The 56602-nt window shown below is 40.0% G+C and carries 59 protein-coding genes (2 of these 59 running past the window's edge); 14 read left to right on the top strand and 45 right to left on the bottom strand.

The genetic code is table 11. The features are described 5' to 3' along the window. Both ACOV1Q_RS02500 and trhO read right to left on the bottom strand, forming a co-directional pair. Positions 1-21 carry the 5' portion of a PSP1 domain-containing protein gene (locus ACOV1Q_RS02500; RefSeq protein ID WP_424492862.1) on the bottom strand. It extends 1134 nt beyond the left edge of the window, so 21 of the gene's 1155 nt are visible here — the first part of the coding sequence; its start codon is at positions 19-21; the stop codon falls past the left edge of the window. 118 nt (positions 22-139) lie between these two features. Then, positions 140-1171 carry an oxygen-dependent tRNA uridine(34) hydroxylase TrhO gene (trhO, locus tag ACOV1Q_RS02495; RefSeq protein WP_424492861.1) on the bottom strand — a complete coding sequence of 344 codons (1032 nt, stop codon included), beginning with the start codon at positions 1169-1171 and terminating at the stop codon, positions 140-142. A gap of 364 nt (positions 1172-1535) precedes the next feature. Here trhO and recA point away from each other — a divergent pair, with 364 nt between their 5' ends. The 4 genes from recA to ACOV1Q_RS02475 all read left to right on the top strand — a co-directional run bounded on the left by recA (position 1536) and on the right by ACOV1Q_RS02475 (position 4952). Next, positions 1536-2549 carry a recombinase RecA gene (recA, locus tag ACOV1Q_RS02490; protein ID WP_424492860.1) on the top strand — a complete coding sequence of 338 codons (1014 nt, stop codon included), beginning with the start codon at positions 1536-1538 and terminating at the stop codon, positions 2547-2549. Between the two features lie 103 nt (positions 2550-2652). Then, on the top strand, positions 2653-3087 hold the full coding sequence (locus tag ACOV1Q_RS02485; RefSeq protein ID WP_424492859.1) for a hypothetical protein: 435 nt from the start codon (positions 2653-2655) through the stop codon (positions 3085-3087). A 10-nt stretch (positions 3088-3097) separates the two neighbouring features. Then, on the top strand, positions 3098-3640 hold the full coding sequence (locus ACOV1Q_RS02480) for an RNA polymerase sigma factor (protein WP_424492858.1): 543 nt from the start codon (positions 3098-3100) through the stop codon (positions 3638-3640). 1 nt (position 3641) lies between these two features. Further along, positions 3642-4952 (top strand): hypothetical protein, encoded by a 1311-nt coding sequence (locus ACOV1Q_RS02475; protein WP_424492857.1) that lies wholly within the window; start codon positions 3642-3644, stop codon positions 4950-4952. A gap of 134 nt (positions 4953-5086) precedes the next feature. On the opposite strand, the gene ACOV1Q_RS02470 is transcribed toward ACOV1Q_RS02475, so the two are convergent. Continuing rightward, on the bottom strand, positions 5087-5830 hold the full coding sequence (locus ACOV1Q_RS02470; RefSeq protein WP_424492856.1) for a lysophospholipid acyltransferase family protein: 744 nt from the start codon (positions 5828-5830) through the stop codon (positions 5087-5089). A gap of 74 nt (positions 5831-5904) precedes the next feature. Between ACOV1Q_RS02470 and trpS the strand changes: the two genes are divergently transcribed. After that, positions 5905-6873: a tryptophan--tRNA ligase gene (gene trpS, locus ACOV1Q_RS02465; protein WP_424492855.1), complete on the top strand. Its 969-nt coding sequence runs from the start codon at positions 5905-5907 to the stop codon at positions 6871-6873. On the opposite strand, the gene dprA is transcribed toward trpS, so the two are convergent. Further along, entirely contained in the window at positions 6870-7970 is a 1101-nt protein-coding gene (gene dprA, locus ACOV1Q_RS02460) for a DNA-processing protein DprA (RefSeq protein ID WP_424492854.1), read from the bottom strand. The two genes, trpS and dprA, sit on opposite strands and share 4 nt — an antisense overlap. A 97-nt stretch (positions 7971-8067) precedes the next feature. On the opposite strand from dprA, the gene ACOV1Q_RS02455 reads away from it, so the two are divergent. Both ACOV1Q_RS02455 and ACOV1Q_RS02450 read left to right on the top strand, forming a co-directional pair. After that, a complete protein-coding gene (locus tag ACOV1Q_RS02455) occupies positions 8068-9009 on the top strand; it encodes an HU domain-containing protein (protein WP_424492853.1) in 942 nt (313 codons plus the stop codon). Between the two features lie 116 nt (positions 9010-9125). Beyond that, positions 9126-9638, top strand: coding sequence for an acyl-CoA thioesterase (locus ACOV1Q_RS02450; RefSeq protein WP_424492852.1), 513 nt, complete (start codon positions 9126-9128; stop codon positions 9636-9638). A 14-nt stretch (positions 9639-9652) separates the two neighbouring features. On the opposite strand, the gene ACOV1Q_RS02445 is transcribed toward ACOV1Q_RS02450, so the two are convergent. The 22 genes from ACOV1Q_RS02445 to ACOV1Q_RS02340 all read right to left on the bottom strand — a co-directional run bounded on the left by ACOV1Q_RS02445 (position 9653) and on the right by ACOV1Q_RS02340 (position 30740). Further along, on the bottom strand, positions 9653-10870 hold the full coding sequence (locus tag ACOV1Q_RS02445) for a murein hydrolase activator EnvC family protein (RefSeq protein WP_424492851.1): 1218 nt from the start codon (positions 10868-10870) through the stop codon (positions 9653-9655). 2 nt (positions 10871-10872) lie between these two features. After that, on the bottom strand, positions 10873-11652 hold the full coding sequence (gene lolB1 / locus ACOV1Q_RS02440; protein WP_424492850.1) for a lipoprotein insertase outer membrane protein LolB1: 780 nt from the start codon (positions 11650-11652) through the stop codon (positions 10873-10875). Next, the gene (locus tag ACOV1Q_RS02435; protein WP_424492849.1) at positions 11645-13021 is read right to left on the bottom strand and encodes a tetratricopeptide repeat protein; all 1377 of its coding nucleotides are present in this window, start codon (positions 13019-13021) and stop codon (positions 11645-11647) included. Before ACOV1Q_RS02435 ends, lolB1 begins: the two co-directional genes overlap by 8 nt. Positions 13022-13050: 29 nt before the next feature. After that, positions 13051-14061, bottom strand: coding sequence for a sugar phosphate nucleotidyltransferase (locus ACOV1Q_RS02430; RefSeq protein ID WP_424492848.1), 1011 nt, complete (start codon positions 14059-14061; stop codon positions 13051-13053). Positions 14062-14139: 78 nt separating this feature from the next. After that, complete coding sequence (gene dut, locus ACOV1Q_RS02425; RefSeq protein WP_424492847.1) at positions 14140-14574, bottom strand: dUTP diphosphatase; 435 nt, start codon at positions 14572-14574, stop codon at positions 14140-14142. Between the two features lie 19 nt (positions 14575-14593). Further along, on the bottom strand, positions 14594-16051 hold the full coding sequence (locus ACOV1Q_RS02420; RefSeq protein WP_424492846.1) for an oligosaccharide flippase family protein: 1458 nt from the start codon (positions 16049-16051) through the stop codon (positions 14594-14596). A gap of 46 nt (positions 16052-16097) precedes the next feature. Then, positions 16098-16613: a hypothetical protein gene (locus tag ACOV1Q_RS02415; RefSeq protein WP_424492845.1), complete on the bottom strand. Its 516-nt coding sequence runs from the start codon at positions 16611-16613 to the stop codon at positions 16098-16100. A 135-nt stretch (positions 16614-16748) separates the two neighbouring features. Beyond that, a complete protein-coding gene (gene atpG, locus ACOV1Q_RS02410; RefSeq protein WP_424492844.1) occupies positions 16749-17609 on the bottom strand; it encodes an ATP synthase F1 subunit gamma in 861 nt (286 codons plus the stop codon). Positions 17610-17692: 83 nt separating this feature from the next. Continuing rightward, positions 17693-19279: a F0F1 ATP synthase subunit alpha gene (atpA, locus tag ACOV1Q_RS02405; RefSeq protein ID WP_424492843.1), complete on the bottom strand. Its 1587-nt coding sequence runs from the start codon at positions 19277-19279 to the stop codon at positions 17693-17695. A gap of 44 nt (positions 19280-19323) precedes the next feature. Beyond that, positions 19324-19878: an ATP synthase F1 subunit delta gene (gene atpH, locus ACOV1Q_RS02400; RefSeq protein WP_424492842.1), complete on the bottom strand. Its 555-nt coding sequence runs from the start codon at positions 19876-19878 to the stop codon at positions 19324-19326. A 4-nt stretch (positions 19879-19882) separates the two neighbouring features. Continuing rightward, positions 19883-20383, bottom strand: coding sequence for a F0F1 ATP synthase subunit B (locus ACOV1Q_RS02395; RefSeq protein ID WP_424492841.1), 501 nt, complete (start codon positions 20381-20383; stop codon positions 19883-19885). 85 nt (positions 20384-20468) lie between these two features. Further along, entirely contained in the window at positions 20469-20669 is a 201-nt protein-coding gene (gene atpE, locus ACOV1Q_RS02390) for an ATP synthase F0 subunit C (protein WP_424492840.1), read from the bottom strand. Positions 20670-20712: 43 nt separating this feature from the next. Beyond that, the gene (atpB, locus tag ACOV1Q_RS02385) at positions 20713-21864 is read right to left on the bottom strand and encodes a F0F1 ATP synthase subunit A (RefSeq protein ID WP_424492839.1); all 1152 of its coding nucleotides are present in this window, start codon (positions 21862-21864) and stop codon (positions 20713-20715) included. A 502-nt stretch (positions 21865-22366) separates the two neighbouring features. Next, on the bottom strand, positions 22367-22609 hold the full coding sequence (locus ACOV1Q_RS02380; RefSeq protein WP_424492838.1) for an AtpZ/AtpI family protein: 243 nt from the start codon (positions 22607-22609) through the stop codon (positions 22367-22369). Next, entirely contained in the window at positions 22557-22985 is a 429-nt protein-coding gene (locus tag ACOV1Q_RS02375) for a bactofilin family protein (protein WP_424492837.1), read from the bottom strand. The genes ACOV1Q_RS02380 and ACOV1Q_RS02375 overlap by 53 nt, the downstream gene beginning before the upstream one ends. Continuing rightward, positions 22985-25531 carry a type IX secretion system periplasmic lipoprotein PorW/SprE gene (gene porW / locus ACOV1Q_RS02370; protein WP_424492836.1) on the bottom strand — a complete coding sequence of 849 codons (2547 nt, stop codon included), beginning with the start codon at positions 25529-25531 and terminating at the stop codon, positions 22985-22987. Before porW ends, ACOV1Q_RS02375 begins: the two co-directional genes overlap by 1 nt. Before the next feature lie 119 nt (positions 25532-25650). Then, the gene (locus ACOV1Q_RS02365) at positions 25651-26532 is read right to left on the bottom strand and encodes a CPBP family intramembrane glutamic endopeptidase (protein ID WP_424492835.1); all 882 of its coding nucleotides are present in this window, start codon (positions 26530-26532) and stop codon (positions 25651-25653) included. 277 nt (positions 26533-26809) lie between these two features. Then, positions 26810-27538, bottom strand: a complete 729-nt coding sequence (locus ACOV1Q_RS02360) for an ABC transporter ATP-binding protein (RefSeq protein ID WP_424492834.1) — start codon at positions 27536-27538, stop codon at positions 26810-26812. Positions 27539-27555: 17 nt separating this feature from the next. Then, positions 27556-29040: a DUF5687 family protein gene (locus tag ACOV1Q_RS02355; protein WP_424492833.1), complete on the bottom strand. Its 1485-nt coding sequence runs from the start codon at positions 29038-29040 to the stop codon at positions 27556-27558. Positions 29041-29095: 55 nt separating this feature from the next. Further along, a complete protein-coding gene (locus ACOV1Q_RS02350; RefSeq protein WP_424492832.1) occupies positions 29096-29785 on the bottom strand; it encodes a G protein-coupled receptor family protein in 690 nt (229 codons plus the stop codon). Then, positions 29782-30399, bottom strand: coding sequence for a hypothetical protein (locus ACOV1Q_RS02345; protein ID WP_424492831.1), 618 nt, complete (start codon positions 30397-30399; stop codon positions 29782-29784). Before ACOV1Q_RS02345 ends, ACOV1Q_RS02350 begins: the two co-directional genes overlap by 4 nt. Before the next feature lie 2 nt (positions 30400-30401). Next, positions 30402-30740 carry a PadR family transcriptional regulator gene (locus ACOV1Q_RS02340; RefSeq protein ID WP_424493383.1) on the bottom strand — a complete coding sequence of 113 codons (339 nt, stop codon included), beginning with the start codon at positions 30738-30740 and terminating at the stop codon, positions 30402-30404. 132 nt (positions 30741-30872) lie between these two features. On the opposite strand from ACOV1Q_RS02340, the gene ACOV1Q_RS02335 reads away from it, so the two are divergent. Further along, complete coding sequence (locus ACOV1Q_RS02335) at positions 30873-31925, top strand: 2Fe-2S iron-sulfur cluster-binding protein (protein WP_424492830.1); 1053 nt, start codon at positions 30873-30875, stop codon at positions 31923-31925. A gap of 124 nt (positions 31926-32049) precedes the next feature. On the opposite strand, the gene ACOV1Q_RS02330 is transcribed toward ACOV1Q_RS02335, so the two are convergent. The 3 genes from ACOV1Q_RS02330 to ACOV1Q_RS02320 form a co-directional block, all read right to left on the bottom strand. Beyond that, complete coding sequence (locus ACOV1Q_RS02330; RefSeq protein WP_424492829.1) at positions 32050-33087, bottom strand: glycosyltransferase family 9 protein; 1038 nt, start codon at positions 33085-33087, stop codon at positions 32050-32052. Positions 33088-33109: 22 nt separating this feature from the next. Continuing rightward, on the bottom strand, positions 33110-33718 hold the full coding sequence (locus tag ACOV1Q_RS02325) for a DUF4254 domain-containing protein (protein ID WP_424492828.1): 609 nt from the start codon (positions 33716-33718) through the stop codon (positions 33110-33112). Between the two features lie 178 nt (positions 33719-33896). Beyond that, on the bottom strand, positions 33897-34820 hold the full coding sequence (locus ACOV1Q_RS02320) for a DUF6427 family protein (protein WP_424492827.1): 924 nt from the start codon (positions 34818-34820) through the stop codon (positions 33897-33899). A gap of 40 nt (positions 34821-34860) precedes the next feature. Between ACOV1Q_RS02320 and ACOV1Q_RS02315 the strand changes: the two genes are divergently transcribed. Further along, a complete protein-coding gene (locus ACOV1Q_RS02315) occupies positions 34861-35091 on the top strand; it encodes a DUF6341 family protein (RefSeq protein WP_424492826.1) in 231 nt (76 codons plus the stop codon). Here ACOV1Q_RS02315 and purD read toward each other — a convergent pair. Continuing rightward, positions 35083-36357: a phosphoribosylamine--glycine ligase gene (gene purD, locus ACOV1Q_RS02310; RefSeq protein WP_424492825.1), complete on the bottom strand. Its 1275-nt coding sequence runs from the start codon at positions 36355-36357 to the stop codon at positions 35083-35085. The genes ACOV1Q_RS02315 and purD overlap by 9 nt on opposite strands. Before the next feature lie 92 nt (positions 36358-36449). Here purD and ACOV1Q_RS02305 point away from each other — a divergent pair, with 92 nt between their 5' ends. Beyond that, positions 36450-37757 (top strand): phenylacetate--CoA ligase family protein, encoded by a 1308-nt coding sequence (locus ACOV1Q_RS02305; RefSeq protein WP_424492824.1) that lies wholly within the window; start codon positions 36450-36452, stop codon positions 37755-37757. Here ACOV1Q_RS02305 and ACOV1Q_RS02300 read toward each other — a convergent pair. Further along, a complete protein-coding gene (locus ACOV1Q_RS02300; protein ID WP_424492823.1) occupies positions 37746-38525 on the bottom strand; it encodes a glycosyltransferase family 2 protein in 780 nt (259 codons plus the stop codon). The two genes, ACOV1Q_RS02305 and ACOV1Q_RS02300, sit on opposite strands and share 12 nt — an antisense overlap. Before the next feature lie 84 nt (positions 38526-38609). Further along, positions 38610-39599 carry a UDP-glucuronic acid decarboxylase family protein gene (locus tag ACOV1Q_RS02295; protein WP_424492822.1) on the bottom strand — a complete coding sequence of 330 codons (990 nt, stop codon included), beginning with the start codon at positions 39597-39599 and terminating at the stop codon, positions 38610-38612. Positions 39600-39848: 249 nt separating this feature from the next. Here ACOV1Q_RS02295 and ACOV1Q_RS02290 point away from each other — a divergent pair, with 249 nt between their 5' ends. Next, positions 39849-40541, top strand: a complete 693-nt coding sequence (locus tag ACOV1Q_RS02290) for an SRPBCC family protein (RefSeq protein ID WP_424492821.1) — start codon at positions 39849-39851, stop codon at positions 40539-40541. A gap of 7 nt (positions 40542-40548) precedes the next feature. Here ACOV1Q_RS02290 and rfbD read toward each other — a convergent pair whose 3' ends face one another. The 7 genes from rfbD to ACOV1Q_RS02255 are packed head-to-tail and all read right to left on the bottom strand — an operon-like array spanning position 40549 to position 47942. Further along, positions 40549-41406: a dTDP-4-dehydrorhamnose reductase gene (gene rfbD / locus ACOV1Q_RS02285; protein WP_424492820.1), complete on the bottom strand. Its 858-nt coding sequence runs from the start codon at positions 41404-41406 to the stop codon at positions 40549-40551. Then, positions 41403-41951, bottom strand: coding sequence for a dTDP-4-dehydrorhamnose 3,5-epimerase (rfbC, locus tag ACOV1Q_RS02280; RefSeq protein WP_424492819.1), 549 nt, complete (start codon positions 41949-41951; stop codon positions 41403-41405). The genes rfbD and rfbC overlap by 4 nt, the downstream gene beginning before the upstream one ends. Further along, entirely contained in the window at positions 41951-42808 is an 858-nt protein-coding gene (gene rfbA / locus ACOV1Q_RS02275) for a glucose-1-phosphate thymidylyltransferase RfbA (protein WP_424492818.1), read from the bottom strand. Before rfbA ends, rfbC begins: the two co-directional genes overlap by 1 nt. Beyond that, on the bottom strand, positions 42808-43827 hold the full coding sequence (gene rfbB, locus ACOV1Q_RS02270) for a dTDP-glucose 4,6-dehydratase (RefSeq protein ID WP_424492817.1): 1020 nt from the start codon (positions 43825-43827) through the stop codon (positions 42808-42810). The genes rfbA and rfbB overlap by 1 nt, the downstream gene beginning before the upstream one ends. 10 nt (positions 43828-43837) lie before the next feature. Beyond that, positions 43838-45553, bottom strand: a complete 1716-nt coding sequence (locus tag ACOV1Q_RS02265) for a DUF6909 family protein (RefSeq protein WP_424492816.1) — start codon at positions 45551-45553, stop codon at positions 43838-43840. Between the two features lie 22 nt (positions 45554-45575). Continuing rightward, positions 45576-47066, bottom strand: coding sequence for a GH3 auxin-responsive promoter family protein (locus ACOV1Q_RS02260; protein ID WP_424492815.1), 1491 nt, complete (start codon positions 47064-47066; stop codon positions 45576-45578). Between the two features lie 6 nt (positions 47067-47072). Further along, positions 47073-47942 carry a M23 family metallopeptidase gene (locus tag ACOV1Q_RS02255; protein WP_424492814.1) on the bottom strand — a complete coding sequence of 290 codons (870 nt, stop codon included), beginning with the start codon at positions 47940-47942 and terminating at the stop codon, positions 47073-47075. 114 nt (positions 47943-48056) lie between these two features. On the opposite strand from ACOV1Q_RS02255, the gene ACOV1Q_RS02250 reads away from it, so the two are divergent. Then, positions 48057-48254: a Sec-independent protein translocase subunit TatA/TatB gene (locus ACOV1Q_RS02250; RefSeq protein ID WP_424492813.1), complete on the top strand. Its 198-nt coding sequence runs from the start codon at positions 48057-48059 to the stop codon at positions 48252-48254. Positions 48255-48315: 61 nt separating this feature from the next. Here ACOV1Q_RS02250 and ACOV1Q_RS02245 read toward each other — a convergent pair whose 3' ends face one another. Genes ACOV1Q_RS02245 through ACOV1Q_RS02235 form a run of 3 tightly spaced genes read right to left on the bottom strand, consistent with a single transcriptional unit; the run spans position 48316 to position 52112 of the window. After that, positions 48316-49293 (bottom strand): DUF4837 family protein, encoded by a 978-nt coding sequence (locus tag ACOV1Q_RS02245; protein WP_424492812.1) that lies wholly within the window; start codon positions 49291-49293, stop codon positions 48316-48318. A 20-nt stretch (positions 49294-49313) separates the two neighbouring features. Then, on the bottom strand, positions 49314-50888 hold the full coding sequence (locus ACOV1Q_RS02240) for a lytic transglycosylase domain-containing protein (protein ID WP_424492811.1): 1575 nt from the start codon (positions 50886-50888) through the stop codon (positions 49314-49316). A gap of 42 nt (positions 50889-50930) precedes the next feature. Then, on the bottom strand, positions 50931-52112 hold the full coding sequence (locus ACOV1Q_RS02235) for a phosphoglycerate kinase (protein ID WP_424492810.1): 1182 nt from the start codon (positions 52110-52112) through the stop codon (positions 50931-50933). A 72-nt stretch (positions 52113-52184) separates the two neighbouring features. Here ACOV1Q_RS02235 and ACOV1Q_RS02230 point away from each other — a divergent pair, with 72 nt between their 5' ends. Together ACOV1Q_RS02230 and ACOV1Q_RS02225 are read left to right on the top strand one after the other, a co-directional pair. Then, positions 52185-53339: a DNA polymerase III subunit gene (locus ACOV1Q_RS02230; RefSeq protein WP_424492809.1), complete on the top strand. Its 1155-nt coding sequence runs from the start codon at positions 52185-52187 to the stop codon at positions 53337-53339. Between the two features lies 1 nt (position 53340). Beyond that, positions 53341-53739: a DoxX family protein gene (locus ACOV1Q_RS02225; RefSeq protein WP_424492808.1), complete on the top strand. Its 399-nt coding sequence runs from the start codon at positions 53341-53343 to the stop codon at positions 53737-53739. 45 nt (positions 53740-53784) lie between these two features. Here ACOV1Q_RS02225 and ACOV1Q_RS02220 read toward each other — a convergent pair whose 3' ends face one another. The 3 genes from ACOV1Q_RS02220 to mnmG form a co-directional block, all read right to left on the bottom strand. After that, positions 53785-54297, bottom strand: coding sequence for an OmpH/Skp family outer membrane protein (locus ACOV1Q_RS02220; protein ID WP_424492807.1), 513 nt, complete (start codon positions 54295-54297; stop codon positions 53785-53787). A gap of 234 nt (positions 54298-54531) precedes the next feature. Beyond that, entirely contained in the window at positions 54532-55386 is an 855-nt protein-coding gene (locus ACOV1Q_RS02215; RefSeq protein WP_424492806.1) for a class I SAM-dependent methyltransferase, read from the bottom strand. 58 nt (positions 55387-55444) lie between these two features. After that, on the bottom strand, positions 55445-56602 hold the 3' portion of the coding sequence (mnmG, locus tag ACOV1Q_RS02210; protein WP_424492805.1) for a tRNA uridine-5-carboxymethylaminomethyl(34) synthesis enzyme MnmG. 714 nt of this gene lie beyond the right edge of the window; 1158 of the gene's 1872 nt are visible here — the last part of the coding sequence; its start codon lies beyond the right edge, outside the window; its stop codon occupies positions 55445-55447.

Raw genomic sequence — 56602 nt, 5'->3', positions numbered from 1 at the left:
CGAGCAACTTTCACATCCCATACTAACTTTTATATTTGAATCCTGAAAGTGATTAGCACTCCCGGATTTGAATTTATACACAATTATACTGAGGTAAATATACCATTATTTATGGAACGTAAAGACGGCAGCCTAATTGTCACCGCTTGTAAGTTAATACCTCAGACCTGCCCTTTTTAAAGATCTTATTGCTGTTTGGAATCCCTTTGCGCAACGCCTTTTGCTCTTCATATGGCAAAGCATTTATTTCCTGGCATTTTTCTGAACAACAATTATTCATTTTTGAAGCACATTCCTCACACTGAATGAACAACAGGTGACAGGCTTCATTGGCGCAGTTCACATGTGTATCGCAGGGTTTCCCGCACTGGTGACAGTTAGAAATAATATCATTACTTATGCGCTCTCCCCTACGATGGTCAAAAACGAAGTTTTTTCCTCGGAATTTATTTTCAAGTTTCAGGTTTTCTACCTGACGGGCGTACTCGATAATTCCGCCTTCAAGTTGAAAAACATTCTTAAAACCTTTATGCTTGTAATAGGCACTGGCTTTTTCACAACGAATTCCGCCGGTACAGTACATCACTAGCTTTTTATCCTCTTTGTGGTCCTTAAGGTCTTCTTCTATGATATCCAATGAATCCCTGAAGGTATCCACATCGGGAGTAATGGCTCCTTTAAAATGTCCTATTTCACTTTCATAATGATTCCTCATGTCCACAAGAACCGTATCGGGATCTTCTAAAAGTTCATTGAACTTCAAGGCATCTACATGAACTCCTTTATTGGTGACATCAAAAGTCTCATCGTTGAGGCCATCGGCAACAATTTTATCGCGCACTTTCACCTTCAGCTTGAGAAAAGATTTCAGGTCATGCTCAATGGCGATGTTAAGACGAACATCTTTCAGAAAATATATTCCGTCTAAGAAGTTTTTAAACTCCGGAAACATCTTTGCAGGGACAGAAAGCTGGGCATTTATCCCCTCATGGGCGACATAAATACGCCCCAAAACCTCCATTTGGTCCCAGGCTATAAATAAATGATTTCTAAAAAGTTGAGGATTTCCAATTTTTGCGTACTGGTAGAAAGAGAGTGTTAACCGGTCTTCCCCGGCTTCCTCTAGAAGGGCTGCTCTTTCTTTAGCACTTAATTTATTGTACAGTTGCATGCTATACGAATGTTTAAGAATTAAAGAATTTTTTGCAAAGATATGATTTTAAAGAAAAAATGCCCTGATGTTTTACCAGGGCATTTTTTTTCGAACGGCTAATTCGTTATTAATATTTTAATTTTCTTCTTAAAATAGGAATAACGTTAGCCACCGTCCACCCGGCAGCTACAGCACAAATTGACCACTGTAGAACCACCGGCATTGTTTAAAATAATATTTCTTCTAAGAAACTTCATGTAGTTCTTATGTTTGCTTTCATTCTATAGATGCAGAAAACATTAAAAGGTTGCGTTATAAAATTGTCCTGCAACAAAACTTATAGTAATTTAGCAGCAACATTTCAGAAAAAAGTTAGAACAAGATGAGTGATAATAAAGAAAAAGAAGCCAAGCTTAAAGCCCTGAAGCTCACCCTCGATAAGATGGATAAAACCTATGGAAAAGGGACCGTCATGAAGATGAGTGATCAATCTGTGGTAGATGTGGAAGCAATTCCCAGCGGATCTTTAGGATTGGATTTGGCTCTTGGCGTGGGAGGTTATCCCCGCGGAAGAGTAATTGAGATATATGGGCCGGAATCATCGGGTAAAACCACTCTTACTTTGCACGCAATTGCCGAGGCACAGAAAGCAGGAGGCATTGCTGCGTTTATTGATGCCGAACATGCTTTCGATCGTTTTTATGCCGAAAAATTAGGAATTGATCTTGATAACCTCATTATTTCACAACCCGATAACGGGGAACAGGCTTTGGAAATCGCCGACAACCTGATCCGTTCAGGAGCGATAGATATAATTGTAGTAGATTCTGTGGCAGCACTTACTCCTAAGAGTGAAATTGAAGGGGAAATGGGAGATTCAAAAATGGGGTTACATGCCCGTCTTATGTCCCAGGCGCTTCGTAAACTTACTGCTTCCATTAGCAAAACCAAATGTACTGTGATCTTCATCAACCAGTTAAGAGAGAAGATTGGGGTGATGTTTGGGAATCCTGAAACCACTACCGGCGGTAATGCCCTTAAATTCTATGCTTCCATTCGCTTGGATATTAGAAGGTCTACACAAATAAAAGACAGCAACAGCGAAGTACAGGGAAATAAAACCCGTGTAAAAGTTGTGAAGAACAAAGTTGCACCTCCATTCAAGACAGCCGAATTTGACATTATGTACGGGGAAGGGGTATCCAAAATTGGAGAGATCATTGATGTTGGTGTTGATTATGAGATTATCAAAAAGAGCGGTTCCTGGTTCAGTTATGAAGACACAAAACTCGGGCAGGGGCGTGATGCGGTGAAAACCTTATTAAAAGATAATCCAGATCTCATGGATGAGCTTGAGACCAGGATCAAGGAAGCTATTAAGATCGCAAAAGCATAAAAGTTAAAAAATCCCGGAAACGGGATTTTTTTTGTTCTCCTGCGCAACCTTTGGATTTTTCTTGCATCTGATAAAGAGATACTTCCCCACGTCAACCATTGCAATGAAGAAAATCACTTTGCTTTTTCTATTTTTTCTTACGCTGTTAAGTTGCAGTCCCGATGATGGTGATCAAAATGCAATGGTAAACGTACTCGTGCCTGTAACCAATGTAAACCTGCCAGAGTACTTTGCCGAAGGAGTGACCTATACCATAGAAATCACCTATTCTCCACCCTCCAGCTGTCATCAATTTGCAGGAATCGAAAGTGAATCTGAAGGACATGAATATTTTTTCGGGGTCATGAATTCGTATCCTCCAAATGATGCTTCCTGCGAAGAAGAGAATGGCTTAACCAGGCAAACCAGTTTCAGCTTTACTCCGGAACCAAATGATTTTTATATATTTAACTTCTGGCGAGGTCAGGATGCAGCGGGAAATTCACGTTTTCTAAGGCTAAAAATTCCTGTGGAACCAGCTTCAGAAAGCAGAAACTAAAAAGAAGAATTTGGGAATCAAGAAACTCATAAAAAGATGTCAAAAGCACGATATTAAAGCCCAGGAGCAGCTTTACAGGCTTTATGCACATAAGCTATTCCCTTTGTGCCTTAAATATTCTTCTACTTATCAACAGGCCGAAGATAACCTGCAGGATGCTTTTATGATGATCTTTAAAAAGATTCCCCAGTATAAGAACAAAGGTTCCTTTGAAGGCTGGATGAAGCGGATTACCATAAACATTGCGCTTCAAAAATACCGAAAACAAGCCGTTTTTGAGATCGTAAGAGATGACCAGCTCAAAGAACCGGAAGTTGAAATCGATGAGGAAACGGTATCTGTAGATTTTCTACTTAAGATCATTCAGGAGTTGCCAGACAGGTACAGGCAGGTTTTCAACCTTTATGCACTCGACGGGTTCTCTCATAAAGAAATATCAGAATTACTAAAAATATCAACAGGAACATCAAAGTCAAATCTGGCACGGGCCAGAATTATCTTAAAAGAAAAAATAGAAGCCGCCCAATTAAAATCTACCGCCCGGTCCGTGTAAAATGAAAGAGAAAAAGAACATAGACAGATTATACCAGGAGAAATTCCGGGATTTTGAGGCCACTCCACGAGAGGCTGTCTGGAAATCTATTTCGGCGAAGTTGCAGGAAAAAGAGAAGCCTAAAGTGCTTCCTGTACCGCTATGGTCAAGGATTGCCGGGGTCGCAGCTATTATTAGTATCATTATGCTCATTGGCGACTGGATCTTGCAGCCGCAACAAAATTCGGTGGTCACAGGAGAAGAGCAAATTCTGGAAAAAGACAGGGAAATAATCACTTCCACAGAAGCTTCTATTGCTACCATTAACCCAGACAAGAAAGAGAGTTCAAAAAGCCATTTTTCGAATCCCAATAAAGCATCTTTAGCTAATACAAATGAAAAGAAAACTCCTGTAGAAGAAACTTCTTCAATAAGCCCTTTTGGAGCCAAGAAAATTCTTCTTTCGATCCTGAAATCTGAAAAATCTATTACTTCAGAAGAGAATTTAGAAGAAAAACCTCTCAAAAATGGCATTTTTGAAAAGAAATCTATCCTCGAGGCTTTAAATGAAGAAGCTTCAGAAGAAAAAATGAAAGTTGCGTCTTTTGCGGGCCGACTTGAGGTAAAAACGCATGCGGCGCCTATTTACTACGGCAACTTCAGCAAAGGAAACTTCCTGGATTCGCAGTTCGACAATAACAGCAGTGAAGGGGAAGTGACTTATTCCTATGGAATCAATATTGCATATGCCATTTCTGACAAGTTAAAGATTCGCTCGGGCGTCAACAAAGTTTCCCTGAGCTATAACACCAGCGGGATTGAGTATCATTCGGTCGTGAATCCTTTTGCAGTAAGCAGTATCAATTATACCAATCATGATAACCTCGACAACAGCACCCTTGCCGCATCTCCTGCGGGAGGAAAAGGGGAACCGTTAGCTGCCCTTAACAAATCGTCTTTTGGAAACCTTAGTAAAGGAATGCTTAATCAAAGACTGGGATATCTTGAAGTGCCGGTGGAGCTGGAGTATAAATTGATCAACAAAAAGATTGAACTTAATGTGATTGGTGGTGCGAGTACCATGTTTCTGGATGAAAATATGATTTCTGTAAATTCCGGCCCTCTTTCTACAGATCTTGGGGAAGCAAATAACCTCAATAATATTAGCTTTAGCACCAATATAGGTTTGGGCGTGGATTACAACCTTAACAGAAAATTCAAGCTGAACGTAGAGCCAATGTTCAAGTACCAGTTAAATACTTTTAGCTCTTCTTCCGGTGGGTATCAGCCTTACTATCTGGGAGTTTATTCAGGATTTAGCTATAAGTTTTAAATTGGGAAAATCGCCATTCTGAAATTATTCCAGATTCTCGTTTTTTCACCCTTCTTAATTACCCCCAGAACTCGAAACAAGTTCAGGTTGACGTAGCGCAGCCTTTTCATCAGCTCCTCACGTGTAAATAATCTCTACTCTACACTCGGATTCTCCAGTTCCTCCAAAATCACTGCTCTGGTTTTTTCCCGCAGTTCTTTTTTATCTGCCTGTGTTTTCCCGGCAGTAGAAATAAAAGGATGGATCTTCACCCTCATTTTACCGGGACTTCCTGAAAAGAATTTATAAGAGAACCGCTTTTTATTATCGTGAAAGGTGATGGGAACAACAGGAATCTGGTGATCTATTGCCAATCTAAAAGCGCCGTCCTTAAATTTGTCAAGCACAATAGAGTGATCATCGGGCACGCCTCCTTCCGGAAAAATACAAATACTGGTACCTTCTTTTAACCTTTTTTGAGCTCTGGCAAATACTTCCTGCCGACTCCTTTGATTTTCCCGGTCTACCAGGATGCAGGTGCGTTTATAGAAAAATCCAAAAATGGGAATTTTTGCTAGTTCTTTTTTTCCGACGAAAACAAAAGGATTTCTTATGGTGATAAGCATCAGCATAATGTCTGTCATCGAGGTGTGGTTAGCCACGAGCATGTAGCTTTTGCCTTTTTCAAGCCTTTTTTGCCTTTTTATCTTCGGAATAAATCCCATCCCGAAAAGAATAATTACCGCCCAGATCTTGGCGATGTAGAAAAATGCTGGATACCACTTTTCCCGCGAGGAGGCCACCAACAGAAAGGGGAATAAGACTAGAATAGGAATAGCCATTAAGATATAAAACCAAATGCGCCATAAGAGGATAAGAACCGCTCGAAATATTCCCATAGATTCCAAAAATAAGGAATTGGATTGAGGGAATTCTTTAAAAAAAGTACCTTTGTGAAAAATAAAGAAATTCGATGTCCAGAATACTAACAGGCGTACAAAGCACCGGAACTCCCCACCTGGGAAATCTACTTGGAGCAATTATTCCCGCTATAGAATTAGCGAATGATCCTAATAATGAATCTTTCTTATTTATCGCGAACCTGCATTCTTTAACTCAAATAAAAGATGCTGAAGTGTTGCGCCAAAACACGTATTCTACTGCTGCGACCTGGCTGGCTTTTGGGCTGGACATTGAAAAGACGGTTTTTTATCGTCAAAGTGATATCCCTCAGGTTACTGAACTTTCCTGGTATTTAAGCTGCTTTTTCCCATACCAGCGACTTACGCTTGCGCATTCTTTCAAAGATAAGGCAGACCGGCTCGAGGATGTGAATTCAGGATTATTCACTTACCCTATGCTTATGGCTGCAGATATTCTCCTTTACGATGCTGAAATTGTTCCGGTAGGAAAAGACCAATTACAGCACCTGGAAATGACGCGCGATGTAGCTTCTCGTTTTCATGCAAAAATGGGTGAGACTTTCGTGATGCCTGATGCTAAAGTAGCCGAAGAAACTATGTACGTTCCCGGAACAGATGGTGCCAAAATGAGTAAATCTAAAGGCAATACCATAAACCTCTTTTTGACGGATAAGAAACTTCGGAAGGAAATAATGGGAATTCAGACAGATAGTACTCCGCTGGAAGAACCAAAAGATCCTGATGTCGATAATGTGTTTAACCTCTATAAATTACTAGCCTCTAAAGAGCAAACCGCAGAAATGAGAGAGAATTATACTGCAGGAGGTTATGGTTACGGACATGCGAAGCAGGCTTTATATGAGCTATTGATCACCAAATTTGGAGAGCAACGGGAAAAATATCATTTCTACATGAACAACCCTGAAAAAATTGAAGAAGCACTAGCGGTGGGAGCAGAAAAAGCTCGAAAAACAGCTGATGAAGTCCTCCAAAGAGTGCGGCAGAAATTGGGTTACTAAACCGCTTCAAAGAGTTTTCCCGGCAAAGGCTTGATTACTCCCTTTAGCTCCATATTGAGCAGTAAAGTGGCAGCTTTGAAAGTAGGAATACTGCAGTTCAGGGCAATTAAATCAAGTTGTTCTTTGCCGTTCTTCCTGAGAAAACTGTAAAGCATTTGCTCCTCTTCTTCCAGCTCTACAAAAAGCTGTTTTTGAACAGGTTTTATTTTTGAATCCGGTTGCCAGTTGAGCATATAAATTAGGTCTGCTGCAGATGTTAAAACATGCGCCTGCTGCCTTTTTATCAATTCATTGCAGCCTTTGCTCTGGCTGTCCCCCGGCCTTCCCGGAACGGCAAAAACTTCCCGATCATAGGAATTGGCAATATCTGCAGTGACCAGAGAACCGCCTTTTTCGGCACTTTCAATCACTACGGTGGCTTCGCTTAATCCTGCGATGATCCGGTTGCGCTTCAAAAAATTATTTCTATCAAAAATATCTGTACTCCAAAAATCAGTTAGAAAACCGCCATTTTCTTCTATACCTTTTACATACTTATGGTGCAGTTTGGGATAAATCTGGTTGAGGCCGTGTGCAAGACATCCAATATTCTGGATTCCGTGCTTCAAAGCGGCTTTTTGAGCAGTTATGTCAATACCATACGCAAACCCTGAAACGATTACCGGATCAAGTGGCGCAATATGTTCAATAAATTCCTCACAAAAAGCAATTCCGTGGGAAGTGGCATTCCTGGTTCCTACGATGCTTAAGATCTTCCTGTTAACGAGATCAATACTGCCTCGCTGAAAGAGCAGTACAGGCCCATCAAAACAATGTTTCAGTTTTTCGGGATATTCTTTATCACGAAAATCAAGACAGGTGATATTTTGCTGCTGGATGAATTTCAGTTCCTTTTCGGCCTCTCTTAAATGCACCGCATCATAAAGTCCGTCAATTTTAGCATTTCCTACACCATCTATCTTGAGCAGATTCTGCTTTTTCTCTTTAAAAACAGCTTCAGCAGATCCTGCAAAACGAATAAGTTTTTTTGCCGTGGCATCACCTAGATTCGGCACATGCTGCAGGGCCAGAAGGTATTGTAGATCAGAAGAAAACATTCAATTTTTTCCCTGCAATAAAAGCAAAAATACCTTTTGTTGATAAAAACTGTAAGGGTTATTTTTTCAAAACAGAAAAAGTTCTACTTTTGTTTTAATGGCAATAGCGACTTACATAAACGATTTACTCTACAGGTACGAATGTGTGATCCTTCCGGGATTCGGAGCTTTTATCACACAACGTCAGCCTGCGCGTGTTTACGCTTCTACAAATGAATTTTATCCACCACAAAAAACGGTTTCTTTTAACCGTCAACTGGTGAAAAATGATGGTTTGCTTGCAAACCATATTTCAGAAGTTGAAAATATCTCTTATGACGCCGCTATTGAAAAGCTGAATTTCTACGTTCAGGATCTGCAAATTGTACTTCAGAAAAATAAAGTTGTAAATTTTGAGAACATAGGTTCTTTTACTCTGATTGAAGATGACAAATTGCAGTTTGAACCTGCCGCACAAACGAATTACCTCAAAGAGGCGTTTGGATTAAGCTCTTTCGCTTCTGAAAAGATCCTAAGAGAAAGTTATAAAAAGCAGGCAGAAAAACTGGAAGAAAAAGCACCTATCGCCTTCACACCCGAAAGAAGATCCAGAAAAACTGCTTCTTTTGTGAAATACGCAGCAGTTGGACTCGTGGCCATCGGCCTCAGCGGCTTCGCAGGACTGAACATCTACAGTGATCAGGTAAACGAACACAATGTTGCAGAACAACAAAAAGCTGCTCACCAGCTGGAAAATCAAATCCAGAAAGCGACCTTCATTATTAATAATCCTTTACCTGCAGTTACTTTCAAAGTAGACAAACAGTCTGGCAACTATCACATTGTCGCCGGAGCTTTCAGGCTGGAAGAGAATGCCGAAAAGAAAGTTCAGGAATTAAGGCAGGAAGGTTATAAAGCCCGCCAGATTGGAGCCAATAAATACGGACTCTTCCAGGTCGTCTACAGCAGCCATGAAGCACGTCTTGATGCGTTAAGAGCCTTACGTGAAGTAAAAAACTCCTCCAATCCGGGAGCCTGGTTACTTGTTCAGGAACTGTAAATCAAGAATATTCTAGAATTATTTCTTTAAACACCCTTTTTGGAAGGGTATTTTATATTGGCATTAACAGGAATGTTTTGTCAATCAATCTTACCTTTGCCGAAAAATTAGCATAAATGGACGCAAAATTTCCCGCTGAATCTAGAACTACTTTAACAGACTTAGTACTTCCCAGTGAAACCAACCCTTTAAATAACCTTTTTGGAGGAGAACTACTGGCAAGAATGGATCGCGCTGCAAGTATTGCCGCCCGCCGCCATAGCCGAAGAATTGTAGTGACCGCCTCTGTAAATCACGTGGCTTTTAATAAATCCATTCCTTTAGGAAGTGTGGTGACGGTAGAGGCAGCTGTTTCCAGAGCTTTTAAATCTTCTATGGAGATTTTTATAGACGTTTGGGTAGAAGACAGGGAAAGCGGCAGGAGAAGCAAGGCAAATGAAGCCATTTATACTTTTGTAGCCGTTGATGAAACCGGCACACCAATAAACATCCCACCACTGCAACCCGAAACAGATCTTGAAAAAGAGCGTTTTGAAGCTGCTTTGAGAAGAAAACAGCTTTCACTGGTTCTTGCAGGTAAAATGAAACCCGCAGACGCAACCGAACTAAAAGCCCTGTTCAAAGATTAATTTTTCCTGAGTTATTATCTCTTCAGGATCCAGTCTTCAGGATCCATTTTTTGAGAATTCTTGTAAAGTAAGAAATGGAGCGTGGTCTTTCCGGTAGAAATACTGGTGGCCACTTCTCCCAATTCCTGACCTACAGAAACCTGGTCTCCTCTCTTAACTGAGATTTTTTCAAGATTATTATAGACGGTAATATAATCTCCATGCCTTACCATAACGGCCTTGTTTGCTCCGGGAACCGCCTGTACTTCACTCACGGTGCCGTTAAAAATCGAGCGTGCTTTACCTCCGTCTTCGGTATCTATTCTTATCCCGTTACTGGTGATCGTTGTGGTGGTCACCACCGGGTGTCTTTGAGTTCCAAAATGCATGGAAACCACTCCGGATCTCACTGGCCAGGGTAATTTTCCCTTATTACTTTCAAAATTGGCGGCTAAGGCCCGGGCTTCGGGTGTAAGCTCAAATGTTGTACGGGAAGTAGACCCTGTTTCCCTGTTATTACGTGCAATGGCTTCCGCAATGATCCGCTCTATTTCCCTGTCGATAGCATTTATCTCCTTCTGCTTCTGGTTTAGTTCCGCAGCGAACTGGCCTTCTTTTTTTCTAATGGAAGCAATAAGTGATTGCTGCGCTTTTTTATTCTCTTCCAGCTGCGCACGAGTTTTGCGGTTTTGGGTGATTAATTGGTCTTTGGCTTTCTTCTGCTCTGAAAGACTTTCATTAAGCTCCTGCAATTGCACCGTACGAGCCTTTATTTCCTCTCCCTGCTGTTTTCTATAGTTGGTGTACTGCTTCATGTATTGCAACCGCTTATAGGCCTGCAAAAAGCTTTCGGAAGAAAGTAGGAACATGATCCTGCTTTGTTGGGATTTGCTTTTGTAAGATCTTTGCACCATTTGTGCATAATCTTCTTTTAGACGGGTCAATTCTTTACGCAAATCACCAATTTTTCGTTGATTGGCATCCATTTCACGCGTAAGCAAATTGGCCTGTTGATTGGTGACCCGAATGAGCTTCTCTGTAGATCGTATTTGTTGATCTAAATCTTCCACTTCAGTGAGAATGGATTTCTCCTTCCGAAGATTTGAACTGCGAAGGTCGCTGATCCTTTTGATTTCCTGCTGAAGCTGCACTCTTCGGTTTTCAAGTTCCTCACGCTTATCTGATTGTGCTGAAACTGTGAAACTGAAAAGAAGGAGCAAAATTACTAAGCCTCCAAAAAGCCTGTTTTTCATAACTATTCTATAGAAATTTCATCATATCCCGAAGGCATCGTGAACGGAAATGAAACCGGCACATTAAACTCTACCGATCGAAATTCCATATCTATCTGCGTATTTGAAGCGCCTTCATTTGCTATTATTTTAATCTCTTTCGGAAAAAGCCGTCCTTCCACATTTTGGTATTCGGGATAGGTAATAGTGACTCCCCTGCTTGCGCCGGGTTGAGTGATTTGCTGTGCAATGGCTTTATAATTCCCGGCATCCAACAGGAACATCTTCTTAAGATAATTTTCCGCTGCCGGTTGCAGCTGATATCCACGGGAAGATTCAGTCAACTTATACGGCTCATCTCTCATGTTATAGATCGTTTGACCAATAAGTAAATTCTGAACCTTTTGGAAATCCAATGGTGTCCCCAGAACATCACTTAACAACCTGAAATCCCCGTCAAAGGAAGTACCTGAAATCTTTTCATAAAACTGAACGCTGTTTGGAGTAATCAAAACCTTGGCTAGTGGAAAACCCATTAACTGCGCACTCATCCAGATGGTGTCATCTTTTTTCATCCTGTAACTCACCGTCACCGCCTGGTTTTGACTTTCATTTTGAAAATGTACGCGTAACCTTCCCTGCAGGGTTTCAAATTCCGCTTCATTTTGGTAGTGGTTCTTTATTACCTCCACTGCTGCCGCATCTTCTACAGGCGCTTCGCCCATCTTCGCAGTCCTTCCACTTCCACAGGAGGTTAAAAGGATTATGCCGCTAATAAAAAGTGCTATTTTTATTTTATTCATGAATATTCTGCTTTTCTAATTGTGCCGCTTTTTTTTCAAAATCGGCTGCTTTTTTAGTATTCTGAAGCCCTCTTTGGGTGATCACCAGCTCACGGTAAAACTTTGCTTCCATCTCAGGTTCCTCTATAAGATAATCCAGCCCCGTTATAAGAATCTCTTCGGCTTCAGGAAACTTTCTTAATTGATTCAATGCCGTGCCATTAAAAAGGTACAGCAAAGGTTGTGAGGGAAAAGCTTCCAGCCCGTTTTCACTAAGATTTGCCGCTGCCTGAGAATTCTTCAGCTTCAGCTGTAAATCAAGCGTTTTTTCAAGAACGTCAAAATTTGAAATATCTTCAGAAAGTGCCATTTCATAGTATTTCAGAGCCTCTTTATTTCGCCCGCGCTCCAGGTAAAAGTTTCCTAACTGGCCATAAATCTCCGTATTTCCCTCTTCCTGAGAAAAAAGAGTTACTACTTCTCTTAATTCCGGCTCCAGTTCCGGCTTTTCAGAAACGTATTCCAGGAAATCATTGAGCACTTTAAATTTTGTTTCCTGATCGATCTCTTCGCTGTTAAAAATAACCTTCATGGATTTTACAGCACTATCTGCACTCTCATCTGTCAGGTAGAATTTGTACAGCGCGAGATGCACCAGTTCCGATCCGGGATTCATCTCCTGCAGTTGCCTGGCTACTTCAAAAGCCTTCTCTGTATTTCCTTCCTCACTGTAAACAAAAATAAGATTCAGGTAATTTCTCTCGTTCTTTGGATCTTCGACAATCCTCTTTTCAAGATCAGCTATATGCCCCTGCACATCTCCTGTACGACCATAAATCTGGATTCTAAGCCCATTCCTGTAACTGCTGTTTCCCCATTGTTCATCAAGATCATCCAGCAACTGCAGTGCTTCATCATATTTTTCATTAATGACATACAGGTTGGCAAGATCTTCAGAAAACGTGGGATTCACCGCTACCAGTTCTTCTACAACGGGTAAAGCCTCCTCAAATTGTTTATCGAGAAAATATGCCTCGTATAATTCGGCCAAAATTACTTCGTTTTCAGGAGCTGCTTTCCTGGCCTGTTCCAGGTAAGAAATTGCCTCTGAAAATTCTTCAAGTGCATTGTGATTTTTGCCTAATTCCAAATAAACGACGGTCTTTTTGTCAATACGCAAACATTTAAGAAGCGCCGCAATGGCCTTCTCGTGATTCTCAATTGCTTTTTCCTTAAGTGCTTCGAAAAAATTTTCCTGAAACTCATCGGTAACATTTCCAAGATCATCTCCAGATTCTACATGAATGACATTCTTTTCTTCCTGCGGAAAAACTTCCACCGAAAGAAGTAGAAGTGCAGTGAAAAATGCTATATTCAAATGTCTTTTCATGTTTTCAAAGCCCTTAAGTAAGGCCGCATTTATTCCAGAACAGAATAATCTCCGATACTAATTTCGGTAAAATCCCCATCAAAACGCGCAAAATTACCAATCATGGCATTCTTTAAACTGGCATTCTGAACTTCTGCAAAAGTTTGAATAAGACTGTCCTCTATAGTGGAATTCGTAATTTTTGTTCCATTCCCTACAGAAACATTTGGGCCGATTTTGGCATTTTTGAGTACCACGTTCTCACCAATATAACACGGCTCTATAATTTCTGAATTCTCTATTTCCACGTTCTCAGATATCAATTTTTCTCCGTCCTCCTGAAGGAAATTCAAGATCCTCGTATTAGTTTCCACGGTTACGTTTTTGTTTCCGCAGTCCATCCATTCGTCTACTTTCCCGGGAACAAAGCGCATTCCATTTTCTTTCATGGCCTGGATCCCGTCATTGATCTGGTATTCACCACCACGTATGATATTCTTATCAAGAACCGTTTGAAGTTCATTCTTAAGCACCGCCACATCTTTGAAATAATAAATTCCAATAACGGCGAGATCTGAAACGAATTCTTCTGGTTTCTCTACAAGGTCTACAATTTCCCTTTTCTCATTCAACTGTACCACCCCGAACGCGCTTGGATTTTCTACTTGTTTCACCCAAATCACGGCATCGGCATCTTTATCTAAAGTAAAATCTGCCTTAAAAAGAGTATCTGCGTAAGCAATTACAGCAGGACCTTCGAGAGATTCTTTGGCACACATAATTGCGTGACCGGTTCCCAAAGGCTTATCCTGGTAATAAATTGTTCCTTTTGCACCCAAAGAATTGGCGATCTTCTTTAAATCTGTTTCTACCTTTTCACCAAAATCCTCACCAATCACAAAAGCAACTTCATCGATCTTTTCATCCAGTACTTTGGCAATATCCTCCACCAGACGATGAACGATAGGCTTCCCTGCAATTGGAATCAAGGGTTTTGGAACAGTTAAGGTATGAGGGCGAAGACGCGAACCGCGACCTGCCATAGGTACTATAATTTTCATTTTTATTTCTTTAGATATGCAGATTTAAAATCTTTATTTTATTTTTTCCTTGAATGAATCCTAATAAGTAAAATTGAATTACTTAGTTCCTGTGCTACCAAAGCCACCTGCACCACGATCGGTTTCTTCCAAAACATCTACTTCATTCCAGGAAATATGCTCATGACGCGAAATTACAAGCTGCGCCACGCGCTCGCCGTTTTCGATCGTAAATTCATCATTGGAAAGATTCACAAGAATGACCCCTATTTCACCTCTATAATCGGCATCAATAGTACCGGGAGAATTGAGTACGGTAATGCCCTTTTTGGCTGCTAAACCACTTCTTGGCCTCACCTGCGCTTCGTACCCAACGGGTAGTTCTATAAAAAGTCCGGTTTTCACGATGGTTCTTGCTAATGGTGCAAGGGTCACCGGTTCTGAAAGATTTGCTCTTAGATCCATTCCCGCCGATGATCCTGTAGCATAGGAGGGTAATTCATGGCTGGATTTATTGATTATTTTTACGTTCATTCCTTTAATTTTTGAAGCTTCAGCTTCCCTTTACCAGTTGTTTTAGCTGATCTTTTTCAGAAAAATAAATAGTGGCAAAAAAGATAAGAATTAATATACTCCCGATGTAATAATTATTTCTAAAAACATAAAAATACAATACCGAAAAACCTATGGAAAGGGACAAATATCCACCAATCTTTTTAAGGTCATAGGGCACGGGATAATATTTTCTTCCGAAGTAGAAAGACAGCAGCATCATACTGCCGTAAGCCGCCAGTGTGGCAATAGCTGAACCTACATAACTGTAAATTGGGATAAGCCAAAAGTTAAGTGCCAGGGTAACCACAGCACCAACCACAGAAATATAGGCCGCAAAGCGTGTACGATCGCTCACTTTATACCACACAGAAAGGTTGTGATAAATTCCCAGGAACAGGTTGGCAATAAGGATCATTGGGACCACCACCATTGCTTCCCAATAATCAGAATTTGGGATAAACACCAGTTTTATAAGATCTGAAAATATGGTAATCACCACCAGGATCAGCGCACCAAAAATGACAAAATATTTGGTAATTAGCGCATACGTTTTTCGGGCATCTTTTTCCTTAGCATGACTAAAGAAAAATGGTTCTATTCCCATTCGAAAAGCAGTTGCAAACAAGGTCATGAACAGTGCCAGCCTATAACAGGCAGAATAAGCTCCCACCTCAAATTTCGCAATTCCCTCCGGAAGCAAACGGCCAAGTAGTATCCTGTCAAAAGCTTCATTAATCGCAAAAGCAATACCTGCAATTAAAATAGGGGTCCCATAGCCCAGCATATTTTTCAATAAACTGCGATCGAAGCTGTATTTCAATTTTAAATAAAATGGCAACATGACCAGCAGAGTGAGAGCACTGGCGATAAGATTAGAAATAAAAATATAAGCTATCTCAAAGCCCGGCCGATACAGGTATTCAAAAAGGGCATTTTCAGCTGCTATTCTGGGAAGCAATATTAGAAAAAATACATTGAGCCCAAGATTAACAGCCACATTTCCAATCTTGACGGCTGCGTATACTTTTGGTTTTTCGGTAGCCCTGAGCCATGCAAAAGGAATTACTACCAGCGCGTCCAGCGCAAGAATTAAAATAACGTATTCAAGATAATGGGAGGCAATGTTTGTTGTCGAAGAGATATAATCTGTAGAAAGAAAGGCGAAAATCAGGAATAAAACCGTACTTCCAATGAGGGAAATTGCCGAAGTCGCCGTTACCTTTTCACGATGTTCATCATGATGGAAAAACCTGAAAAATGCGGTTTCCATTCCGTAAGCAAGCAAAACGTTGAATAAGATGATCCACGAAAAAACAATGGAAACCTCCCCAAATTCTTCAGGAGATGGCAGGTATTCCACGTACAGCGGAGTTAACAGAAAAGACAGCATTCTTGGGACAACTGTTGCGATCCCGTAAATTGCGGTTTGTTTAAAAAGCTTCTGAAAGAGCCCCAATATTTATTTGCTTATGATTTACCCGGACAAAGGTACACAGGCTAAATTAATGCTGTATGTTATCGGGGTAATTTATTTTAACATCAGAATCCCTTTTTTGGATATTGGAGATCTTAAAATAGGAAGTTTTCCCTTCTTTTCGAAAGCTCACCACGGCCTCATCTTCTTTTAGTTCAAAAGGAAAATCCCGGATGATCTCTGGGGCCTGATTCCCATATTCTTCTCGGGGATCTGAACTCATAACCAGGTCTGGTGCCTTTTTGGTGCCAGAAGATGTTTCAAAATGGCCAATGTAAAGATTATCATTCTGAGGTTTTGTCGTCAATTTCGCCTTTTTTCCGCGGAAATAGACACTATCTAATTGAACTTCGGCCATTTCCCCGTTTACCGGAATGAAAAGATTATAACCAGCTCCTGAACCCTTCACACCGCCCACCCAGGGCGTGTAATAGGCTTGCTGAAATGCTACAGGAGCCTCTTCTGTGATCTTTTGCCCGTTTGCACAATTTGACATACTTATAATAATAAAAATTCCGAAGAAGAAGGTAATAGTTGCTTTCATTAGAGGCTTTTTTTAGGTGATATTAAGGTAAAGACAAAAGTAGTACCAAAAATGCCCTTTTTTTATAATTATCTTAAAATGCAAAAACCTCATACGTCGTGGTATGAGGTTTTTATATTGAATAAAATATACTTTCTAGTTGTTCAATGCTTCGGCACCACCCACAATCTCGAGGATCTCGTTTGTAATAGAAGCCTGTCTTGCTTTGTTGTAAGACAATTTAAGCTCGTCTCTAAGTTCGGTAGCGTTATCTGTGGCTTTGTGCATGGCCGTCATCCTTGCGCCGTGTTCCGAAGCGAAAGAGTCTCTTAACGCCTTGTACAACTGCATTTTCAAAGACTTTGGAATTAATTCAAGAACAATCTCCATTTTAGAAGGTTCATAAATATAATCAAGCACCACCTCTTCATCTGTCTCCACAGACACAATAGGCAGGAACTGTTCGTTCATGACCTTTTGAGTTGCTGCATTCACAAATTGATTATAAACAATCCTGATTTCGTCATACTTACCTTCTACAAAACGTTCCATAAGCTCTTCGGCAATCTCAGCTACATTGTCGTAGGTAAGTTCATCGTAGATCGAGGTGTTGTTATTATAGATATCAAAAGTCTTGGACAGGATATCATTGGCCTTTTTACCCAAGGTCATCACCTCTACATTCTTATCGCCATATTGATTGGCCGCAATGTATTTTACTGCTTTGATGATGTTGGTATTAAAAGCACCTGCCAGTCCCCTGTTAGAGGAAATTGCAACAATCAGCACATTTTTAACCTCACGCTGCTCTGCATATTTACTGCCCTGATCATCGGCTAAAGTAGCGCTGAGACTCTGCAACAGTTCTGTGAGCTTTTCGGCATAAGGCCTCATTTGAGTAATCGCATCCTGGGCTTTACTCAACTTTGCAGCCGATACCATTTTCATGGCACTGGTGATCTGCATGGTTGAAGAAACCGAGGTAATCCTGTTTCGAAGGTCTTTTAAGTTTGCCATAAGTTTATTTATGTCATTCCCTCAAAAGAGGGAATCTTTTAAATTCTATGAGATTCCCGCTCGCGCGGGAATGACAATAATTACTATGCTTCTGTTTTGTACTTAGCCGAAAGTTCTTTTGCAACTGAAGTCAATGTATCTGTAACTTCATCGGTAAGTTTTCCGGCTTTCAAAGTATCAAGAACATCTCTGTGTTTTGCATCAAGATACCCTAAATAATCTTTTTCAAATTCTCTTACCTTTTCTACAGGTACATCTCTAAGAAGGTTCTTGGAACCTGCGAAGATGATCGCAATCTGCTTTTCTACAGGGTAAGGATCGTTTTGCGCCTGTTTAAGGATCTCCACGTTACGTTTACCTTTCTCGATCACGCTTAAGGTAGCAGGGTCAAGATCTGATCCAAACTTGGCAAATGCTTCCAGTTCACGGAACTGTGCCTGGTCAAGTTTTAAGGTACCAGCAACTTTCTTCATAGATTTGATCTGAGCAGCACCACCAACACGTGATACCGAGATACCCACGTTAATCGCAGGACGAACCCCGGAGTTAAATAAATCTGAAGTCAGAAATATCTGCCCATCAGTAATCGAAATTACGTTGGTTGGGATATATGCTGAAACGTCGCCGGCCTGAGTTTCAATAAGCGGAAGTGCCGTTAAAGAACCACCACCCTTTACTTTGTCTTTCAAAACATCAGGAAGATCATTCATTTCTTTCGCAATATTGTCATCTGCAATCACTTTTGCAGAGCGCTCAAGCAATCTTGAGTGAAGGAAGAAAACATCTCCAGGATATGCTTCACGTCCCGGTGGGCGACGTAAAAGCAAAGATACTTCCCGGTAAGCCACCGCCTGTTTTGATAAATCATCATATACAATTAAAGCAGGACGACCCGTGTCTCTAAAATACTCCCCAATCGCAGCACCTGCAAATGGAGCGTAAACCTGCATTGGAGCAGGATCTGAAGCGTTTGCAGCTACAATAGTCGTATAGGCCAAAGCACCTTTATCTTCAAGAGTCTTGGCAATACCGGCAACTGTAGAAGCTTTTTGGCCGATTGCAACATATATACAATATACAGGTTCCCCTGCATCATAAAATTCTTTCTGGTTAAGAATTGTATCGATAACCACGGCAGTTTTACCTGTTTGACGGTCACCAATCACAAGTTCCCTTTGCCCACGTCCAATCGGCACCATCGCATCAATGGACTTAATACCAGTTTGTAATGGTTCGGTTACAGGCTGACGGTAAATAACTCCCGGCGCTTTACGCTCTAATGGCATCTGGAAAGTTTCACCTTCAATAGGTCCTTTTCCATCTATTGGGGCTCCAAGTGTATCAACAACTCTTCCCACAATTCCTTCTCCAACGTTGATAGAAGCAATTCGCTGCGTCCTTTTGACAGTAGCACCTTCTTTTACCTGCTTGTAAGCACCTAAAAGTACCACCCCAACATTGTCTTCCTCAAGGTTAAGAACAATTCCTTCTAATCCGCCTTCAAATTCAACCAACTCCCCGTATTGCGCATTCGCAAGTCCGTAAACATTGGCAATACCGTCACCAACATTTAGTACGGTACCAACTTCGTCTAAAGAAGCCTTCGCCTCATATCCGGAAAGTTGTTTCTTTAAGATTGCTGATATTTCAGCGGGATTTATTTCTGCCATAATATTTCAGAATTAAATGCCACCCAAAAAGGTGACTGTTTTAATTAGATTTTAGATACGTATGTATTGTTTTGTAATTCTCTTTTTATAGAGGTTAATTGAGAGGCGACGCTTGCATTGTATTGCAAATCTCCCACTCTTAAAATGAAACCTCCTATGATGCTAGCATCAATGGTATTTTTTATTTCAGCTTCATTGCCGGTCAATTCCTTGACCTTCGCCTGAATTTTAGTCTCAAGCTGTGGTGTCAAAGGTACGGCAGTAGTTACTTTTGCAACCTGAATACCCATCATGGAATTGTACAATTCATCATAGCGTGAAGCCACAAGCGTTAACAACTCCAATCGATTATTATCACCTAATATCCCAAATAATCCCAGCGTAACAGGATTTACATCTTTAAAAATGGCCTTTAAAGAGCTGATTTTTGCACTCTCCTTCACCACCGGACTTTTCAAAACAGCCCTGAGTTCATTGCTCGACTTAATTGTCTGCACAATAAGGTTCATATCTTCATGCACCTCTTTAGCTACATTTCTGTCCTTAGCCATTCCAAGAACCGCCTTAGCATATCTTTGCGCTGCTCTGCTTCCTGTCATAACCTTAATTTAAAGTTACATCATCAAGCATATCTTCAACCAGCCTTTGTTGCTCTTCACGGGTTGAAAGCTCTTGCCTTACCACTTTTTCTGCAATTTCTACAGAGAGAGTAGCTACTTTGTTTTTAATATCTGCCAGCGCAGCATTCTTTTCATTCTGAATACTTGACTTGGCCTGTGCGATCATTTTGTCACCTTCATTTTGCGCTTCTGTACGTGCTTCAGAGATCATTCTTTCCTTAATCTCCCTGGCTTCCTTGATCATAGCGTCACGCTCCATTCTAGCCTCCTGAAGTAATTTTTCATTATCGGCCTGCAGGTTTTGCATTTCTTTTCTGGCTCTTTCTGCAGAATCCAATGCATCCTGAATTCCCTGCTCCCTGTCATTTAAAGCATTAAGAATGGGTTTCCATGCGAATTTCCATAGCAAAAGAGCTAAAACAATTACTACAAATAATTGCCAGAAAAACAATCCAAAAGAAAAATCATTGATTAATTTTTCCATAATATATTAGTGTGTATGATGTTTAATTTAATAATAATTCAGGCCTTACAGCCAACCGCTGTAAAACCTGAATCTTTTAATTTGATTAGGCTGCGAACAATGCAGCAAAAGCAACACCTTCCAAAAGTGCAGCGATGATAATCATCGCAGTCTGGATTTTTCCAGCAGCTTCTGGCTGACGAGCAATTCCTTCCATTGCAGCGCTACCAATCTTACCGAGACCAAAACCAGCTCCAATAATAATTAAACCAGCTCCAATCATGCTTAAATCTAAGGCTTCTTCCATTACTTATTTATTAAATTAAACTTACTCTTATTTATACTAAAAATTATAATACCGGCACGTCTTCATTATCTGCAGGATGGTCATGATCATGTTCTTCAACAGCCGCTCCTATATAGAGCGCACTCAATAGAGTGAAAATATAGGCCTGTAGAAAAGCTACCAAGAGCTCAATAACAGAAATGAAAATAGTAAACCCAAAAAATGCAGGACCGGCGATCCAGTTCTTAAAGATCACGATCAGCCCAAGTAGTGTCATGATTACTACGTGACCTGCCGTCATGTTCGCATACAAACGAATCATTAACGAAAACGGTTTTACAAACAGTCCAAGTAATTCAATAGGTGCCATGATAATTTTCATTGGCCACGGCACACCAGGCATCCAAAAAATGTGTTTCCAGTAAGATTTATTTCCGCTAAACTGCACTATAATAAAAGTGACCAGTGCCAAGGCAAATGTTACGGCAATATTACCGGTTACGTTTACACCAAGCGGAGTCATTCCCAACAGGTTCAAAATCCAGATAAAGAAAAACACGGTCAAAAGAAAGCCCATATATTTTCTGTATTTTGGACCAATATTAGGTTTTGCTATATCATCACGAACATACAGAATCAATGGCTCAAGAACACGCCCAAATTTTCGTGGAATGGTTCTTTTCTTGTAACTGTTCGCCAATGATCGAAACAAAACAAACATTAGTATTGAAACCAGAATCATTGTTACAACGTTCTTGGTAATAGAAAAATCTAAAGGACGCTCATTTGAAGGATAACCGTCTTCCCCGTATTGAATTGTTCCTTCAGCATCTGTTTCGTATATCTTGCTATGATAAAGTCTGTAATATTGTCCATCAACCTCCGCTACTTCTTCTCCATGATGAAATTTACCCGAAGAAAATACTTTTAATCCTTCATCCCACAAGATTACGGGAAGCGGAAAACTATAATGTGCACCAGTTTCAGCATCTGAAAAGAATGTAAAGTCATGAGAATCCTGTAAGTGATGGTCTATGTACTCTTTAATCTCTTCTTCTGTATCCACAGCACTAAGTTCGCCGTGTTCTGCCTGGTCCTGATGTTCTGCATGTTGCTCCAGTTCAGGATGTTGTTCCTGATCCTGAGAGGTAGCATTAAATGCTACTCCCATTAAAAGAAACGCCAAAAAAATCTTCAAAATGTTTTCCTTTTGCATTTTCAGGTAAATTTCAGTCCTCCAAATTTGGGTGCAAATGTACACAATTATATAAAAATAAATACCCCTAAAAGTGAATTAGTTTAATGTTTTCAATTTGAATGCAATTACTTGCTATTACGAAAGTTAGAAGCATTCAGCAGCTTAATTACATAAAATATTTCCAGTACTACGCATACAACATAAGGGACGAAAAAATGTAAAAACAGCGATTTGCTCAAAGTAATGTGTGAAGTTTTTATGAGGTAGGCGAAAATTCCAAGTTTAATAGCGCCGCCTAAAAGAAAAATAAAACCGAGTTGTTCCTTCAGCTTTTTACTGGCCAGAATTATGGAAGTTGTGAAAATAAGAGTAATGCCGGCATTAAATTTATATGCAAAATTTAGAAGCTCGGGAGAAACCTCAAAAAAGAGGTTATTAATATAGAAATGAATTATATAGGTAATTCCCACAACGAAAACAAGTAGGAGAGGGAACCTAAAAAGGTGCTTTAGCATATAAGTTAATTGTCGAAATTCTTTAATTGTTTTAGAACTACAAGGACAGATGCAACGAGGCCAAAAAGCACGAGGCCAATGGTGAACCAGTTTCTTTCGGAAGAATATCGCTCATCCAGCTCCTTTCCTGCCCAGGCGCATAAAAATATGGTACCCCCCATTTCAAAGGCAATACCAGTAAAGATGGCCCAGTTTTTAAGCTGACTTTTCTTTCCCTTCCTGTTTTTCTTTTCTTCCTCCTCTTTCATCGTTGATGGATTTTACGCGTCCTTTCATACAGCAGGTAGCGTCAAAAACAGCACCCGGTTCTACAGCAAGTTTAGATGCCGTAACTTCTCCTTCAATAGAAGCCGTAGATCTTAAACTAAGAATATTATTGATGTTTAACTTTCCAGAAAATTTGCCTTCAATATCTGCATTTTCACACTCCAGAATTCCATTGATACACCCTTCTTTGCCTATAACGACCTTGCCGGGGGTTTTCACATTGCCTTCTACGTAGCCGTCAATTCTAAAGCCGCCTTTGGCCTCAAGATTTCCAATAATTTTTGTGCCTTGTGCGATTTTATTCTGATCTCGGCTTACTTCAGGCGTGGATTTCGATTTTTTCTCTTGTGAAAACATTACTGGGGGGTATTGGTTAAGTTCTTTAAATATGAATCAATATTTTTGTGGATTTGTACAATCCTGTAATTTGGTGTTGAAATATAAAAAGAATTATTATTTATCTGGTAATCTTCGCTTTCGCTAAGCTTTTTTGCCAGTCCTTCTGCCCTCCCACGGGAAGAAAAACCATGCAGCACGACAAAATCCTGCGTAGGATCGTAAACATCCCGGGACACCTTTAGATCATTATATTGAAGCACTGACAGGGCTTTATTCAGAGAATCCATAAGGGCATTTTTTTCCTGTTCCTGTTCTTTTCTGAAAGGAAAAACCAGTTTAAAAGAGCCGGCAGTACTATCCTGCTTAAATTCTTTTTCTGCAAGCGCAGGAAGCGATTCATTGTAAAGTTGCTGCGCCCTTTTACCTTCTTCACTCTGCGGAAAATTAAGCGCTACAAAATTCAGTTCTTCTTTGTAAGCTTCAAAACCGTGAAGCCGCCCTATGGCCATCGCCTGAAGCAGTTCCAGTTTTGGTTCAACCGCAGTTCCCGAAAACCTGTTAGAAAGGTCCTCCGTTTGAGCAATAACCTCCTGGTACTCCTGGTTTTCAAAAAGTTGATACAATTCATTGTACAGCATTTCAGGATCATTCTCATCCTGAAGTAAACTTCCCGGATTATCAAGAATAGCAGCATATCTGGTGTCGGGATATTCCTGTACAATTTCTATTTTTAGAGCCTGCGCCCGTGCAAGTTCCCCCGCATCGGAATAGATTTTATAAAGATGGTATTTTGCAGGAAGGATAAGCCGTTCTTCGGGATCACTTTGCAGCAAGAGTTCCAGGTTTCTCGCGGCCAGCCCGTCATCTCCAAATTTTTCCCTGTAGATAAGCCCCAGCTGGTAATAAGCAAAATTCCGCTCTATTTGAAGACTGTCCAGTATTTCGGGATCCGTCGGGATCTGTCTTATGTACGTCTTTGGGTCATGCAAAGGATCGTCTTCTATAGCAGCTTCAGAAATGGCTAATTGATTGTCTTTCTCAGAAAGGTTGCCCATGCCTCCGGTTCTCCAATTATCGGTTAAATCACGGTCTCCCCAAATCCTGAAGAATTCCTGCTTTCCATAAGCAACAGCCGTTGCATTGTAGAAGTAAAAGCTATTCGCCGGATTTGGAACTCCCGGCATGGCAGTTCTTTTGTCTTCAAAGAAATTCATCGCTCTTTCTTCTGAAGCAGTTCCAGGTGTTTCAGAAATGTTCTTTTTAGCAGTTGCTTTTAAGTCATTGGTATAAGCCGTGAAATATTCAAGGCGTTCAGCATCCGAAAGATCTGCTAAATAAAGAATACTGTCTGTTTCTCTGGCAATCCCTTCGTACGTGGTCACATCCTGAAGATTTTCCCTTTTCTTCCTGATAAGCCGGAATTCATTTGAATTTTGGGGCAACCTCAACATGGTACTATCGTAATATGCACCGGCAACCTCGTAATATCCGGCGTCAAAATTAATATTTCCGAGGGTTTGGTAATCCAGGCTTTGCAGGTAGGGATCTTCGGAAGGCGAACGCAGCGAACGGTTGTAATAATCTATTGCTAAATCAAGAGAATCTGCCTTGTAATGGAATTCCGCTAACTGAAAGTAAATCTTATCAAGAAAGGGCCTGTTTTCCCTGTTCCGTTCCATTGAAGTCAGAGATTCGAGGATAGCAGCCTTATCTTCGGCATTTATTGATGCATTCTGCAATTGAGCAATTTGCGCATTTATCAAATAAATTCTGGGAGATTTACGATTAAGATCTATCACCTCTTGAAAAGCGATGTTTGCACTGTCTTTCTTGCCGAGACGATCGTACAACTGACCTGTTATAAACAGGTACCTTCCTCTTTCCTCATTGTTTCCGGTATACTGTGCCGCAGTTTTTATAGGTGCTACTGCGCTGTCAAGTTGAGAGAGATTGATATAAGCTTCTGCGAGCATCGCAGCGGCATCTGCCCGGTCCTCGTCTTTCAACTTCTCCTGTTCGAGTATTTTTTTTAGGTTTTTTATCGCCAGCTCTTCAAATTCAAGCCGAATATTTACTTTCTCCCGCCAAATACGGGCGTGATTGATCGTATTGCTTAACGGGTATTTATGCAGAATGTAGTTGAAAGCTTCCAGCGCAGGAATAAATCGCTGATCGTAATACCTTGCTTTTCCCAGAAGCAGGTAAGCTTCATCAATCTGCGGATTCTTCTCGCTGCCTTCAATTAACATGGAATGCCGCTGAATGGCCTTTACGGCTTTCTCTTCGGCAATCTCAAAATTAGGGTTCCTGGTTTCTCCCGGCGCCAAAACCTCTTCGCTTACCTGCATGCGTTCCACGGGAAGAATGTTCCAGTAGTCATCGCGGTAGCTTTGATTTAACTCCTCTTTTCCTAATTCAAGCGCAAGATTGCCGTTGTACAGCGTATTATATTCCGAAGTGATCGCATGCCAGTTGCGGTTTACAAAGGTGTTGTTCTTTCGTGAACACCCGGCAACACAAAAAATGATGACCACCCAAAAAAGGCCTTTTCTAAATGCTTTCAAATCAAACGATTCTTTGATATTAGGGATAACTGAATTGTGCAGATTTTATTGTAAAGGCAAAAATAGGTAAATTTCCCTGAACCTGTGAGGATTAGGTTTCAGGATAAATTCCTGCTGTGTTAGTCTGGAACTTCTACTTCCTGAAATGGTATTTCGGGCAATCTTTTCTCGGGTTGTTTGTAGTAGAACAATGCCCCAAAAAAGATGACCACTTGTGCAGCAATAGAGAAAATAGATCCTTCAAACCCAAATTCGCCCCCGTTTAGAAGGTTTCCAGTAGTGTAATTGAATTCGAGCAGAGAATAAAAATCCTGTCCGCTCACATTAAACCCAAAATGCGTCTGAAAAAGGTTCCAACCAAAATGTAAACCAATGGGATACCATAAATTTTTCGTATAGATGTATGTAATTCCCAGGATCATTCCTGCCAGGAAAAGATCAAATAAGCTAAAAAGGCTAATGTTTGGGTTCATCCCGTGCATAATGGCAAATAGTGCCGAAGACAGTGCCAGCGCAACATATTTGTTGGTGGAAAACATGAAATTCTTTAGAACGTAACCTCTAAAAAGGGCTTCTTCCACGAAAGCGACGATAAGGAATAAGATTATAGAATAGCCCAACTCCTTCCAATTAAAAACCACTCCGGAATAATCAATTTCATCTATACTTATTAGCAGTAAGAATCCAAAAATCATGGTTACAAGCCCAATTCCGGTGCCAACCAGGAAATCCTTCATTCTGCCTTTTGTATGAAACCCGAGGCAAATAAATTTTTCTTTGTCCACATACCTCATAAAAATCCAGAGAAGGAAAAAGGTACCAATCATTCCGAAAAAATTCACTGCCAGTTGCTGTTCCGAAGTCATTGCAGCATCGGGATCTGTAAAAGAGGCGCCCGTTAATGCCATTCCTATTAATTGAAAGATTCCAACGACGAAAAAGTAAGGAAGGATTAAGAGCAGGACTCTCGCCCAGCCTGGAATTGCAGATTGTTGTTTCATGAAAGGTTAAGATTATTGAAAATGGGGAAAAGGAAAGATATTTTACTTTCTGTGCCGGCTCTTTAGCAAAATCGTTCCGCTGCTTAGTAAAACGATGGCTGAATAGAGATAACCGTTTTCCAACTCGCCGGAAAAAGCTCCACCGAGGAAAATTCCTCCAAGAATAAGTCCGGTTACCACGAATAACAGCTTGGAAAGGCTTAATCTTATCTCCCATAGTCAAAAAGGGGATTTTACGATTACTTTTTTTGAATTTCTTGAGAATTCTAATAGCTTTTTACGACATATCCTCCTGCACTTCTGTGGGCTGTTGTCCTGCGAAATAAGATTCCAATTCTTTTAAAGTTGCTTCCGAAGTTTTGATGTCATTCACTACTTTCCCTTTGGCAAGCACTACGATTCGCTCGCAAACCTCGGTGACATGAATAAGATCGTGACTGGAAATAAGTACAGTGACTTCAGAGTTTTCTGTCAGTTCTTTGATGAGTTTCTTCAATTTAATTTGCGTGGTAGGATCGAGGTTTGCAAAAGGTTCGTCGAGAATAACCACTTTTGGATCTCCAATTAGGGCGGCAACAATTCCCACTTTCTTTTGATTCCCTTTGGAAAGATCCCTCAGATATTTCTTTTGCCCTAAAATTTCTCCGTTAAAGAAATCCTCAAAATCCTTTAGGAAATTAGCGACATCGGCCTTGTTTCGGTTCCGCAGTTCCCCAATGAAGTAAAAGTATTCTTCAGGCGTGAGATAGCCTATTAAAAAGCTTTCATCAATGAAAGAAGAGGTGAATGGTTTCCATTCCTCACTCTGGCTTACAGTAATTTCGTTATTAAAAACGTTACCTGTAGAAGGCTGTATCAAATCCAGCAAAAGACTGAAAAGAGTGGTTTTTCCCGCGCCATTATTTCCCACGAGTCCAAAGCTTTGTCCAGTTGGAATTTCAAGGTGTTCTATATTCAGGACGGTAGTTCCGCCGTAATTTTTTGATAGGTTGGTAATTGTAATCATGGTTAATTTTTTAATTGCTATTCCCCGGTTTGTTTGAATCCCTGGATCATTGCATATTTATTTTTTTGATAAGCTCTTTCTATGAAATCCATCACAGGCTTCCTTAACAGGATTCCCACAAGGCCTAATCCCGCAAGTACTGCTACGCCAACATCATAGGTAACCCATTTGTTGAGCGGCCAAAAAATCGCCACCGGAATAAAAATTAACGGAATTCCCACCAGCCATTGGGCTGCACCTGTTCCCTGGTAGTTCATAAAAGGGGATTTTTCAAGCTCAATTCTTTTTCGGTTAAAAGAACCTGCATACAGTAATATGGGCACGTTGATCCCTATATTATAAATGGCACAGGCAATATTCATAATGAGAATGTTTGTACCAAAATAGACATAAGGCGTGGTCAAAATAGTAAGTACAATAATGCTGAAAGTAATCAATCCAACTTTTGAAGCCAGGTATTTCTTTAACGGGATATTCTGCGACATCATCATTGAATAATAGGTGGCGTCCCAGGCGGGAATGAACTGCCCAAAGTTGATCATGAAGATTCCGGTCATAAATATGCCGACAAAGACAAACATTGTTTGCATCGATTGGTAGGTTTCCTGCGGATAAAAAATGAGACCATAGCCCATAATCACAAGAGAGAGAAAAATAGTTGTTTTAGGACGTTTGTTCCTCCAAATGAGTTTCATATCCAGCTGAAGAAAAGGCGCAATGTCTCCAAATCTTCGTACCCATTGGAATTCCTGAGTATTTACCTCTTTTGAAGGCCCACCAAGACCATCATCAAGATAGAACCTGCGCTCCAGGTTTCTTTGATTCCATTTGTAAAGAATTACCAGTAAAACTACAGGAACAATCGCCAACCACGGATTTAAAACCAGGTAATCAAGTGCATTCCCAAAGTAGAGCGTACTGCGGAAAATGTCAAAATATTCAAGCAATACAAGCGCAGCAACAAGCACAAGGAATGGAAGCAGGGCTTTCAGATTATCTGCAAATTTCTTCTTCAGAAGGAAATTTCCATAATCTACACAAAGTATAAGCGAGTAAACGGCAATCACCCAGCCAATGATGGCAAGAGGCGTAACTTCGGTTTTATAGGAAAGAAAAATTCCGAAGGGAATGATAAGCAGAAGTGGCAGGAGATTATAGAACGATAAAAGAGATTTTATCAACACATAATTCACCACTTTTCGCTTAGGAACAGGTGAGATCAACAGAGGTTTTACTGTCATCACCGGTAATGTTTTCAGGAAAAACCGGGCTACAAGTTCCATTCCCAGCCAAAGCAAAACAAAGCGGTTTGCCATGTGCAGCGGCGGTTGGTCTGGATAAAATTCTGTAAGAAGAGGGTATAATCCTATGCCCAGGAACAGGAAGATCACTGCAAAATAAATTGCCAGGAACCCCATTAATATCTTGAGGCCGATGCTTTTCCCCAGGCTGGAAGACCTGAAGAACGCTTTCCACTGCAAGTAGATGAAATGTTTGAACATTGTGGTTAGATTTTACAGTTATTAGTGGAAATCTTTAAGATTTGTTACATATCTGCTACAAATATTTTAATTCGGGATGCACTTTTTTCAATATCTCATCCTTCTTTTTTGGGAGCTTATAAAAGCATATGTAGCTGGTAAGGACAATAATGATAATAAAAAACGCTACAGCTGATTGTATATAAATATTAGTAGTAAAATCTAAGCCACTCAAAATGTGAATTGGAAGCCAAAGCAACGAAAAAGATCCTCCTGCATTGAAAATCATGGCTTCGAGGAGGTAAATCTTTTCACCTTTTTTCATTCGTTTTTTTAATGCATGTGATTCCAGGCCTATATAGACCAAAGCGACAATAGAAGATATCAAGAGTAATCCAATGAGGAAGTAAATCCCTGTTTCTGAATTTTGAAGAAAGAAAGAAAAACCAAATAAAAAAAGCATCAAAAATGTCATTTTTGGCTCCTGTAGAATAACCTTGGCCTCTTTCCAGATGATTTCCCAGTATTTTTTCTCCATTGCCCTTTGCCGCTTTTCCACAACATCTGAAAAACCAAAAATTCCAAATTTCTTGAATTCTTTTTGCAGGGCTTCTTCAAAGGGAATTTCAGTATTTTCCTTCCATTGCTGTTCAATTCCATTCGCCAGGTGATCCACCAGCTCTGTCTGCAGGTCATAAAACTCCACGTAATGCTGGCGGGTGAATTGGTATAAACGATCTATTTCAGAAGGATTCGGCGTTTTCATATTTCCGAATATTGTTTTTTATAAAATGCTGAAAGTTTAAAGGCAGCTAAAATAATTCCGCAATTTACCCATACAAGTAGGCTGTAAGATATTAACAGCCAACCAGCTGATGGTTCTACATTTTTTAGGAGAAGATAAAACAGGTAATTTACTATATATGCGTAAATAGATAAGCGATTGAGGAAGGATATCTTTAGTTTAGAAAAAAACCCAATCGGTACAAAGTATGCTCCCAAAAACAGGATAAGAAAAGATAATTGAAACAAAAGGTTCTCCTCCAGCTGTACAATATTTACATTACTTAGAATTACTGTAAATCCAAGACCCAACAAGACTGAAGGTGCTTTAAATAATTGGTTCCTGACTTCTTTTAAAACTTTTAGATCTACAGACCATCGCTGTTTTTTGGCATTTTTGAGAAGATTTTTCTTATTCCGAACCATGTATTTTTTAAAGGCACTGTAGAAATCTGAATTTACATCCTCGCTAAGATCTTTTTCTATGGCGCTGGCAACATGATCTGTCATCTCAATTCTTATATCCAAAAATTCAACTCCTGAATTTTTAAGATATCGATCAATGAACCTTATATTTTTACTGGTGAGTTTTTCCATCTTTATCCAAAAGTTGGTTTTAAGCCCAAGATTCCCTGCAGCGTTTCCATAAATTCCTCAAGTTCATTTAACTTACTTGCGGTTTCTTTTGTTCCTTTGTGGGTGAGTTTATAATATTTCCGAAGTCGATTATTTACTTTTAACACCTCAACCTCCAGCAGTCCTTCGGCTTCCAATTTGTGCAGTGCTGGGTACAATGCTCCTTCTGTTATCTTCAGCTTTCCCTTTGTGATCTCCTTTACTTTTTGAGTAATCTCATAGCCGTACATCTTGTCACTTTCACTTAAAAGTTTGAGAACAATGGTATTTAAACTTCCTTTATAAAGATTGGATTCAGGCATTACTTGGTCTTTTCCTTCTTCAAACATAACAAATTTTTTGAGTACCTAAGAAACTTAGGTATACCTTTTTTGATATTGTTAAGGAATTTACAACTCATACTTCGTATTTTTGCCCTTAAATAAGCAAAGACAATGAGTGATTTTTATTCTCTGAAAATCAAAGAAATTATTAGGGAAACTCCCAAAGCAGTAAGCATAGCTTTTGAAATACCCGAAGAGCTTAAGCAAAAATTTTCTTTCAAAGCAGGACAGTATATTACCGTTAAGACCAACATAGATGGTAAAGAAGTAAGACGTGCCTATTCTTTATGTTCACCTCCAACAGGCGACAGCTTTAAAGTCACTGTAAAAGAGGTAAAAGACGGAACATTTTCTGTTATCGCCAACAACAAATTAAAGGCGGGCGATATGCTGGAAGTTCACCCACCAGAAGGGAAATTTGTCTTTGAACCTGAAAACCATGAAAAGCCTCAAACCTATGCTGCCTTTGCTGCAGGAAGTGGAATTACCCCTGTACTGTCTATCCTGAAAACAGTATTGAGAGAAGAGCCTCTAAGCAGATTCATTCTTGTCTACGGAAACAGAACTCCAGATGAAACCATCTTTTTCAAGGAATTACTGGAACTACAAGCAAAATTCCCTGAACGGCTTTTTATAGAATTCGTTTACAGCCGTTGCAACGAAGAAAATTGTCATTACGGAAGGATTGATAAGGCCACCGTAAATTATGTCACCAAAAATAAGTTCAAGTCTGAAGACTTTAGGAAATTTTACCTCTGCGGACCTGAAACCATGATTGACCTGGTAAAGGAGGTATTGCTGGAGAATGGAATTCCGAAAGAAAATATTGCCTTTGAATTGTTCAGCACCAGCGATGAAGGTGAAGTGCAGGCCAATTTAGAAGGATCTACCGAATTAACAATTATGGTAGACGATGAAGAAACTACCTTTAAAATGGCACAAACAGCAACCGTTCTGGAAGCAGCATTAGAGCAAGGACTTGATGTTCCTTATTCCTGCCAGGGCGGAATTTGCAGCAGTTGTGTTGCACGAATCACTGAAGGAAAAGCTGAAATGCAGAAAAACTCCATTCTTGTTGACAGCGAAATTGAAGAAGGACTGGTATTGACCTGCCAGGCGCATCCAACCACCTCAACGCTGAAGGTGGATTATGATGACGTGTAGCCCCCGCAACCCCCCAAAGAAGGCAGTTTTTACACTCATACTTAAAAATTTAAAGCGGCTTTGCCGCTTTTGTTTTATTTTAGAAAACAGTAACGTAAAAGTAAGATTGTTCCCCCTGTGGGGGCTAGGGGGCTACCTCTTTAATTTTTTTCACCACCATTTCCGGGGAAATGCTGCGCATGGCATTTTCATAGCCTTCCGGCACCGTTTTTCCGTAAACGGAAGTAGGGATCTGCGGATATTTTTCAAGGTCAGGTAACAACTGATGGTTTTTCGGCTGCCCGTAAGGAGCAAACCCGGTGAATGGATGAGTAAGTCCCCACATGGTAATTACGGGAATCCGGAAATTCGCTGCTAAATGGCCATTCCCGCTGTCCATAGAGAGCATTGCATCTAGATTAGAGATAAGCGCCAGTTCGTCCTTAAAAGAGACTTTTCCCGCCATACTCGTAGCATTAGAATAGTTGCTTTCCCATTGATCCAGAATTTCTATTTCTTTGCTTCCGCCGCCAAAAAGGAAAATTTGCAGCTGTAGATCTTTTTCAAGTTCTTTCAAAACCTCTTCCATTAAATCTATAGGATAGACTTTTGAAGCATGCTGTGCAAAAGGAGCAATTCCCAGCCATTTTTTTGGTTGGGTTCCTGTTATTTTTCTTACTTCGGGTGTAAGGGTTTTTATCTTTAAAGATTCAAAAGTTGACACATCTACCGGCACGCCAAGGGCATCAAAAACATCTGCATAGCGCTGATGGGTGGTTTTTAACTGCTTGAAAATCTTGTTCTCCGGCCTGGTTAATGCTTTCTTTTCCTTTCTGCCCTTGTTGATCTGTTTGACTGGAATTCCGTAGAAACTAAACCAGGCTTTGAGAACATTTGACCGCAATACGTTGTGCAAATCGGCCACGGCATCAATGCCTTCCTTCCGAAGTTCTTTCGCCAGGCGCTTTAATCCGGGAATGCCTTTGTGTTTCCCTCTAATATCAGCTTCAAAAACAATTACGTTAGATAAATCTTCAAAAAGGGGTGCAAATTGCTTTTTGGTAAGCAACGTAAACTTAATCCCCGGATACTCCTGCGCAACATTCGTAAGCACCGGCACCATCATTGCGACATCGCCCATGGCCGACAACCGGATGACGAGGATGTGCTTTGGTATTTTCATAACAGGTATTCCAAAAAGGGCATTATTTGGTTCCTCTTAAAACAGGATTCAGTTCTTCATCATTGTACATTTTCATTTGCTTATAAACTTTCATGTACTTTTTCCCTTCGGCAATATCCTCCAAAAGTTGGTTAATTGCAGTAGAGAGATCTACTCTTTGTTCCAGTAAAACGTCAAGTTTTGCCTGGCATTTCATTTGGTGCTCCTGGGAAGCATCTGCCCGGTTCGCTTCTTCGTTCATATGATAGATCTTAAGCGCTAGAATGGAAAGACGATCTATTGCCCACGCCGGACTTTCAGAATTTATGGTAGCATCTTTTTTTGGCTTCACATCCTTGAAAAGATCCAGAAAATAACTATCAATATATTCCACCATATCTGTCCTGTCCTGGTTGGAAGCGTCAATTTGGCGTTTCAGTTTTAAAGCGGCTTCAGGATTGATGTTCGGGTCACGAATAATGTCTTCATAATGCCATTGTACGGTATCTATCCAGCATTTTCTGAACAACAAGTGCTCAATTAGCTGATCTTTTTCATCGTACGGATTTGAAAACTCCTGCCCTACTGTGTTTATGACGTGATATTTTTCAATTACTTCCTGAAATACCTTATTTGCCTTATCTGAAAACATATTATGTGGTTTTGAATGTCTTTTGTTGCTAATTCTACGGAATAATACGCATTGAATTCCATAGAAAGCAAAGGTATTATAATTCTTAATAGTATCTAAAGATAGGCGGCTTAATCAAATGCTCCTGCGCCCTTATGAAATTAAAAAATTATCCCGGAAAATACCATTTTTGGAACCTCTAGAACAAAACCAGAAGCAGCACCGGCAGACTTACTACCAACCATAATAAGACTTCCTGAAACCATTTGTCCTTTAGCAACTGAAAATAGTTGGTTACTATAATGGCTAGTGGCGCAAGAAAAAAGATCAATTCGCTGCTGTTTTTGGTAGGTGCGAGAACCGCCACTCCTATGGCGATGAAAAAGTACAGCAAAACCAGGAGCAGGGAGGATTTTAACATAGAACTCGCCCTTTGAATAATTCCCAGGTAAAAAACCAGTGACCAAAGGCTTAAGGCCAGTAAAAAAGATACAGGAAAAAGAACCGCCGGATTCCTATATTCAGAAAAATCAAATTTACTCTCCTGAAACCATTCAGAAAAAGTATAAAAAGTATCATTTATAAGTAGACTCACACAGGTACCAATGGATAGAATAGTTAGAAAAGATAAAACCGGTACCAGCCAATTCCTGATATTATGACTCACGTGAATAATAATTCCGAAGAAAACAACGCCCACAAAAAGAATAGACCAGAAATAAAAAAGGGAAGCAACACAAATCCATAAGGTCGCATCAAAAATCTTTTTCTTCGTCTCACGCTGCGTTTTTAAACTTATCACCCGCCGCATTGCCAGGAGTACGAAAAAATTGGCCAGCATCACATCATCATTCTTGAGTGCAGCAAACAACATGCAGGCAAAGGCGGCAAAAAGGATGGTTTTATATGCATTTCTTGAGGTGATCTCATTTCGCTTCGCAATGAAATCCATAAGAACGCTGCTTAAGATGAACACTACCAGCACCATAACTTCTTTAGAAATCTCCAAAAGAGTCGGTTCAAAATTACCGTCAAAAACAGCGAGACTGTAGAAGATCACCATGTAAGTGGCAATTACAATAAAACTAATAGGCCTTGTTTTGCTAAAAAAGCTTGTTAGCATTGAGGTTTTTTATATTTTTGTGACTCTAAATATATGTACAATGAGGGATTTTTTTGAAGGCATACAGTCGTTTTTTGAAGATATTGCATTTGCTCCATTAGATTACCTGCGCACGCTGGAACTTGACAGCTGGTGGTTAGCTAACCTTCTCAACTGGATTTTTGTTATAGTTGCAATGGCAGCATTTGTTTACTGGATGAAGCAACTCAAAAGTTTCAACGACAATAACGAAGAAGACAGAGACCCTTCTGCTCATTCCTTCTTAGGATAAGTCGAAACCAAGATCTTTTCTAAAATACATCTTATCGAAATGTAGTTTTTCTACATTTTGGTAAGATTTTTTTAGTGCCTGTTTGTAATCTTCCCCAAAGGAAGTCACAGCGATCACGCGGCCTCCATTCGTTTTTACCGTTCCATTTTCTTCGGAAGTCCCTGCGTGGAAAACAAGTGAATCTTCTATATTTTCAAGACCTGTAATTACTTTACCTTTTTCATAAGCTTCGGGGTAACCGCCTGAAACCAGCATTACTGTAGCTGCAGACTGTTCCTCGATCTCCAGGTTCACCTCATTCAGCTTTCCTTCAGAAGTCTTCTTGAAAACCTCTACAAGATCAGATTTTATCCTTGGGAGCACCACTTCTGTCTCTGGGTCGCCCATTCTCACGTTATATTCAATGACGTAAGGCTCCTCCCCTACTTTTATAAGTCCGATGAAAATAAAGCCTTTGTAGGTGATCTTTTCTTTTTTAATACCCTCTACCGTTGGTTTGACAATTCGGTCCTCAATTTTCTTCATAAAAACCTCATCGGCAAACGGAACCGGGGAAATCGCTCCCATTCCACCGGTATTCAATCCAGTGTTGCCTTCTCCAATTCTTTTATAGTCTTTGGCGGTTGGCAAGGTCAAATAGTTTTCACCGTCAGTGAGGACGAAAACGCTTAATTCCACTCCGTCGAGAAATTCTTCGATCACTACGGTAGAGCCGGCTTCTCCAAATTTACTGTGGGTGAGCATGTTTTCCAGTTCTGTTCTGGCTTCTTCTATGTCGTTAAGGATCAAAACCCCTTTTCCTGCGGCCAAACCGTCTGCTTTTAGCACGTATGGCGGCTTTAGAGTTTCAAGAAATTGCTTCCCGGCGTCTAAACTTTCCGCAGTAAAGCTTTGGTAGGCAGCTGTTGGAATTTTGTACAATGCCATGAATTCCTTGGCACGTTCTTTACTACCTTCAAGAAGAGCGCCTCTTTTTGAAGGACCAATAACCATCACATTTTTAAGCTGCTCATCCTTTTCAAAATAATCCTGAATTCCCTGTACCAAGGGATCTTCTGGACCCACGATGAGCATTTCCATTCTTTCCTTGAGCACAAATTCTTTTATGGCCTCAAAATCGGTCACCTTAATAGCAACATTAGATGCTATTTTTGAAGTTCCCGCATTTCCGGGAGCAACAAACAATTTGCTGCAATTCTTGCTTTGTGCGATCTTGTACGCAAAAGTATGCTCGCGCCCGCCTGAACCCAATATTAGAATGTTCATATTTTCAAAGTGGTTTTAATTCTTGTGTCAAAAATAAATGTTTGTAAATTGAAGCACCAATTTATTCACACAAAAAAGAAATTATTTCGCCATTGAACTGGTTTAGCCTTTCTCTACAACTCAACAGGTTTCCCATTAAAAAAGCGCAACAGGCTTTGAAGGAAATCCAGGGGATTCCTGCGGCCGAATATCCCGCTTTTGTTGAGCAGAGAAAAAAAGAGATCGTTCAATATCATCTTACAAATAATTCTTTTTATAAAAATTTCTTCGGAAACAGTCCTTTTCGGGAGTGGAAGGACGTGCCGGTAATGAAAAAGGAAGATTTACAGCGGCCGCTCGGGGAGCGTTTAAGCACCGGTTTTAACCTGAAAAAAGTTTATGTAGGCAAGACTTCCGGCTCCAGTGGAATTCCTTTTATTTTCGCAAAAGACCGTTTTTGCCACGCACTTTCATGGGCTGAATTCATTGATCGTTACAAGTGGTATGGTATTGACCTGGATAAATCTATTCAGGCCCGGTTTTACGGCATTCCGCTGGATCGCTTCGGATACTTCAAAGAACGGTTAAAAGATCGCTTCGGATTTCGCTACCGCTTTCCCATTTTCAATCTCAATGAGTCAAAAATGGAGGAATTTTTGGTTGATTTCAGAAATAGGAATTTTGATTATCTCAACGGTTACACCAGTTCCATCGTGCTGTTTGCTAAATTTCTTCGGAAGAAGAATATGATTCTTAAAACCCTTTCTCCTAACCTGAAATTATGCATTGTCACCAGTGAAATGCTTTTTGAAACAGATAGGATCCTCATGGAGAAACAATTTGGAGTACCGGTGGTGAATGAATACGGCGCTAGCGAACTGGGGCTTTTAGCGTTCGAAAATGCCGAAAAAGATTGGATTTTTAACAGTGAAACCATGTATGTTGAAATTCTGGATGAGCAAAACAGGGTGCTTCCCATAGGAGAAGAAGGCCGAATTGTAGTAACCTCGTTGTACAACAAAGCCCATCCATTTATTCGTTATGACATTGGAGATATGGGCAGCCTAGATGCTGGCAGCAGTGCCAAAAAGCCGCTTTTAAAGCAACTTTCCGGGCGAACAAATGATGTTGCTGTTTTGCCCAGCGGAAAAGTAGTACCGGGACTTACCTTTTATTATGTCACTAAAACCGTGATTGAAGACGAAGGCCTGGTAAAAGAATTCGTGGTCAAACAAACGGAAACTGATAAATTCAAAATCTTATATGTTTCAGAAATGGCACTTTCGAAGCATAAATTAGAAAAGGTAAGAAAAGCCATGACAGACTATCTGGAAGAAGGGCTGGAGCTGGAATTTGTTCATCAAACCACTCTCACCCGGAGTAAAAGGGGAAAACTGAAACAGTTTGAATCACTGCTTTAGCTTCACCAGCTGCTTACTTTTCACAAAGAACTGTTCGTATAAAAATCTCGAAATCCAATAGCTGCTTTTTAGCGCAGAAAATTTTAGTACTTTCCTGTAAACTTTATAATTATACTGTAACATTTCCTGTTTATTTGCCGAAATAGAACCTCTTCTCATCCTGTAAGTAGCCAGGGGTTCCAAAATACCTTTTGCCTCACCCGCTTTTTTAAGCGTCTGCAGCCACATCGCCCAATCCTGTCTTTTTCTAATGGGCGGACAATAGATTTTCCCAAGTTCTTTCGCGTTGTAAATTCCGGTGAGATTACCCACATAGTTTGCCTTCAGCAGCTTGGAAAAGGTCAGCTTTTCAAGCGCTTTTACCATTTCCTGAAGACTCCTTCCCTCTTCATCCATCAATTCATAACTGGAATAACACATGGAAAGCTTGTGGTTTCTCATAAAATCCAGCTGAGCCTGAAGTTTATGGGGTTTCCAAAGATCATCTGCATCTAAGAACGAAATGAAATCCCCTTCTGAAGCTTTTATTCCAATATTTCGAGCGAATCCTGCACCCTGGTTCACGGGAAGCGTATGCAGTTTGATGCGTTGATCCTGTTGCACATACTCCTTCACAAGATGATTTGTCTCATCTTTAGAAGCATCATCAATAATTATCAATTCCCAGTCTGCAAAGGTCTGTGCCCTTACAGAATCTATACTTTCAGAAATAAATTTTGATGCATCATAAGCGGGCATCACTATAGATACCACAGGAGAATTCTTCATTAAAATGCCATTTTTGGGTACAGTAATATTTTATTTTTATTTCTGAAAATATTTTCCATAAAAATTCTACTGCAACTTTCCAGGCTACTTTCTAACGTGTTGTGAAAAATCTTTGTGTTCACTCCTGTGAAGTTCTTCTTCGCTTAAATTCTTAAAGTAATCGTAGGTTCTTTGCATTCCCTCACTCCTGGAAACCTTTGGTTCCCATCCTAAGATTTCCCTGGCTTTGGAAATGTCCGGCTGGCGCTGCATGGGGTCGTCTTTTGGCAAAGGTTTATAGACGATCTTCTGGTTTGTGCCCGTAAGTTTGATGATCTCTTCAGCAAAATCTTTTATAGTGATCTCATGCGGATTTCCAATGTTCACAGGCTCTGAATAATCACTCAATAAAAGCCTGTAAATCCCCTCTATTTCATCATCTACGTAGCAAAAGGAACGCGTTTGAGAACCGTCTCCAAAAACCGTCAGGTCTTCTCCTCTTAACGCCTGACCTATAAACGCCGGAATGACACGCCCGTCATTTAACCGCATCCTTGGTCCATAAGTATTAAAAATTCTAACTATTCTTGTCTCGAGGCCATGATAGCGGTGATAAGCCATAGTGATAGACTCCTGGAATCTTTTGGCTTCGTCATATACTCCCCGTGGACCTATGGTATTGACATTTCCATAGTATTCCTCGGTTTGCGGGTGAACCAGAGGATCTCCATAAACTTCAGAAGTGGAAGCGATGAGAATACGCGCATTTTTCTCTTTTGCCAAACCTAAAAGGTTGTGCGTACCCAGGGAACCCACCTTTAAAGTCTGGATAGGAATTTTCAAATAATCAATGGGACTGGCCGGTGATGCAAAATGAAGAATATAATTTAGTTTTCCCGGAACATGAACAAAAGTGGTAACATCGTGATGATGAAATTCAAAATTATCCAATTTAAAAAGATGCTCGATATTACGAAGGTCCCCCGTGATAAGATTGTCCATCGCAATTACATAAAATCCTTCATCAATAAATTTATCACACAAATGTGATCCAAGGAACCCGGCTGCCCCTGTAATTAATATTCTCTTTGCCATTGGTTGGTTAATTTAAATTGAAAATAAGAAATAATTTTTAGTTGCACCTGCTTCTGTTGTTCCATATAAAATACTTAACGGTTTTTTTAGATTTCCAGGGCGGGAACCTTATATTAAATTGACTCCTGAATCTCTTCAGAAATTATAAAGCACACCAGCTTTAAGTATAATTTAACCCTAATTTTGAGCCTCTTAAGTTGATTTTATAAGTTTAATCATTACCTTGAAGAATAGAAAATTTGAAGAAAAATGAAAAAACTAACCATACCCGGACTCAACCCAAACGTAGGCAAAAATGAAAGAATAATTTCCCTTTTGGGAGGTGCATATATACTTTATGACGCACTGGGAAAAAAAGAGAAAAGCTTTACCGAAGCCGCTTTCGCAGGTTTCCTTCTTTTTCGTGGCGCCACCGGCTACTGCGGAATTTATGATGCCATGGGAAAAACCAAACCCGATGCCCATAGCAGGAACGTTAATATAAGAGTAACCCAAACTGTAGGGCGTCCTCCTGAAGAAGTTTTTGAATTCTGGAGTAAGTTTGAAAATCTACCTTTATTTATGGAACACCTGGAAAGTGTTAATAGTATAAACGATCATATTTCATTATGGAAAGCAGAACTTCCCGGCGGAGTTGGTACCCTGAGCTGGAAAAGTGAAATTGTAAAAATTAGACAAAATGAATTTATTGGATGGCAGTCTTTACCGGGCTCTGACATTGAAAATGCAGGAAAAGTTGAATTTAAAGAAATTCCAGGTTACGGGACAGAAGTTGATGTAGTGATCTCCTACAGCGCGCCGGGTGGAATTCCGGGGGAAGGTGCTGCGAGATTGATCAATCCGCTATTTGAAAAGATGGTGAAAGATGATGTATCAAATTTTAAACAATTCATGGAAGAGTACAACGAACCTGGAGAACGAGATCTTGCTGGAAAGCTATAGAAAAATATCAGGAAATGCCATTTTTAAATAACTGGGCCAGGCTTTCCTTCCAATGAGGAATTTCTCCTGAAAACGTAGACATAGCTTTCTCTTTAGATAAAACGCTGTTCGCAGGCCGCTCGGCTACAGTTTCAAAATCGTTATTTTCTATGAGCCTTACCTCCTCCGTTTTTCCTGAAAGGTGTATAATTTCCTGTGCAAAGTCGTACCAGGTTGCTTCTCCAAGGTTGCTATAATGGTAAATTCCGTAGTGCTTTTCTTCTGAAGAAATAATATTCAGGATGTAAGCTGCTAAATCATAAGCATTTGTTGGCGTTCCTTTTTGTGCGCTGGTAATATTACATACAGCTCCGGATTTAAGCTTTTTGCGAATTGTATTAAAAAAATTGTGCCCAATATTTGAATATAACCAGGAGGTTCTGAAGATGAAAAATTTGTCCAGTTTCTGCTGAATGTAATGTTCTCCCGATAGTTTTGAACTTCCGTAGACATTGATTGGATTTGTCTCATCTTCTTCGGAATACGGTGTCTCTTTTTTTCCGTCGAAGACATAATCTGTAGAAAAATGAATGAGACAGGTAGCATTTTCAGCACATGCCTGTGCAAGATTCCTCACTGCTTCAGAATTTATTAAAAATGCCATTTCCCGGCTGGTTTCTGCCTGTTCCACGTTGGTATAGGCGGCACAATTGATACAATAGTCGAAATTATGATCTTTGATGAAGGTATCAACCATTCCAAAAAGGGTTAGATCCAGTTCTTCGGCCGAGGTAAAGGTGATGTCGAGATTAGGAAACTCATTTTCCATTTTTCTAAAACACCGCCCCAATTGGCCTGAAGCTCCTGTGACCAATACCTTTTTCATAGGTCAAGTTCTTCAAAATTAGGAAGCAAAGCATCTTTTTCGGAAAGAATGATATCCTTTTCAGAGAATTCCCAGTCAATATTTAAAGTTGGGTCGTTCCAGATGATTCCTGCCTCGCTTTGCTTGTTGTAGTACTGGTCACATTTATAAGCAAAAACAGAAGCCTCAGAGATCGTAAGAAAGCCGTGAGCGAATCCTGCAGGCACAAACAGCTCCAGCTTGTTTTCGTTGCTTAAAACCACCTTATAGGATTTTTTGAAGGTGGGAGAATCTGGCCGAAGATCAACCACCACATCTAAAACCTCTCCCGCAACGGCTCGCACCAGTTTTGCCTGGGCATGTGCGCCGGTTTGGAAGTGAAAACCTCGTAAAACACCTTTTTGAGATGTTGACTGGTTATCCTGAACAAAATTTATTTTTAAACCTGTGGTTTCTTCAAACCTCTGTTGATTGTAACTCTCATAAAAGGTTCCCCTTTCATCTTCAAAAACGGAAGGTTTGAGTAAAAAACAATCTTTTAAAGGTGTATTTTCGAGTGCTAACATTAATCCAGTTGTAATAAATATTCGCCGTATCCGCTTTTCAGCAAAGGCTTTGCCAATTTATGAAGTTGCTGTTTATTGATATACCCCATTTTATAAGCGGTTTCTTCAATTGCGCCAATTTTTAAACCCTGCCGCTCTTCGATCACCTGCACAAACTGCGAAGCGTTCATGAGGGAATTAAAAGTTCCTGTGTCCAGCCAGGCTGTTCCTTTGTCCAGGATGCTTACGTGCAGTTGTTCCTTTTGTAGGTAGTGATTGTTTACATCGGTAATTTCTAGCTCTCCGCGCCTGGAGGGTTTTATACTACGCGCAATCTCCACCACCTCATTATCGTAAAAGTAGATTCCGGGGACTGCAAAATTAGATTTGGGTGCAACCGGTTTTTCTTCAATAGAAATTGCTTTTCCCGATGTATCAAAATCCACCACCCCATATCTTTTGGGATCCTGAACGTGGTACGCATAAATAATTCCCCCGTTGGGATCATTGTTGCCCTGTAGAAGTTTATCCAGACCGGAGCCATAAAAAATATTGTCGCCAAGAATAAGCGCTACTTTATCATTTCCGATAAAATCTGCTCCAATAATAAAAGCTTCAGCAAGACCATTCGGTTTTTCCTGAACGGCATATGCAAACACACATCCATACCTGCTTCCATCGCCTAACAAATCTTTAAATAAAGGGAGGTCTTTTGGAGTAGAAATGATAAGAATCTCCCTGATTCCGGCCATCATTAAGGTCGAGAGCGGATAATAAATCATAGGCTTATCATACACCGGCATCAACTGCTTGCTTATCGCCAGCGTTAATGGGTGCAATCGCGTTCCCGAGCCTCCTGCCAAAATAATTCCTTTCATCAATTATATTTTTTCAGGTACCATTGAACCGTTTTTTCTATTCCGCTTTCAAAATTTTCTTCAGCTTTCCAGCCAAGCTCTTTTTCTATTTTGCTGGCATCAATGGCATATCTTTTATCGTGCCCCGGCCGGTCTACCACAAAAGTAATAAGATCGTTATAGGATTTGCCATTCTTCCGCGGTTGCTGCTTATCAAGAATTTCTGAAATTTGTTGCGCGATATAAATATTCTGCCGCTCGTTTCTCCCACCAATATTATAAGTCTCTCCTAATTTGCCCTTTTTGAGTACCAGTTTAATCCCTTTGCAATGATCTGAAACGTACAGCCAGTCCCTTACGTTAGTTCCCTCCCCGTATATTGGAATGGGTTCTTCCTTTAAAGCCGTTCTTATGATAGTCGGAATCAATTTTTCATCATGTTGATTAGGACCATAATTATTGGAACAATTGGTCGTCAAAACAGGTAAGCCATAGGTGTGGAAATAACTGCGGACTAGAAAATCTGATGCAGCTTTTGATGCTGAGTACGGGCTATTGGGCGCATACGGTGTTTCTTCAGTAAAAAGTCCCTCGTCTCCCAATGTTCCATAGACCTCATCTGTAGAAATATGCAGAAATCTGGCATTTTTGAATCCCTCATTCAGAACAAAAGGCTTCTCCATCCAGAGCTTATAGGCATTCTGAAGCAAATTAAAAGTTCCGGAAATATTGGTTTCAACAAAAGCTGAAGGGTCTAAAATGGAATTATCTACGTGAGATTCCGCAGCAAAATTGATTACCTGCTGAAAATGATATTTTTCGAAAAGATTCTTAATAAGTTCTTTATCACAAATATCCCCCTGAATAAAAGTGTAATTTTCTTTGTTTTGGATTTTAAGGTTCTCAAGATTCCCGGCGTAGGTCAACTTATCGAGGTTTACGATCTGGATATTACTCTCATCGTAAAACAAGTTAATGTAATTGGACCCGATAAATCCTGCACCTCCAGTAATCAAAATATTTTGAACCTTTTTCTCCATTCTTGGTAATTTATTTTATCTCCTTCCCATTTTCTGATTCGGAAGATAAAATTTGCTGCAGAATTTTTTCAGTTATCAGGTAAGTTGGTTTCACACCTGTTGTCCCGAGTCCGCCGGATGCCAGTGTACTACCTGTTTCCAGGGGATTATCTGATGCATAATAGGCGTAACGTACTTTTACGTCTTCGTTTATGTTCTTCCGAAGCCTGGAAGCCGCCTGGATGGCTTTTTGATAGTGAGCACCTTCCATTTCCAGTCCAACCACGTTCCAGGTAGATTCATGAAAGAACCTCAAAATATCTTTATTTTGAAGAGAAGTTCCCAGAACAGTGATCATGGAACCGTCAGAAACCGGTATTCCATTTCCTTCCAAATCTTCTTTGGAAAGCTCATTTTTGAATGGGTAGTTGTCTGCAGTTCCTTCGAATAAATGTGCGGAAGGAATCATAATATCTCCTTTGCCTCCCACTAAGATCCCGGCTTTCCCCATAATAGAAATAGAAGCCACGTTCATGTGGATATTCCCGTGCTCACTCTGGTAAGGCTTCAGCATTTCATCCATGGTTTCATACGCCTGTTCTCCAAAAGCATAATCCATCACCATGATCACCGGTTTTTCTTCGTCTTTTAAGTCCTTCTTCATTTCAAAAGGAGAAAGTTCGACCTTGTATTTTGCGGTGTCGAAAATCTGTACATCAATATTGGCACCGCTTGTATCCTCAATAAATGTCATGCCTTCCTCCAAAGCCGCCTTCATCACCTTAGTACGAAGTTTCCCATTCGCATTATTGCTAAGATCTTCATAAATACCAGAAATAGGCTTTTTTGTAAGTTCGGTTTTTAAGGCTCGGGGAGCATACAAGGTGTTCATTACACTGTGCATATTTGCACTTATGATGTGAAGCGGCCTGTTCAAAAGGTTCTTTTCCAACATCACTTCCTTAATCTTGTTCGCCCAAATTTCCCCATGAATGTGGTGACCCAGTCTTTCTCTCAACACCGGACTAAAAGTAACGATACGCTTCTTATTGTCTACCAGCTCATCCATGGCCAGTTTCCCCAGCCAATACACCAGGTGCAGAAAACGATCTTTCTTTCCCGGAATACTGAACATTGGATAAATAGTGTTTACTTCCTTAAAGGTCCTGCCCAGTATGTTTGCCGTATGGGTAAGGGCGACTTCCCGCTCTGCCTGCGACAGTTCTTCTTTCATAACCGCTACTTGCAACTTCTCCCAGTCACGCGTTACTTCTCCTTCTTCATCAATAATCACGCGGCGCATTATCTTGTGGGATTCCACAAAAATAAAGGTAAGGTGAGTAAGAATATCATATATTTCAGATCTACCTCGTGTGATCTCAATGTTCATTTGCTCCTCATCAATTCGGTAGCAATTCCTTCTTCTTTTAGGAGGTACAATAGGTTTGAAATGTGAATTTCCGTAGCCTTCATCACTGGTAAGGTTGATGTACCGGCATTCTTCAATTCCTATTGGAAGACGATCAATTACATAAAGTAAACCGTTCAATTCTACTTTTTCTTCTGCTACAGATCCATATATTTCGGGTCGTAAAACAAGCAAAGCCTCACGCAGCGTTTCCCCCGAAACACCCATAGGCTTATAAAATCCCCTGTTAAATAAATGTCGCATAGTAATATACATACGCTCTATGGCGCTTGAACTTTCCTGTGCCCTGGTGCGACCTCTCAATTTTAAATTACTCATATATTCTTAACTCTTCTATCTTTTATAATTTTTCTAAAAATTCCGCGATTTTGCGATCATTTGACAATCTCGGCAATTTATTCTGACCTCCCAATTTTCCAATGGATTTCATGTACTTCTGAAAACCTTCCGCAGGAATCTTAGTGATGACCAGCGGCTGAAGGATCTTGCCATCAATAAGATCTTTGTAATACGAATTTTGTTCCTGAAGTGATTTGTCTAAAGAAGTTTTAAAGGCTGATAAATCATCCGGCTCTTTTTCAAATTCAATGAACCATTCATGGTAGGGCAACTGTTCTCCTGAAGGATTTGTTTGCGGCGCTACCGTAAATTCTGAAATACTTGCATGATGCTTTGCAACCGCTTCCTGCATGGCCTGTTCTACTTCTTTTGCAATCACGTGCTCCCCAAAAGCCGAAGTAAAATGTTTGATCCTTCCCGAAACTATTACGCGGTAAGGCTTCAAAGACGTAAATTGTATGGTATCTCCCAAATTGTAAGCCCACAGGCCGGCACTGGTGGAAACGATCATCACATAATTGACATTCAGCTCCACTTCTCCAATCGTAAAGCGCTCCGGATTTTCAGAATAAAAATCATCAGCTTTTATAAATTCATAGAAGATCCCCGAGTTTAGCAGCAACAACATACCTTTGGCATCCTGTTTATCCTGGTATGCAAAAAAGCCTTCCGAAGCCGGAAAAAGCTCTATACTATCCACTTTTCGACCAATCAGGTTTTCAAACTTCGCACGGTAGGGTTCAAAATTTACTCCGCCGTAAATGAACAGGTTAAAATTAGGAAATATCTCCCCCACTTTCTTACCGGTCTTTGCCTGCAGCCGTTCAAAATACATCTGTACCCAGGATGGAATCCCGCTAATTACAGACATGTCCTCCTTCACGGTTTCCTCAACAACGGCATCTACTTTTGTCTCCCAGTCCTCAATGCAATTCGTTTCCCAGCTGGGCATCCGGTTCTTCTGAAGATATGTGGGAACATAATGTGCCGAAATCCCAGAAAGTCTACCAAGTTTTACCCCATTTTTCTCCTCAAGTTCGGGACTTCCCTGAAGAAAGATCATTTTCCCATCTACAAAATCGGCTTTTCCCGTTTCGTTTATGTAGCTTAAAATGGCATTTCTGGCTGCTGATATATGTGTAGGCATTGATTCCTTTGTCAACGGTATATATTTTGCGCCACTTGTGGTCCCGGAAGTTTTTGCATAGTACAGCGGTTTTCCCGGCCATAATATGTCTTTCTCTCCGGCCACCATTTTGTCTACCCAGGGCTTCAATTCCTCATAATCCCGCACCGGAACTCTTTTAGCAAATTCCCTCATGCTGGAGATGGACTTGAAATGGTGATCTTTCCCAAACCGTGTATTTTTGGCTGTGGAAATTAGCTCTTCAAATACCTTTTTTTGAACCTCTACAGGACGGGATGCCCATGAATCGGTTTTACGTTGAATATATATAGCAAAAATCTTTGCTCCAAATGTTTTTATAGACATAGAATCTTATTGAAAATCAATGAAATCTGTAGGGTTGACGGGCTGGCCTTCGCTCCATAATTCGAAATGAAGATGCGGGCCGGTAGAATATTCTCCTGTAGAGCCTGCAGCGGCAATAACCTCCCCTTTTCTTACCCGTTCCCCCTGTTCTTTTGTAAGAGAAGAATTGTGCTTATAGACAGAAATTAATCCATAACTATGTTCGATGATGATTACATTTCCTGTTTCTGCAGTCCATTCGGCAAACAAGACAGTACCATCGGCAACGGTTTTTACGGGTGCATTTTGTGCAACGACCACATCTACCCCATAATGTTTTTCCTCAATATTATATTTTGAAGAGAGCGGTCCTTTTACCGGCGGAAAAAGTGCATAGTTAGCACGTGAGGTAGCGGTCTCCAAAAGATTATATTTATCTTCATGAGCTACTTTCTCCCGCAACAAGGAATCTTCCCTGGAAGGTGCAAGATCAACTTCATCAGAATTTATTCTTTGTGACTCTATAAGCGAATCACGATTAAAATTTACCGTTTTTACATCACCTGCCAGAACTTTTCTAATGGAACTATAATACTGGTTATTTAACTCCACCACATTCTGCAGGGAATCTGTCTTGTAAGCAAGCATGGCTGCTCTTTGTTTTAAGGCAGTAGAAGAATAACCGGGAATGTATTCCCGAAGTCCGGTAAAAGCTATAAGCACTGTGGTACCTGCTATCAACAGAATGGCTGCAAGAGTGACGACCACAAACACATTTAGCCGTGTAAGCTTAAAAGAAACCTTTTCCTCAAACGTATCTTCATTCAGGATAACCATCCTGTACTTGTGCAGAAGCTTTTTGGTGAATTTCTTTTTTTGTTCTTTATTGTTTGTCATTTTAATATCGCCTTAGGCAAAGATATGATAAAGTTAATTTTAATCTTTTTATTCAGAACAGAAACCAAGGTTTTAAAGTTTTATTGTTAACTTTGCGGCATTAAATAAATCATTATGAGCGCAATATTTTTACCATTGTGGATTGGAACACCTCAGATCATCTTTATCGTGATCGTAGTGTTATTATTATTTGGAGGTAGAAAAATCCCTGAATTAATGCGAGGATTGGGAAGCGGAATAAAGGAATTTAAAGATGCTTCAAAAGATGATGAGCCTATAGACAATAAAGGCGAAGATCAAAAAAAGATATAGTTGAGAGATTATTAAATGAAAAAACCCAACCAGAAGTTGGGTTTTTTTATGCTCTGCTCGGTTATTTAATTTTAGCCGATTTTAATATTGCTTCCAGCTCAAACATGTTGTCCCTCTTCCTGGCGGAAGGTGCAAAGGCAAAACCTTCCAATATTACAAACCGGTTGTTTTCTTCATCCAGTACTGCATAATTTAAAAAAGGACCGCCCATATAGGCATCGTTCACCTCCCAGGTACCTTTAGTTTCATATGCGAATTTATTATCAATTTCAGAATTGAAAAGGTATGGCGCGTACGCAGCTTCAGTTATCATATAGCTGCCATCTACTGGTCCAGGAATGTGCTGCTCACCTATAGAATCACGCATCTTAATTATGTTACCCACAATATTGCTGTCTCTTTGAATGGTATTTAGAGGAACCTCATAAACCATGATCTCCATACTTCCATTGGGAATATCTTTTCTTATCCAAAAAAAACCTTCTTCATCCTTTGCATATCTGTAGGCATCGGGAAACTTAAGTGAAACTCCTAATTCCTGCTTCAGTCGCTCGTCTTCTTTAAGAGATTTCGAAATTCTTCGCTGCTTTTCGTTGATTTCAGTCCTTTTAAATGCTTTAATAATATTTTCCGCATTTTGATTGATTAAAGAAGCTATTTCTTCATTTGTCTGCCCCTTGACAACCACTCCCGTTTGCGGTTTAGCGTAAAGATTGTTTCCTACCTTTATATCGCCTGCCTGGCCTTTTTCTATTTTGAGAAAAATCCTGTTCTTACGTGTAAAGCCTGAAAAAGCTTCCGGAGGCATCTGGCTAATAGAGAACAACGGTTCATCCTGAGGCAAACCATCTACAGGTGACGCAAGATTTTCCCTAATGGCTTCTCCAACCTCTCCCTGCCAAAGGTCATTGTCTACTATAACAGAAAGATTATTGATGTTTCCTGAAGAATCTGAAAGAACTCTTTCATTTTCCTCTCCATTTTCTCCACAGGACACGAGTGTACCTACAGCAATAAACAATAAATATATTTTCTTCATAATAAGTGGTTTTTAAAGGCCTAACCTTCAGAAAGTTTAATTTTCATGCCCGGTTTTAATCGGCTACCGTTCATGTTGTTCAGAGATTTAAGTTGTTGAACGGTGACACCAGGGAACTTTTTGGAAATACTCCACAAGGAATCCCCTCTTTTTACCGTATACATCTTCGGGTTATTTGACTTAGAAGCTGTAGCACTGGCATTTTGCGTATATATTACCAGCCGCTGGCCAATCCTAAGGCTATTGCTCCTTAAACCGTTCCATTCCTTAATACTGCTGACACCCACTCCATATCTCTCGGCAATTTTTCCGAGAAAATCACCTTTTCTCACCCTGTATGTAATCCTGCTTTCTTCCTGCGCCTCTTCAATTCCTTTTTTTTCTTCGGCAATTTGTGCCTGTGTATAACCGTAAATGATCTCTTCGTTGTTCACAAACAAACCAGCTTTGTCGCGAGGAAGTCTCAGGGTATATTTTTGTTCAGGAATGTTAGGAATTATATCCAGCTTATAACTTGGGTTTAAAAACTGCAGCATTGGCTTTTCTACACCTGTTACTTCAGCAATCTGGTCGAAAGATAATTTTCTTTGCGTACGAATGGTATCGGTTTCAAAATAGGTCGTAATGGGCATGGGTGGCTGAAATCCATGTTCCTCGGCATATTCAAACAAGTACATAGTGGCTATGAAAGCAGGAACATATCCGGCTGTTTCCCGTGGTAAATAAGGCCGTAATTCCCAATAATCCTTTGAACCACCACTTCTACGAATGGCTTTGGAAACATTTCCCGGTCCTGAATTGTAGGAAGCCAGCACAAGGTCCCAATCCTCAAAAACCCGGTACAGTGTCGAGAGATACTGTGCTGCAGCCTCTGATGATTTTACCGGATCCATTCTTTCATCCACATAAGAAGTAACATCCAGCCCATGCATTTTTCCAGTAGCATACATAAACTGCCATAATCCTGTAGCGCCCACTCTTGAACGTGCCCTCGGATTTAATGTAGACTCTACAATGGCCAGGTATTTAATCTCTAAAGGAATATTATACCTGTCCAGTTGCTGTTCAAAAATGGGAAAATAATAACCACTTATGGCCATTAAATCTTCCATGGATTTCTTATTTCTTCTTAAATAAGAATGAATAATATTCTCAAGTAAAGGATGATAAGTTACTTTAAACGGTGTTTTCGCATCCAATTCCTCAAGCCGCATTTTGAGGGTATCTGTATGCAGACTTCTATCTACTTCTTCGTTATATTCCTGATTTAAAAGATCATTCTGAAAATCATGATATAAACTTGATGATAAAAGCTCTTTTTGCCATACCGAATCCATTTGCGCAGCACCCGGATGATCGATAAGATTCGCAACCACAGAGTCTCGAAGCACTTCAAAAGATACATGGTTGGCAAAATCTACATCGGTGGCATTCTTCAGAGAAAAAAGCTTTTTGTGCATTTCTATAAGGCTGTCAATACTCGTTTGATCTACCTTGGCCTCTTCAGAAGTTTTGTATTCTTCAGGAGTTTTTTCCTGTGAGAATGCACCCGCGGAAAGCAGAAGAACTATGTATGGCAGTATTTTCTTCATCATAAAAAAAGTTCTTACGGCAATTGTATCAATTACCGTACCTGTTTATTTAATGGCTTCAATTCCAGGCAAACTTTTTCCCTCGAGCATCTCCAGCATAGCACCGCCTCCAGTAGAAACGTAACTCACTTTGTCCTCAAACCCAAACTTTTTTACAGCAGCAACAGAGTCTCCTCCACCTACCAGAGAAAATGCACCATCACGGGTGGCCGCAGCAATTTGTTCTCCTAAAGCAATTGTCCCCTTGGCAAAAGTGTCCATTTCAAAAACGCCTACAGGTCCGTTCCATAAGATGGTTTTCGAATCCTTAATTACACTTCCAAATTGATTAATAGTTTCAGGACCTATATCCAGACCCATCCAGCCATCAGGAATTTCTTTTACTGAAACAACGTTGGTATCTGCCATTTCAGAGAAGCTGTCGGCGATTACCGAATCTACAGGTAAATGAACCTGCACTCCCTTTTCTTCTGCTAACTTCAGGATTTTTAAAGCAAGATCCTGCTTGTCTTCTTCCACCAGGGAATTTCCAATCTTACCACCTTTCGCTTTAACAAACGTATAGGTCATTCCACCTCCAATGATAAGGTGATCTATTTTATCAAGTATATTTTCAATAACTGTAATCTTCGTTGAGACCTTGGCTCCACCTAACACTGCTGTAACGGGTTTTTCTGAATTACCAAGCACTTTTTCAAGACTTTCAATTTCTTTCGCCAATAATAATCCGAAGCATTTGTCTTGAAAATGTTTTGCAACAATAGTGGTAGAAGCGTGCGCACGGTGTGCAGTTCCAAAAGCATCATTCACATAGATATCACCTAGAGAAGCCAGTTCTTTCGCGAAATCATCATTTCCTTTCTTTTCTTCAGGATGGAATCTCAGGTTCTCCAGCATAAGTACTTCGCCAGGCTGAAGGTTTTTGGCAGCTTCTTTTACTTGAGTCCCTACAGAATCTGAAACAAATTTTATTTGGACACCAAGAATTTCAGACGCTTTCTTTACAATGTGCTCCAGGGAATATCTTTGTTCCTTTCCTTCAGGTCTTCCAAGGTGAGACATTAAAATGGCACTACCACCATCTTCCAGTATCTTAAGTACCGTTGGTTTTGCAGCCTCAATACGGCTGGTATCACCTACTTCCAGGTCTTCGTTGAGAGGTACGTTAAAATCTACTCTTATTAAAGCTTTTTTATTTTTAAAATTAAAGTCGTTGACAGTTTTCATAGTGATTAGTTTAGGATACAAAGATAAATTTCTCCTAAGATATAAAAGTGTATATAAATTTTATCTTTGCTTATGCTATTTTCTGAAGTATTAGGATTACCACATATAAAGAATCATTTAACGACCACAGCAGATAAGAACCGCATTCCGCATGCGCAATTATTTGTGGGGCCGGCAGGGAGTGGTACGTTGCCAATGGCCATTGCCTATGCGCAATATATTTTATGTAAGAATCACGGCGGTGAAAACCTTATGGGAAATGAGGCTTGTAATATCAAGCTCAATAATCTTTCTCATCCCGATCTTCATTTTGCTTTCCCCGTTGCTACCAATGATAAGGTAAAGAAGCATCCTGTTTCTAACTTCTTCCTGGAGGACTGGAGGAGATTTATTTCTAAAAATCCTTATGGAAGTTTATTCGACTGGTATCAAAGCATTGGGATAGAAAATAAACAAGGACAAATTGGAGTCGATGAAGCCCAGGAAATTGTGAAATCTCTTGCGCTAAAATCCTACGAAGGTGGTTTTAAGGTCATGATCATATGGATGGCAGACAAGATGAATACCGCCTGTGCCAATAAGCTGCTAAAACTTATCGAAGAACCACCAAACAATACGATGTTTCTTCTCATTTCTGAAGAGGAAGAGAGCATCATCCAAACAATAAGATCCCGATGCCAGGTGCTTCATTTCCCTCCGCTGAATGAGCAGGTTATTGCCGAAGGATTAATGAATAACCAGAAATGTGAGGAAAGTACTGCAATGAAGATTGCACACCGTGCCAATGGCAGCTTTACTAAGGCACTTCATATTTTGCATAGCAACGAAGGCGATGAGCAGTTTGAGGAATGGTTTGTAACCTGGGTGAGGAGCGCATTTAAAGCAAAAGGAAACAAAACGGCCATTCGTGATCTTATTGCATGGAGCGAAACCATTGCTGCCACAGGAAGGGAAACACAGAAGAAATTTCTTTTGTTCTGTATGGATTTTTTCAGGCAGGCTTTATTGCAGAACTACAAAGCCGACGGCCTCGTTTTTATGGAACCACAAACGAAGGGTTTTACTCTTAAGAAATTCTCTCCCTTTATTCATGGTAATAATATTATGACCATAACGCAGGAACTTCAGGATGCAATTTATCACATTGAGAGAAATGGAAACGCCAAGATAATCCTAACCGATCTTTCTATAAAATTAACCAGACTCATTCATAAAAAAGCTTCATAAAATGAACAATATCACAGATAATCTTCCGGAGTTATTAATCCTTATTTTCATTTTAATTGTATTCTTACAATCGGGGCTGGACAAGCTTTTCGACTGGAAAGGAAACCTGGGGTGGCTAAAAGGGCATTTCGGAGAGACATTTTTAAAAGGATTTGTTCCTCTTATGGTTGGCATCATCATGATTATGGAAATCATTACCGGTTTATACGCCCTGGCGGGAATTTATTCCCTGGTTGCCAATAATAATCCTGAAACCGGATTAACAGCGGCTGTACTTGCAGCGATTACTCTTTTGATGCTTCTCTTTGGTCAGAGAATCGCTAAAGACTATGCAGGCGCTTTCACAATTACAGGATATTTCATGGTAGTCATCTTCGGAATTTTTCTTTTTACCGCATAAAAAAGGGGCTTTTCAGCCCCTTTTTGGAATGTTATTTTGACAACCTTAGTTTCCTTCGTATTCGGAATTCAGTTTCTCAAGAATTTCATCTGTAATATCCAGTCCTTCTTCCGCATACATTATGTTGGCAGATTCGTTAGAACCAAAGATGTAAGTATAATCATTCTCCTCGCCATATTCCTTCACATAATCCTTCACCTTAGTCACAATAGAATCGATCACTGCATCGCTTTCCTCTCTTAAGGCACCACCCATTTGCTGTTGCTGTTGTTGTAACCTCTGCTGCGTTTGCATAAGTCGGCTTTCAGTTTCCTGTCTTTGCGTTTGGCTCATATTATCCATTTCCTGTTGGTAAGCCTGTACTTCCTGTTGGAAACCACGTGCGACAGAATCAAACTGTCTCTTCATTTCATCAGATCGTGTAGTGAACTCAGCCTCTACCTCTTTCATTTCTGAATATTCCTGAATTAAGGTTGTGGTATCAACATATGCTGTTTTTTGTTCGTTACACCCAATCAATGCAGTTCCCAATAAAACTATTGACAATAATTTCTTCATCTTGTTTTTAATTTTTCTATTTCGAACAAAAGTAACAAAGCTATTCCAAAAATGAGGAAATTCTTTTATATTCTGATTCCATTGCAAATTTCTATTTCAACTTAAATCAAAATCATTAAAAATTATTGAAAACAGCTTCAAAAGAAGCGTTTTAAGCGCATTTTTAATAAAATAAAGGGTTCTATATAACCTCCGAAACTAAAATGAGCAGAAATGGCCTTTAAAATCATTTTTCTACTCTTTTGTAAGGAAATAAGCAAGCGAAGAATACTCTCCCGTGCGAGCTGCCTTCAAATTTGATAAGAAGCCGGTCCAAATTCCATTGACAGAAAATCCTGAGTCATTTTTATATTTTTCAGACAAAAGGCTAACATAAAAAGAATCAAATTGCAAACCTTTTGTTTGAGTCAAATTAAATGAATGCTCAGAAAAGATATTCAAAATGGCATTTTTGGAGAAATGCCAAAGGTGTCTTGGCACATCATAAGCTGCCCAAAAGCTTTTGTACTTCCGGGCGTCGTAACTTTTAAAATTTGGTACAGCTATCACCAGCAAACCATCTTTCTTCAGCAGACGTTTTAATTCAACTATTTGTTCATTAAGATCCGGAACATGTTCTAAAACATGCCACATTGTAATAACGTCAAAAGATCCTGAAGCAAGAGAAGAAGAATCTTCAATTAAATTAATTCCTTTTTTATCTGCTAAATTTCTTGCCTGGAGATTTGGTTCCACTCCTTTCACTTCCCAACCTTTTTTCTTAGCCCTAAATAAAAAATCACCTGTTCCCGCTCCAATATCTAAAAGTCTTCCCCTACTCTTCTTCTCCTTTTCGATCCACGTGATCTTTTTATCTATCATATAAGTCTTCACCCATTGATAGGTTTTCTCAAAAAGGGATCTACGGGAATCGGTATGGGAAATATACTTTTCGCTTTTATAAAATTCCGGCAGTTCGTGAAGTTCAGGTCTTGGAAAAGTAATAAGCATATCCTTTTCCTGATCATACCGAAGTTCATATTTATTTCCGCTTACGGTATGATCTTTACATTTTAAAAAGTAATTCGTTGCTGAATTTGATACTGCCATTCAAAAAGGTTCTTTCAAACAATGTTTCAAGTAGATGTTCCACGTGGAACTATTGAGATTATCTCCCCATGTAAACGAGTAAAACTGAAATATCATTCGGACTCACTCCGCTAATTCGTGAGGCTTGGGAAACTGATGTTGGTTTCACTTTTTTCAGTTTTTCCCTCGCTTCAAAAGACATAGATTTGATTCTTGAATAATCAAATTCCGAAGGAATTTTTATATCCTCCAGGCGGTTTAATTTATCGGCATTGTTTTTCTCCTTTTCAATATATCCCGAATATTTTACCTGGATCTCTGTCTGCTCGAGTTCTTCTTCAGAAAGATTATTATCCACTATAAAATCATTTACCCCACTGAAGTTTCTCACATCATCCATAGTGATATTGGGACGGGAAAATATCTTGAAGATCTTATCGCTTTGTTTGACCAAAGCAGAATTTTTTGTTTCTAAAACTGCATTTGCTTCTTCAGGTGCAACGCTTGTATCTTTCAAAAATTGAACGAAAGAAAAGGATTTTTCTTTCTTCTCCTCCATTCTTCTCATGCGCTCTTCAGAAGCCAATCCTAATTTATAAGATTTTTCAGTCAACCTGAAATCTGCATTATCCTGTCGTAAAAGTGTTCTGTATTCTGCACGAGACGTGAACATCCTGTAAGGCTCTTCGGTACCTTTTGTGATAAGATCATCTATTAGAACACCTATATAAGCCTCATCTCTTTTGAGAATAAACTCCTCCTTCTCCTGTACTTTTAAAGCGGCATTTATACCCGCCATCAAACCTTGAGAAGCAGCTTCCTCATAACCTGTGGTACCGTTAATTTGTCCCGCGAAATATAGACCATCTACCAATTTTGTCTCGAGTGTATGTTTTAACTGCGTTGGCGGAAAATAATCATATTCTATCGCATAACCCGGTCTGAAAAATTTGACATTTTCAAACCCGGCAACAGAACGTAAAGCTTTAAACTGAACATCTTCCGGAAGTGAGGTAGAGAATCCATTCACATACATTTCTACCGTATTCCAGCCCTCAGGCTCTATGAATAATTGGTGCCTGTCTTTATCTGCAAACCGATTGATTTTATCTTCAATAGAAGGACAATATCTTGGGCCAATACTCTTAATTCTTCCGTTGAACATAGGTGAACGATCAAAACCTTCCTTTAGCAGATTATGCACTTCTGGTGACGTATATGTCATCCAGCAGGAACG

Origin of the sequence: Salinimicrobium maris, from assembly GCF_049680855.1 — a bacterium.
GTDB lineage: Bacteria > Bacteroidota > Bacteroidia > Flavobacteriales > Flavobacteriaceae > Salinimicrobium.
Note: the sequence above shows the minus strand (reverse complement) of the source record. Positions and strands in the feature narration are given on the sequence as shown.

Coding starts and splice junctions, on each gene's coding strand:
- trhO (WP_424492861.1), bottom strand. CDS start 1,171: ATGCAACTGTACAATAAATTAAGTGCTAAAGAAAGAGCAGCCCTTCTA.
- recA (WP_424492860.1), top strand. CDS start 1,536: ATGAGTGATAATAAAGAAAAAGAAGCCAAGCTTAAAGCCCTGAAGCTC.
- ACOV1Q_RS02485 (WP_424492859.1), top strand. CDS start 2,653: ATGAAGAAAATCACTTTGCTTTTTCTATTTTTTCTTACGCTGTTAAGT.
- ACOV1Q_RS02475 (WP_424492857.1), top strand. CDS start 3,642: ATGAAAGAGAAAAAGAACATAGACAGATTATACCAGGAGAAATTCCGG.
- ACOV1Q_RS02470 (WP_424492856.1), bottom strand. CDS start 5,830: ATGGGAATATTTCGAGCGGTTCTTATCCTCTTATGGCGCATTTGGTTT.
- trpS (WP_424492855.1), top strand. CDS start 5,905: ATGTCCAGAATACTAACAGGCGTACAAAGCACCGGAACTCCCCACCTG.
- dprA (WP_424492854.1), bottom strand. CDS start 7,970: ATGTTTTCTTCTGATCTACAATACCTTCTGGCCCTGCAGCATGTGCCG.
- ACOV1Q_RS02455 (WP_424492853.1), top strand. CDS start 8,068: ATGGCAATAGCGACTTACATAAACGATTTACTCTACAGGTACGAATGT.
- ACOV1Q_RS02450 (WP_424492852.1), top strand. CDS start 9,126: ATGGACGCAAAATTTCCCGCTGAATCTAGAACTACTTTAACAGACTTA.
- ACOV1Q_RS02445 (WP_424492851.1), bottom strand. CDS start 10,870: ATGAAAAACAGGCTTTTTGGAGGCTTAGTAATTTTGCTCCTTCTTTTC.
- lolB1 (WP_424492850.1), bottom strand. CDS start 11,652: ATGAATAAAATAAAAATAGCACTTTTTATTAGCGGCATAATCCTTTTA.
- ACOV1Q_RS02435 (WP_424492849.1), bottom strand. CDS start 13,021: ATGAAAAGACATTTGAATATAGCATTTTTCACTGCACTTCTACTTCTT.
- ACOV1Q_RS02430 (WP_424492848.1), bottom strand. CDS start 14,061: ATGAAAATTATAGTACCTATGGCAGGTCGCGGTTCGCGTCTTCGCCCT.
- dut (WP_424492847.1), bottom strand. CDS start 14,574: ATGAACGTAAAAATAATCAATAAATCCAGCCATGAATTACCCTCCTAT.
- ACOV1Q_RS02415 (WP_424492845.1), bottom strand. CDS start 16,613: ATGAAAGCAACTATTACCTTCTTCTTCGGAATTTTTATTATTATAAGT.
- atpG (WP_424492844.1), bottom strand. CDS start 17,609: ATGGCAAACTTAAAAGACCTTCGAAACAGGATTACCTCGGTTTCTTCA.
- atpA (WP_424492843.1), bottom strand. CDS start 19,279: ATGGCAGAAATAAATCCCGCTGAAATATCAGCAATCTTAAAGAAACAA.
- atpH (WP_424492842.1), bottom strand. CDS start 19,878: ATGACAGGAAGCAGAGCAGCGCAAAGATATGCTAAGGCGGTTCTTGGA.
- ACOV1Q_RS02395 (WP_424492841.1), bottom strand. CDS start 20,383: ATGGAAAAATTAATCAATGATTTTTCTTTTGGATTGTTTTTCTGGCAA.
- atpE (WP_424492840.1), bottom strand. CDS start 20,669: ATGGAAGAAGCCTTAGATTTAAGCATGATTGGAGCTGGTTTAATTATT.
- atpB (WP_424492839.1), bottom strand. CDS start 21,864: ATGCAAAAGGAAAACATTTTGAAGATTTTTTTGGCGTTTCTTTTAATG.
- ACOV1Q_RS02380 (WP_424492838.1), bottom strand. CDS start 22,609: ATGAAAGAGGAGGAAGAAAAGAAAAACAGGAAGGGAAAGAAAAGTCAG.
- ACOV1Q_RS02375 (WP_424492837.1), bottom strand. CDS start 22,985: ATGTTTTCACAAGAGAAAAAATCGAAATCCACGCCTGAAGTAAGCCGA.
- ACOV1Q_RS02365 (WP_424492835.1), bottom strand. CDS start 26,532: ATGAAACAACAATCTGCAATTCCAGGCTGGGCGAGAGTCCTGCTCTTA.
- ACOV1Q_RS02360 (WP_424492834.1), bottom strand. CDS start 27,538: ATGATTACAATTACCAACCTATCAAAAAATTACGGCGGAACTACCGTC.
- ACOV1Q_RS02355 (WP_424492833.1), bottom strand. CDS start 29,040: ATGTTCAAACATTTCATCTACTTGCAGTGGAAAGCGTTCTTCAGGTCT.
- ACOV1Q_RS02350 (WP_424492832.1), bottom strand. CDS start 29,785: ATGAAAACGCCGAATCCTTCTGAAATAGATCGTTTATACCAATTCACC.
- ACOV1Q_RS02345 (WP_424492831.1), bottom strand. CDS start 30,399: ATGGAAAAACTCACCAGTAAAAATATAAGGTTCATTGATCGATATCTT.
- ACOV1Q_RS02340 (WP_424493383.1), bottom strand. CDS start 30,740: ATGCCTGAATCCAATCTTTATAAAGGAAGTTTAAATACCATTGTTCTC.
- ACOV1Q_RS02335 (WP_424492830.1), top strand. CDS start 30,873: ATGAGTGATTTTTATTCTCTGAAAATCAAAGAAATTATTAGGGAAACT.
- ACOV1Q_RS02330 (WP_424492829.1), bottom strand. CDS start 33,087: ATGAAAATACCAAAGCACATCCTCGTCATCCGGTTGTCGGCCATGGGC.
- ACOV1Q_RS02325 (WP_424492828.1), bottom strand. CDS start 33,718: ATGTTTTCAGATAAGGCAAATAAGGTATTTCAGGAAGTAATTGAAAAA.
- ACOV1Q_RS02320 (WP_424492827.1), bottom strand. CDS start 34,820: ATGCTAACAAGCTTTTTTAGCAAAACAAGGCCTATTAGTTTTATTGTA.
- ACOV1Q_RS02315 (WP_424492826.1), top strand. CDS start 34,861: ATGAGGGATTTTTTTGAAGGCATACAGTCGTTTTTTGAAGATATTGCA.
- purD (WP_424492825.1), bottom strand. CDS start 36,357: ATGAACATTCTAATATTGGGTTCAGGCGGGCGCGAGCATACTTTTGCG.
- ACOV1Q_RS02300 (WP_424492823.1), bottom strand. CDS start 38,525: ATGAAGAATTCTCCTGTGGTATCTATAGTGATGCCCGCTTATGATGCA.
- ACOV1Q_RS02295 (WP_424492822.1), bottom strand. CDS start 39,599: ATGGCAAAGAGAATATTAATTACAGGGGCAGCCGGGTTCCTTGGATCA.
- ACOV1Q_RS02290 (WP_424492821.1), top strand. CDS start 39,849: ATGAAAAAACTAACCATACCCGGACTCAACCCAAACGTAGGCAAAAAT.
- rfbD (WP_424492820.1), bottom strand. CDS start 41,406: ATGAAAAAGGTATTGGTCACAGGAGCTTCAGGCCAATTGGGGCGGTGT.
- rfbC (WP_424492819.1), bottom strand. CDS start 41,951: ATGTTAGCACTCGAAAATACACCTTTAAAAGATTGTTTTTTACTCAAA.
- rfbA (WP_424492818.1), bottom strand. CDS start 42,808: ATGAAAGGAATTATTTTGGCAGGAGGCTCGGGAACGCGATTGCACCCA.
- rfbB (WP_424492817.1), bottom strand. CDS start 43,827: ATGGAGAAAAAGGTTCAAAATATTTTGATTACTGGAGGTGCAGGATTT.
- ACOV1Q_RS02265 (WP_424492816.1), bottom strand. CDS start 45,553: ATGAGTAATTTAAAATTGAGAGGTCGCACCAGGGCACAGGAAAGTTCA.
- ACOV1Q_RS02260 (WP_424492815.1), bottom strand. CDS start 47,066: ATGTCTATAAAAACATTTGGAGCAAAGATTTTTGCTATATATATTCAA.
- ACOV1Q_RS02255 (WP_424492814.1), bottom strand. CDS start 47,942: ATGACAAACAATAAAGAACAAAAAAAGAAATTCACCAAAAAGCTTCTG.
- ACOV1Q_RS02250 (WP_424492813.1), top strand. CDS start 48,057: ATGAGCGCAATATTTTTACCATTGTGGATTGGAACACCTCAGATCATC.
- ACOV1Q_RS02245 (WP_424492812.1), bottom strand. CDS start 49,293: ATGAAGAAAATATATTTATTGTTTATTGCTGTAGGTACACTCGTGTCC.
- ACOV1Q_RS02240 (WP_424492811.1), bottom strand. CDS start 50,888: ATGATGAAGAAAATACTGCCATACATAGTTCTTCTGCTTTCCGCGGGT.
- ACOV1Q_RS02235 (WP_424492810.1), bottom strand. CDS start 52,112: ATGAAAACTGTCAACGACTTTAATTTTAAAAATAAAAAAGCTTTAATA.
- ACOV1Q_RS02230 (WP_424492809.1), top strand. CDS start 52,185: ATGCTATTTTCTGAAGTATTAGGATTACCACATATAAAGAATCATTTA.
- ACOV1Q_RS02225 (WP_424492808.1), top strand. CDS start 53,341: ATGAACAATATCACAGATAATCTTCCGGAGTTATTAATCCTTATTTTC.
- ACOV1Q_RS02220 (WP_424492807.1), bottom strand. CDS start 54,297: ATGAAGAAATTATTGTCAATAGTTTTATTGGGAACTGCATTGATTGGG.
- ACOV1Q_RS02215 (WP_424492806.1), bottom strand. CDS start 55,386: ATGGCAGTATCAAATTCAGCAACGAATTACTTTTTAAAATGTAAAGAT.